The sequence below is a fragment of the Micromonospora lutea genome, assembly GCF_016863535.1.
Taxonomy (GTDB): domain Bacteria; phylum Actinomycetota; class Actinomycetes; order Mycobacteriales; family Micromonosporaceae; genus Micromonospora; species Micromonospora lutea.
In genome coordinates this window covers 1-57,430 of sequence record NZ_BOPB01000021.1, presented here as the reverse complement: position 1 = coordinate 57,430, position 57,430 = coordinate 1, and the positions used below count along the sequence as shown (strand labels likewise).

The 57,430-nt window shown below is 70.4% G+C and carries 51 protein-coding genes and 1 pseudogene; 21 read left to right on the top strand and 31 right to left on the bottom strand.

What is annotated here, in order from left to right; all coding sequences use genetic code 11:
* Positions 1 to 21 precede the first annotated feature (21 nt).
* A complete protein-coding gene (locus Vlu01_RS18645; RefSeq protein WP_204001235.1) occupies positions 22 to 282 on the top strand; it encodes a DUF4190 domain-containing protein in 261 nt (86 codons plus the stop codon).
* Positions 283 to 346: 64 nt separating this feature from the next.
* Here the strand turns inward: Vlu01_RS18645 and sucD are convergent, their stop codons facing one another.
* The 3 genes from sucD to icmB all read right to left on the bottom strand — a co-directional run bounded on the left by sucD (position 347) and on the right by icmB (position 3,370).
* Positions 347 to 1,234 (bottom strand): succinate--CoA ligase subunit alpha, encoded by an 888-nt coding sequence (sucD, locus tag Vlu01_RS18640; protein WP_204001232.1) that lies wholly within the window; start codon positions 1,232 to 1,234, stop codon positions 347 to 349.
* Positions 1,235 to 1,237: 3 nt separating this feature from the next.
* The gene (gene sucC / locus Vlu01_RS18635) at positions 1,238 to 2,416 is read right to left on the bottom strand and encodes an ADP-forming succinate--CoA ligase subunit beta (RefSeq protein ID WP_204001228.1); all 1,179 of its coding nucleotides are present in this window, start codon (positions 2,414 to 2,416) and stop codon (positions 1,238 to 1,240) included.
* Between the two features lie 549 nt (positions 2,417 to 2,965).
* Positions 2,966 to 3,370: a coenzyme B12-dependent isobutyryl CoA mutase small subunit gene (gene icmB / locus Vlu01_RS18630; protein WP_204001225.1), complete on the bottom strand. Its 405-nt coding sequence runs from the start codon at positions 3,368 to 3,370 to the stop codon at positions 2,966 to 2,968.
* 471 nt (positions 3,371 to 3,841) lie between these two features.
* On the opposite strand from icmB, the gene Vlu01_RS18625 reads away from it, so the two are divergent.
* Both Vlu01_RS18625 and Vlu01_RS18620 read left to right on the top strand, forming a co-directional pair.
* Positions 3,842 to 4,555 (top strand): M23 family metallopeptidase, encoded by a 714-nt coding sequence (locus Vlu01_RS18625; protein WP_204001222.1) that lies wholly within the window; start codon positions 3,842 to 3,844, stop codon positions 4,553 to 4,555.
* A 279-nt stretch (positions 4,556 to 4,834) separates the two neighbouring features.
* Positions 4,835 to 5,629 carry a M23 family metallopeptidase gene (locus tag Vlu01_RS18620; RefSeq protein WP_204001219.1) on the top strand — a complete coding sequence of 265 codons (795 nt, stop codon included), beginning with the start codon at positions 4,835 to 4,837 and terminating at the stop codon, positions 5,627 to 5,629.
* Between the two features lie 19 nt (positions 5,630 to 5,648).
* Here the strand turns inward: Vlu01_RS18620 and pcrA are convergent, their stop codons facing one another.
* Positions 5,649 to 8,084, bottom strand: a complete 2,436-nt coding sequence (gene pcrA / locus Vlu01_RS18615; protein WP_204001216.1) for a DNA helicase PcrA — start codon at positions 8,082 to 8,084, stop codon at positions 5,649 to 5,651.
* Between the two features lie 315 nt (positions 8,085 to 8,399).
* Here pcrA and Vlu01_RS18610 point away from each other — a divergent pair, with 315 nt between their 5' ends.
* A complete protein-coding gene (locus Vlu01_RS18610; RefSeq protein ID WP_239095982.1) occupies positions 8,400 to 8,759 on the top strand; it encodes a chorismate mutase in 360 nt (119 codons plus the stop codon).
* 189 nt (positions 8,760 to 8,948) lie between these two features.
* Here the strand turns inward: Vlu01_RS18610 and Vlu01_RS18605 are convergent, their stop codons facing one another.
* The 8 genes from Vlu01_RS18605 to Vlu01_RS18570 form a co-directional block, all read right to left on the bottom strand.
* A complete protein-coding gene (locus tag Vlu01_RS18605) occupies positions 8,949 to 9,959 on the bottom strand; it encodes an ABC transporter ATP-binding protein (protein WP_204001213.1) in 1,011 nt (336 codons plus the stop codon).
* Positions 9,952 to 10,989 carry an ABC transporter ATP-binding protein gene (locus Vlu01_RS18600; RefSeq protein ID WP_204001210.1) on the bottom strand — a complete coding sequence of 346 codons (1,038 nt, stop codon included), beginning with the start codon at positions 10,987 to 10,989 and terminating at the stop codon, positions 9,952 to 9,954. Before Vlu01_RS18600 ends, Vlu01_RS18605 begins: the two co-directional genes overlap by 8 nt.
* A gap of 85 nt (positions 10,990 to 11,074) precedes the next feature.
* Positions 11,075 to 12,013 (bottom strand): ABC transporter permease, encoded by a 939-nt coding sequence (locus tag Vlu01_RS18595; protein ID WP_204001207.1) that lies wholly within the window; start codon positions 12,011 to 12,013, stop codon positions 11,075 to 11,077.
* Between the two features lie 77 nt (positions 12,014 to 12,090).
* Positions 12,091 to 13,101 carry an ABC transporter permease gene (locus Vlu01_RS18590; protein ID WP_204001204.1) on the bottom strand — a complete coding sequence of 337 codons (1,011 nt, stop codon included), beginning with the start codon at positions 13,099 to 13,101 and terminating at the stop codon, positions 12,091 to 12,093.
* A gap of 99 nt (positions 13,102 to 13,200) precedes the next feature.
* Positions 13,201 to 14,817: a peptide ABC transporter substrate-binding protein gene (locus tag Vlu01_RS18585; protein WP_204001201.1), complete on the bottom strand. Its 1,617-nt coding sequence runs from the start codon at positions 14,815 to 14,817 to the stop codon at positions 13,201 to 13,203.
* Positions 14,818 to 15,233: 416 nt separating this feature from the next.
* Positions 15,234 to 16,427, bottom strand: coding sequence for a thioester domain-containing protein (locus Vlu01_RS18580; protein ID WP_204001199.1), 1,194 nt, complete (start codon positions 16,425 to 16,427; stop codon positions 15,234 to 15,236).
* Between the two features lie 179 nt (positions 16,428 to 16,606).
* Entirely contained in the window at positions 16,607 to 17,293 is a 687-nt protein-coding gene (locus tag Vlu01_RS18575; RefSeq protein ID WP_204001407.1) for a response regulator, read from the bottom strand.
* Positions 17,293 to 18,558 carry an ATP-binding protein gene (locus Vlu01_RS18570; protein ID WP_204001404.1) on the bottom strand — a complete coding sequence of 422 codons (1,266 nt, stop codon included), beginning with the start codon at positions 18,556 to 18,558 and terminating at the stop codon, positions 17,293 to 17,295. The genes Vlu01_RS18575 and Vlu01_RS18570 overlap by 1 nt, the downstream gene beginning before the upstream one ends.
* Positions 18,559 to 19,060: 502 nt before the next feature.
* On the opposite strand from Vlu01_RS18570, the gene Vlu01_RS18565 reads away from it, so the two are divergent.
* From Vlu01_RS18565 to Vlu01_RS18555, 3 genes and pseudogenes are all read left to right on the top strand, one after another.
* Positions 19,061 to 20,560 (top strand): PspC domain-containing protein, encoded by a 1,500-nt coding sequence (locus Vlu01_RS18565; protein WP_204001197.1) that lies wholly within the window; start codon positions 19,061 to 19,063, stop codon positions 20,558 to 20,560.
* A pseudogene (locus Vlu01_RS27960) lies at positions 20,557 to 20,844 on the top strand (hypothetical protein); the annotation flags it as partial. The gene Vlu01_RS18565 and the pseudogene Vlu01_RS27960, both read left to right, overlap by 4 nt.
* A gap of 316 nt (positions 20,845 to 21,160) precedes the next feature.
* Complete coding sequence (locus Vlu01_RS18555; RefSeq protein WP_204001195.1) at positions 21,161 to 22,408, top strand: phosphatidylserine decarboxylase; 1,248 nt, start codon at positions 21,161 to 21,163, stop codon at positions 22,406 to 22,408.
* A gap of 143 nt (positions 22,409 to 22,551) precedes the next feature.
* On the opposite strand, the gene Vlu01_RS18550 is transcribed toward Vlu01_RS18555, so the two are convergent.
* The 3 genes from Vlu01_RS18550 to Vlu01_RS18540 form a co-directional block, all read right to left on the bottom strand.
* Complete coding sequence (locus Vlu01_RS18550; RefSeq protein WP_204001402.1) at positions 22,552 to 23,499, bottom strand: CDP-alcohol phosphatidyltransferase family protein; 948 nt, start codon at positions 23,497 to 23,499, stop codon at positions 22,552 to 22,554.
* Positions 23,500 to 23,864: 365 nt separating this feature from the next.
* Positions 23,865 to 24,809, bottom strand: coding sequence for an NUDIX hydrolase (locus Vlu01_RS18545; RefSeq protein WP_204001193.1), 945 nt, complete (start codon positions 24,807 to 24,809; stop codon positions 23,865 to 23,867).
* Positions 24,810 to 24,894: 85 nt separating this feature from the next.
* Positions 24,895 to 25,842 carry an NUDIX hydrolase gene (locus tag Vlu01_RS18540; RefSeq protein WP_204001191.1) on the bottom strand — a complete coding sequence of 316 codons (948 nt, stop codon included), beginning with the start codon at positions 25,840 to 25,842 and terminating at the stop codon, positions 24,895 to 24,897.
* A gap of 144 nt (positions 25,843 to 25,986) precedes the next feature.
* Between Vlu01_RS18540 and Vlu01_RS27955 the strand changes: the two genes are divergently transcribed.
* Entirely contained in the window at positions 25,987 to 26,562 is a 576-nt protein-coding gene (locus Vlu01_RS27955) for a PspC domain-containing protein (RefSeq protein WP_373307439.1), read from the top strand.
* Between the two features lie 33 nt (positions 26,563 to 26,595).
* Here Vlu01_RS27955 and guaA read toward each other — a convergent pair whose 3' ends face one another.
* A complete protein-coding gene (guaA, locus tag Vlu01_RS18530; RefSeq protein ID WP_204001189.1) occupies positions 26,596 to 28,152 on the bottom strand; it encodes a glutamine-hydrolyzing GMP synthase in 1,557 nt (518 codons plus the stop codon).
* A gap of 128 nt (positions 28,153 to 28,280) precedes the next feature.
* Complete coding sequence (locus tag Vlu01_RS18525) at positions 28,281 to 29,963, bottom strand: FAD-dependent oxidoreductase (RefSeq protein WP_204001187.1); 1,683 nt, start codon at positions 29,961 to 29,963, stop codon at positions 28,281 to 28,283.
* Positions 29,964 to 30,184: 221 nt separating this feature from the next.
* On the opposite strand from Vlu01_RS18525, the gene Vlu01_RS18520 reads away from it, so the two are divergent.
* The gene (locus Vlu01_RS18520; RefSeq protein WP_204001185.1) at positions 30,185 to 31,291 is read left to right on the top strand and encodes an LCP family protein; all 1,107 of its coding nucleotides are present in this window, start codon (positions 30,185 to 30,187) and stop codon (positions 31,289 to 31,291) included.
* 105 nt (positions 31,292 to 31,396) lie between these two features.
* On the opposite strand, the gene Vlu01_RS18515 is transcribed toward Vlu01_RS18520, so the two are convergent.
* The 4 genes from Vlu01_RS18515 to guaB form a co-directional block, all read right to left on the bottom strand.
* Positions 31,397 to 32,866, bottom strand: coding sequence for a M1 family metallopeptidase (locus tag Vlu01_RS18515; RefSeq protein WP_204001183.1), 1,470 nt, complete (start codon positions 32,864 to 32,866; stop codon positions 31,397 to 31,399).
* Between the two features lie 128 nt (positions 32,867 to 32,994).
* Positions 32,995 to 34,416 (bottom strand): M1 family metallopeptidase, encoded by a 1,422-nt coding sequence (locus Vlu01_RS18510; RefSeq protein ID WP_373307438.1) that lies wholly within the window; start codon positions 34,414 to 34,416, stop codon positions 32,995 to 32,997.
* Positions 34,417 to 34,535: 119 nt separating this feature from the next.
* Positions 34,536 to 35,654: a GuaB3 family IMP dehydrogenase-related protein gene (locus tag Vlu01_RS18505; protein ID WP_204001180.1), complete on the bottom strand. Its 1,119-nt coding sequence runs from the start codon at positions 35,652 to 35,654 to the stop codon at positions 34,536 to 34,538.
* A gap of 37 nt (positions 35,655 to 35,691) precedes the next feature.
* Positions 35,692 to 37,254 carry an IMP dehydrogenase gene (gene guaB / locus Vlu01_RS18500; protein ID WP_204001178.1) on the bottom strand — a complete coding sequence of 521 codons (1,563 nt, stop codon included), beginning with the start codon at positions 37,252 to 37,254 and terminating at the stop codon, positions 35,692 to 35,694.
* Between the two features lie 196 nt (positions 37,255 to 37,450).
* Between guaB and Vlu01_RS18495 the strand changes: the two genes are divergently transcribed.
* Positions 37,451 to 37,861: a DUF5319 domain-containing protein gene (locus tag Vlu01_RS18495; RefSeq protein WP_204001176.1), complete on the top strand. Its 411-nt coding sequence runs from the start codon at positions 37,451 to 37,453 to the stop codon at positions 37,859 to 37,861.
* Positions 37,862 to 37,867: 6 nt separating this feature from the next.
* On the opposite strand, the gene Vlu01_RS18490 is transcribed toward Vlu01_RS18495, so the two are convergent.
* Both Vlu01_RS18490 and Vlu01_RS18485 read right to left on the bottom strand, forming a co-directional pair.
* Positions 37,868 to 38,392, bottom strand: a complete 525-nt coding sequence (locus Vlu01_RS18490) for a DUF421 domain-containing protein (RefSeq protein WP_204001173.1) — start codon at positions 38,390 to 38,392, stop codon at positions 37,868 to 37,870.
* A gap of 82 nt (positions 38,393 to 38,474) precedes the next feature.
* On the bottom strand, positions 38,475 to 39,275 hold the full coding sequence (locus tag Vlu01_RS18485; RefSeq protein WP_204001171.1) for a response regulator transcription factor: 801 nt from the start codon (positions 39,273 to 39,275) through the stop codon (positions 38,475 to 38,477).
* Positions 39,276 to 39,525: 250 nt separating this feature from the next.
* On the opposite strand from Vlu01_RS18485, the gene Vlu01_RS18480 reads away from it, so the two are divergent.
* The gene (locus Vlu01_RS18480; RefSeq protein ID WP_204001169.1) at positions 39,526 to 39,909 is read left to right on the top strand and encodes a WhiB family transcriptional regulator; all 384 of its coding nucleotides are present in this window, start codon (positions 39,526 to 39,528) and stop codon (positions 39,907 to 39,909) included.
* A gap of 92 nt (positions 39,910 to 40,001) precedes the next feature.
* Here Vlu01_RS18480 and Vlu01_RS18475 read toward each other — a convergent pair whose 3' ends face one another.
* The 3 genes from Vlu01_RS18475 to groES form a co-directional block, all read right to left on the bottom strand.
* The gene (locus Vlu01_RS18475; RefSeq protein ID WP_204001167.1) at positions 40,002 to 41,597 is read right to left on the bottom strand and encodes a molybdopterin-dependent oxidoreductase; all 1,596 of its coding nucleotides are present in this window, start codon (positions 41,595 to 41,597) and stop codon (positions 40,002 to 40,004) included.
* Positions 41,598 to 41,713: 116 nt separating this feature from the next.
* Entirely contained in the window at positions 41,714 to 43,363 is a 1,650-nt protein-coding gene (gene groL, locus Vlu01_RS18470; RefSeq protein WP_204001165.1) for a chaperonin GroEL, read from the bottom strand.
* Positions 43,364 to 43,435: 72 nt separating this feature from the next.
* Positions 43,436 to 43,744, bottom strand: a complete 309-nt coding sequence (groES, locus tag Vlu01_RS18465) for a co-chaperone GroES (RefSeq protein WP_498070723.1) — start codon at positions 43,742 to 43,744, stop codon at positions 43,436 to 43,438.
* Positions 43,745 to 44,142: 398 nt separating this feature from the next.
* Here groES and Vlu01_RS18460 point away from each other — a divergent pair, with 398 nt between their 5' ends.
* From Vlu01_RS18460 to Vlu01_RS18415, 10 genes are all read left to right on the top strand, one after another.
* Positions 44,143 to 44,943 carry a helix-turn-helix domain-containing protein gene (locus Vlu01_RS18460; RefSeq protein WP_204001162.1) on the top strand — a complete coding sequence of 267 codons (801 nt, stop codon included), beginning with the start codon at positions 44,143 to 44,145 and terminating at the stop codon, positions 44,941 to 44,943.
* Positions 44,934 to 45,125: a DUF397 domain-containing protein gene (locus tag Vlu01_RS18455; protein WP_204001159.1), complete on the top strand. Its 192-nt coding sequence runs from the start codon at positions 44,934 to 44,936 to the stop codon at positions 45,123 to 45,125. The genes Vlu01_RS18460 and Vlu01_RS18455 overlap by 10 nt, the downstream gene beginning before the upstream one ends.
* A gap of 166 nt (positions 45,126 to 45,291) precedes the next feature.
* On the top strand, positions 45,292 to 46,590 hold the full coding sequence (locus Vlu01_RS18450; RefSeq protein ID WP_204001156.1) for a THUMP-like domain-containing protein: 1,299 nt from the start codon (positions 45,292 to 45,294) through the stop codon (positions 46,588 to 46,590).
* 70 nt (positions 46,591 to 46,660) lie between these two features.
* A complete protein-coding gene (ybaK, locus tag Vlu01_RS18445) occupies positions 46,661 to 47,140 on the top strand; it encodes a Cys-tRNA(Pro) deacylase (RefSeq protein ID WP_204001153.1) in 480 nt (159 codons plus the stop codon).
* A gap of 213 nt (positions 47,141 to 47,353) precedes the next feature.
* Positions 47,354 to 48,448 (top strand): sugar ABC transporter substrate-binding protein, encoded by a 1,095-nt coding sequence (locus tag Vlu01_RS18440; RefSeq protein ID WP_204001149.1) that lies wholly within the window; start codon positions 47,354 to 47,356, stop codon positions 48,446 to 48,448.
* Positions 48,449 to 48,552: 104 nt separating this feature from the next.
* On the top strand, positions 48,553 to 49,371 hold the full coding sequence (locus Vlu01_RS18435) for an ATP-binding cassette domain-containing protein (RefSeq protein ID WP_204001146.1): 819 nt from the start codon (positions 48,553 to 48,555) through the stop codon (positions 49,369 to 49,371).
* Entirely contained in the window at positions 49,368 to 50,627 is a 1,260-nt protein-coding gene (locus Vlu01_RS18430) for a sugar ABC transporter permease (protein WP_204001142.1), read from the top strand. The genes Vlu01_RS18435 and Vlu01_RS18430 overlap by 4 nt, the downstream gene beginning before the upstream one ends.
* Positions 50,628 to 50,654: 27 nt before the next feature.
* A complete protein-coding gene (locus tag Vlu01_RS18425; RefSeq protein ID WP_204001138.1) occupies positions 50,655 to 51,836 on the top strand; it encodes an ROK family transcriptional regulator in 1,182 nt (393 codons plus the stop codon).
* A 147-nt stretch (positions 51,837 to 51,983) separates the two neighbouring features.
* On the top strand, positions 51,984 to 52,721 hold the full coding sequence (locus tag Vlu01_RS18420; RefSeq protein WP_204001135.1) for a DUF4142 domain-containing protein: 738 nt from the start codon (positions 51,984 to 51,986) through the stop codon (positions 52,719 to 52,721).
* A gap of 17 nt (positions 52,722 to 52,738) precedes the next feature.
* Positions 52,739 to 54,379, top strand: coding sequence for a copper resistance CopC/CopD family protein (locus tag Vlu01_RS18415; RefSeq protein ID WP_204001132.1), 1,641 nt, complete (start codon positions 52,739 to 52,741; stop codon positions 54,377 to 54,379).
* A 27-nt stretch (positions 54,380 to 54,406) separates the two neighbouring features.
* Here the strand turns inward: Vlu01_RS18415 and Vlu01_RS18410 are convergent, their stop codons facing one another.
* The 5 genes from Vlu01_RS18410 to Vlu01_RS18390 form a co-directional block, all read right to left on the bottom strand.
* On the bottom strand, positions 54,407 to 54,661 hold the full coding sequence (locus tag Vlu01_RS18410) for a hypothetical protein (protein ID WP_204001128.1): 255 nt from the start codon (positions 54,659 to 54,661) through the stop codon (positions 54,407 to 54,409).
* Positions 54,662 to 54,674: 13 nt separating this feature from the next.
* Positions 54,675 to 55,721 carry a tRNA (adenosine(37)-N6)-threonylcarbamoyltransferase complex transferase subunit TsaD gene (tsaD, locus tag Vlu01_RS18405; protein WP_204001126.1) on the bottom strand — a complete coding sequence of 349 codons (1,047 nt, stop codon included), beginning with the start codon at positions 55,719 to 55,721 and terminating at the stop codon, positions 54,675 to 54,677.
* 7 nt (positions 55,722 to 55,728) lie between these two features.
* Positions 55,729 to 56,172, bottom strand: coding sequence for a ribosomal protein S18-alanine N-acetyltransferase (gene rimI, locus Vlu01_RS18400; protein ID WP_373307449.1), 444 nt, complete (start codon positions 56,170 to 56,172; stop codon positions 55,729 to 55,731).
* 5 nt (positions 56,173 to 56,177) lie between these two features.
* On the bottom strand, positions 56,178 to 56,855 hold the full coding sequence (gene tsaB / locus Vlu01_RS18395; protein WP_204001122.1) for a tRNA (adenosine(37)-N6)-threonylcarbamoyltransferase complex dimerization subunit type 1 TsaB: 678 nt from the start codon (positions 56,853 to 56,855) through the stop codon (positions 56,178 to 56,180).
* A gap of 160 nt (positions 56,856 to 57,015) precedes the next feature.
* Positions 57,016 to 57,430 (bottom strand): RICIN domain-containing protein (locus Vlu01_RS18390; RefSeq protein WP_204001120.1); only part of this gene is annotated, 415 nt, incomplete at its 5' end.

The following is a 57,430-nucleotide window of genomic DNA, read 5'->3' as shown; positions in this document are numbered from 1 at the left end:
CATGTGACCGGAAGGGGAGTTGTGAACGCTCCGTATCCACCGCCCCCACCACCGCCCGCCGGCCGGGACCGGACGACCCTCTGGGGCGTGCTCGGCATCGTGACCGGTGTGCTCTGCTGCGGCATCCTCGGCATCGTCTTCGGCTGGTTGTCGGTGCGCGACGCGCGCCGGTACCGCCAGTCGCCGGTGCTGGGCTACGTTGCCATCGGGCTGGGTGTGCTGAACATCGTCCTCAGCCTGATCCTGCAGGCGACGGGGAATCACCCGTACTGGAACCGCTAGGGGCCGACCTCCCGGTCGGCCCCTAGAGAGACCGTCCGGGACGGTCTCTCAACGCGGTTACCGCTCAGCCCGCAGACATGATCTCGCGCATCAGCCTGGCGGTCTCGGTCGGCGTCTTGCCGACCTTCACGCCGACCGCCTCCAGCGCTTCCTTCTTGGCGTCGGCGGTGCCCGCCGAGCCGGAGATGATCGCACCGGCGTGCCCCATGGTCTTGCCGGGCGGGGCGGTGAAGCCGGCGATGTAGCCGACCACCGGCTTGCTGACGTTGGCCTTGATGAACTCGGCCGCCCGCTCCTCGGCGTCACCACCGATCTCACCGATCATCACGATGGCGTCGGTGTCCGGGTCGGCCTCGAACGCGGCCAGCGCGTCGATGTGCGTCGTCCCGATGATCGGGTCGCCGCCGATGCCGACACAGGTCGAGAAGCCGATGTCCCGCAGCTCGTACATCATCTGGTAGGTCAGCGTGCCGCTCTTGCTGACCAGCCCGATCCGGCCGGCGCCGGTGATGTCCGCCGGGATGATGCCGGCGTTCGAGGCGCCCGGCGAAGCGATGCCGGGGCAGTTCGGGCCGATGATGCGGGTCCGCTCCCCCTTGGCCACGTTGTACGCCCAGAAGGCGGCGGTGTCGTGCACCGGCACCCCCTCGGTGATCACCACGGCCAGCGGGATCTCGGCGTCGATCGCCTCGACGACCGCGCCCTTGGTGAACTGCGGCGGTACGAAGATGACGGTGACGTCCGCGCCGGTGTCCTTCATCGCGTCGGCGACGTTGGCGAAGACGGGCAGTTCGTTGCCGTCGAAGTCGACGGTGGTGCCCGCCTTACGCGGGTTGACGCCACCGACGACGTTCGTTCCGGCGGCGAGCATCCGCCGGGTGTGCTTGGAACCCTCGGAGCCGGTCATCCCCTGGACGATGACCTTCGAGTCCTTGGTCAGCCAGATAGCCATGTGTCAGACCCCCGCAGCCGCCAGCTCGGCGGCCCGCTCGGCCGCGCCGTCCATGGTGTCGACCCGCTCGATCAGCGGGTTGTTCGCGCCGTCGAGGATCTCCCGACCGGCCTCGGCGTTGTTGCCGTCGAGTCGTACGACCAACGGCTTGGTGACCTCCTCGCCGCGCTGCTTGAGCAGGTCCAGCGCCTGGACGATGCCGTTGGCGACCGCGTCGCAGGCGGTGATGCCGCCGAAGACGTTGACGAAGACGCTGCGCACCGACGGGTCGGAGAGCACGATCTCCAGACCGTTGGCCATGACCGCGGCGCTCGCGCCGCCGCCGATGTCGAGGAAGTTGGCCGGCTTGACGTTGCCGTGCCGTTCACCGGCGTAGGCGACCACGTCCAGGGTCGACATGACCAGGCCCGCGCCGTTGCCGATGATCCCGACCTCACCGTCGAGCTTGACGTAGTTGAGGTCCTTCTCCTTGGCGGCCTGTTCCAGCGGGTCCACCGTCGCCTGGTCGACCAGCGCCTCGTGGTCGGGGTGCCGGAAGCCGGCGTTCTCGTCGAGCGAGACCTTGGCGTCCAGCAACAGCAGCTTGCCCTCGGCGGTCTTGGCCAACGGGTTCACCTCGACCAGGGTGGCGTCCTCGGCGACGAACGCCTGCCACAGGCCGACCGCGACCTCGACGACCTGGTCGGCGACCTCGGCCGGGAAACCGGCCGCGTCGACGATCTCCCGCGCCTTCGCCTCGTCCACGCCCTTGACGGCGTCGATCGGTGCCTTGACGACCTTGTCCGGGGTCTCGGCGGCGACCTGCTCGATGTCCATGCCGCCGGCGACGCTGGCGATGCAGAGGAACGTGCGGTTCGCCCGATCGAGCAGGTACGAGAAGTAGTACTCCTCGGCCACGTCCGCGGTCACGGTGATCATGACCTTGTGGACGGTGTGACCCTTGATGTCCATGCCGAGGATGTCGGTGGCGCGGGCCACCGTCTCCTCCGCGCCCTCGGCCAGCTTGACGCCGCCCGCCTTGCCTCGTCCGCCGACCTTCACCTGTGCCTTGACGACCACTCGGCCGCCGAGGCGTTCGGCGATCGCGCGGGCCTCCTCCGGGGTCGTGGCGACGCCGCCGGCGAGCACGGGAAGTCCGTGCCGCTCGAACAGGTCCCGCCCCTGGTACTCGTACAGGTCCACGATTGCGCGTCCCGTCCCGTCTCTGCGGCGCACCGTCGCGCCGCCACCAGCGTATGGAAAGAAAACAGTGTGATGCCCGACATCAGTCGAAGTTGACGCAGGCCGTCGAACCCTCGCCACCGCAACCACGCGCCGCGGCCGACCTGACGGTCCGGCCCGCAAGGGGAGGTCGGAAAGGGTTCATTGGGCGCAGCCTAACGATGTCGGCACGTCCGGCAACCGAGCGGGTGCGCGGTGTGCGGTAATGCACACGACCGGCCGACGCTGGGCCGTGGGCGGGACGCCGTCCCGGATGCCGTCACCCGTTCGAGCGATCTTGCCAGGGGCGCGACGGTTCTCGACGATCCCGCGTAACCCCGCAGGAAGGGCGTCGTTGAGTCAGGTGTCGGAGCGCTGGAAAGCGCGAGGACGGAAGCGGCCGATGCCCTGTCGGTCGAGGGGTGGCGGCGGGGCATCGTGCATAGAGGGGCCGGACGTGTGAGGGGTGCGTCCGGCCCCTCCCCTGTCCGCAGACCGGTTCCGAACCCCACCTGCCGGCCGCGGAACGCCTCAGGCCACCGGCTGTGCGACGTTCTCCCGGACCCACTCCACGATGGACGTGGTGGTTGCCCCCGGCGTGAAAATCTTGGCCACGCCGAGCCGCTCCAGCTCCGGCAGATCGGCCTCCGGGATGATTCCCCCGCCGAACACCACGATGTCCCGGGCATCCCGTTCGTCGAGCAGTTCCAGAACCCGCCGGAACAACGTCATGTGCGCCCCGGAGAGCACCGACAGACCGACGGCGTCCGCGTCCTCCTGGATCGCGGTCTCCACGATCTGCTCCGGGGTCTGGTGCAGGCCGGTGTAGATGACCTCCATGCCGGCGTCACGCAGGGCGCGCGCCACCACCTTGGCACCACGGTCGTGGCCGTCCAGGCCCGGCTTGGCGACGACGACCCGAACACGAGAGCTCATCTGGGCATCCCTTTCACCGGCTCAGCGGCAATCTCACCTGAACGAACGGTAACCCGCCCGGCCGGGGCCCGGGAACCGGGGCCGATCGGGCGAGCGACGAACGCCGCTCGGCGTCCCTCGCGGGGAAGTGACACCGGCACTCACGCAGGCATCACCGCCACCTCACGCAGAGACACGACCGACGCGGGACGCGTCAAGCGGGACGACTCCGCCGAACGGTCACAGTGCGCGACGAACGGAGGATAACGAGGACACCCCACTGCACCCCCGACCACTGACAATCCGGGACGGAAACGGACAGAACGTTGCAACCAATTCGGCGCTCCGGCTTGTGACAGGACTGACGGTTGGCTACCGTGTCCACGGTTGTCATCAGGTCTACGGACGGGTGACGACGCGATCAGTCGACACACGGTCACCAGATCGTGACGGCGACTGATCCGCATCGGAACCCGACAACGGAGGGTATGCGTGCGCCAGCGCCTGTCGTCTGAGCCCGATCGATATCGCGGTCGCCGCCGCGTACCCACCCCCCCGCGCAGCCGCTACGCCGCGGTCGTCACCACCGCCTTCGTCGGTGCTGGCGTGGTGGTGCTGGGTGCCAGTGCGATGCCGGACGCCAAGAGCGTCAGCCCGACGGTGCTCGACGAGCTGAAGCAGGCGTCGATCAGCAACCAGGGCGTGGCCGACCGGGCCGACGCCGCCGAGCGGGCCTCCCGGGACAGCCGCACCAGCCCGGAGAGTTCCGCCGACTCCGGCGTGTGGCTGCTGCCCCTCCAGGGCTACGACTTCAACTCCCCCTACGGGATGCGGTGGGGCAAGCTGCACACCGGTGTCGACCTTGTCGCCCCGGAGGGAACTCCGTACGTCGCCATCCACGACGGCACGGTCACCAAGGCGGGCTGGTTCGGCGGCTACGGCTACGCCGTCATCGTCCAGCACGCCGACGGCAGCGAGGCGATCTACGGCCACTCCTCCTCGCTGAGCGTGCGCGAGGGGCAGCAGGTCAAGGCCGGCGACCAGCTCGGTCTGGTCGGCAACACGGGCCACTCCTACGGCTCCCACCTGCACCTGGAGATCCATGTCAAGGGCGAGCCACTCGACCCGGTGCCGTGGCTGCAGGAGCGCGGAGTGGACATCAAGCTACAAGTCGAGGCAATTTACAGCGAGGTAGCCGCGTCCTGACCGGTCGTGATGCCCGTTGACCGCCCGGACCGACTGGTTCGGGCGGTTTTTCTCTGGGGTGGCGAGGGCATAAGTGTGCCAGCTCACAGCCGCGACAGTGACCGACGACACACCAGCCGGGCAGGTCAACATCGGGCAGGCGAGCACAGCGGTGCCCAGAGGTGGACAGCGGCACCGGCCGCCTCACCCGCCGCACCCACCCCCGGTACCCGATGACGCGCGGACCGACACCAGGATTTCGAGGTCACGTACCACTCGAAACCAGTGAGGTCCCTACCCGTGCAGGACGACACCCCTACCCCGACCCGCAGGATCCCCGCCGCCCCGGCCCGCCACCGGCGGACTCCGAGTCGGCGTACCCGTCTCCTGGCCGTCGGCTCGGTCGCCCTGGTGGGGTTCGGCGTCGCCGGTGTCGTCCTGGCCGACCGCGATGACCGGCCGACCACCCATCCGGTCGCCCTCGATGCCCGGGACCGGGCCGAGGCCGCTGCACGGGCCGACCGTTCGGCCCGGGAACCCGCCGCCCCGGACAGCTCACCGCCGAGCCCGACCACCAGCGCCAGCCCCACCGCGAAGCCCAGCTCCAAGCCCAGCCCGAAGCCCAAGGCCAGCCGGCCGGCCACCGCCACGGCGAAGCCGAAGCCAAAGCCGAAGAAGAGCGTGAAGCCGACGACGTCCTGGGTGATCCCGATGGCAGGAGGCACCATCACCTCCTGCTACGGGCCCCGCTGGGGCACCCTGCACGCCGGCATCGACTTCGCCATGCCCGCCGGCACACCCGTACGCGCCGCCTTCGGTGGCACCGTGACGAAGGCCGGCGATGTCGGCGACGGGTACGGCATCTCGGTGGTCATCGACCACGGCAACGGCTACCTCACCCACTACGCCCATCTGAGTACCGCCAGGGTGAGCGTCGGTGCGAAGGTCAGCACCGGGCAGACGATCGGCCTGGAGGGCTCCACGGGCGACTCCACCGGCCCCCATCTGCACTTCGAGGTGCACCAGGGTCAGATGTGGAACCAGATCGACCCCGCGCCGTTCCTGCGCGCCCGGGGCATCGACGTGGCGTGCTGACCGGGGTCGACCGTCCGTCTCAGATCTTCTCGATCGGGGCGTGCCGCAGCACCAGCCACAGCGTCTGGTCGCCGAAGTCGATCTGCGCCCGCGCACCCGGACCGTGCCCCTCCACGGCCACCACCCGGCCGAGCCCGTACCGCTGGTGGTTCACCCGGTCGCCGACCGCGACCTTCGGCCCCTGTGGCAGTTCACTCGCGGTGGCCAGCCGGCTGCCGTCCACCCCGAGCTTGCGGGCCAGCTGCACCGCCCGTGGTGTGCCGCCAGCGAAGCCACCGCGGCCGCCGGGAGTCCGCTCCGCGCGACCACCCACGCCACCACCACCGCCACCCCACGAGGTGTACGAGCCCTCGGTGCGCTCCCAGCGGACCAGCTCGGGCGGCAGCTCCTCGACGAACCGGGACGGCGGGTTGTAGGACGGTTGGCCCCACGCCGAGCGGGTCACCGCCCGGGAGAGGTAGAGGCGCTGCCGGGCCCGGGTGATGCCGACGTACGCCAGCCGGCGCTCCTCCTCCAACTCCCGGGTGTCGCCCAACGAGCGCAGGTGCGGGAAGACGCCGTCCTCCAGGCCGGTCAGGAACACCACCGGGAATTCCAGGCCCTTGGCGGTGTGCAGCGTCATCAGGGTCACCACGCCCTGGTAGGGCTCGGTGTCCTCCTCGGCCCCGTCCGCTGCCGACCCGGGCTGCGCCGGCACCTGATCGGCGTCGGCGACGAGCGCGACCTGCTCCAGGAAACCGGCCAGGGTGGCCCGCTCCCCCTCCGCGCCGGTCGCCTCGATCCGCTCGGTGTACTCGCGGGCGACGCTGACCAGTTCCTGGAGGTTGTCCACCCGACCCGCGTCCTGCGGATCGAGGCTCTCCTCCAGCTCGGTCAGGTAACCCGACCGGGTCAGCACCGCCTCCAGCACCTCCTCCGGGGTGCCGTCGACAGCCAGCTCGCGGGCGGAGTCGAGCAGCGCCACGAAGTCGGCGATGCCGTTGGCCGCCCGGGTCGAGATACCGGGCGCGTCACCGGCCCGGCGCAACGCGGCTCCGAAGGAGATCCGGTCCCGGCTGGCCAGCGCCTCCACGCACGCCTCGGCGCGCTCGCCGATGCCGCGACGCGGGGTGTTGAGGATCCGCCGCAGGCTGACCGTGTCGTCGTCGTTGACCACCGAACGCAGGTAGGCCAACGCGTCGCGGACCTCCTTGCGCTCGTAGAAACGCACCCCGCCGACGACCTTGTACGGCAGACCGAGGCGGATGAAAACCTCCTCGAAGACCCGGGACTGGGCGTTGGTGCGGTAGAAGACCGCCACGTCGCCCGGACGGGTCTCCCCGTCGTCCACCAACCGGTCGATCTCCCGGGCCACCCAGTCCGCCTCGGCGTGCTCGGTGTCGGCGACGTACGCGACGATCGGCTCGCCCGCACCGGCGTCGCTCCACAGCCGCTTCGGCTTACGGGACGTGTTCCGGTCGATGACCGCGTTGGCGGCGTTCAGGATGGTCTGGGTGGAGCGGTAGTTCTGCTCCAGCAGGATGGTGCGGGCGTCGGTGAAGTCGCGCTCGAACTCCAGGATGTTGCGGATCGTCGCGCCCCGGAAGGCGTAGATCGACTGGTCCGCGTCGCCGACCACGCAGAGCTCCGCCGGATCGAGACCCTCGGTGCCGGAGACCAGCTCCTTGATCAGGACGTACTGCGCGTGGTTGGTGTCCTGGTACTCGTCGACCAGCACGTGCCGGAAACGGCGGCGGTAGCTCTCCGCGACGTGCGGATGCGACTGAAACAGGTGCACCGTCGTCATGATCAGGTCATCGAAGTCGAGCGCGTGCGCCTCGCGCAGCCGGCGCTGATAAAGGGCGTACGCCTCGGCGAGGGCGCGTTCGTTGGGCCCGCTCGCCCGTGCGGCGAAGGTCTCCGGGTCGACCAGCTCGTTCTTCAGGTTCGAGACCTGGGCGGCGAGGCCGCGCGCCGGATAGCGCTTCGGATCCAGGTCGAGCTCACGGGTGACGAGCTGCATCAGCCGGCGTGAGTCGTCCGCGTCGTAGATCGAGAAGGTCGACTTCAGCCCGGCGTGCTCGTGCTCGGCACGCAGGATCCGCACACAGGCGGAGTGGAAGGTGGAGACCCACATCAGCCGGGCCCGTGGGCCGACCAGGGCGGTGACCCGGTCCTTCATCTCGCCGGCGGCCTTGTTGGTGAAGGTGATCGCGATGATCTCGCCGGGGTGCACGTCCCGCGCGGCGAGCAGGTACGCGATCCGGTGGGTCAGCACGCGGGTCTTGCCGGACCCGGCACCGGCCACGATCAGCAGCGGCGAGCCGGCGTGGGTGACCGCGTCCCGTTGCGGGCCGTTGAGTCCCTCCACCAGTTGCGCCGGGTCGAGGCGGCCGGGCACGGGCCGATGGGGCGGCAGCGTCCGCGCAGGCGCTGGCTCGGGCGGGGAGGCGGGGATGTCGAAGAGAGGATGCATCGCACGGCGAGTCTATGCCGCCGCCCGGACATCCCCCGCCGACGGCACCACCCGAAGGAAGGGCACCCTGTTAACGCCTCAGGTAGAGCAAGGGACCCCTTTAACGCTTTCCTTGCGCAGCACCCCGCCGAGCGGCATACTCGACGTCGTGTTCGACCAGCGCTTCTACTTTTACTACGGCACCGGGAGTCCGGCAGCCGTGGGTCGCGCCTGATCGATCAGACCTACGAAAAGCCCCGGGCTCTCGGAGCCCCGGGGCTTTTTCGCGTCCCGGGATCCGGGCACCGGGCACCACATCGCGAGAGGTACCCGAAGATGACAGACGTGATGGAACACAACGGCGGCACGAACGGGTCCGGCACGGTCTCGAACGGCACCGCCCCCACCGGACCCGCGGCGGGCGTGCCGGCCACCGGCACCGCCGAGCCGGACGCCGCCAACCGGATCGCCGAGATCCGGGTACGCATCGACGAGATCGACCGGGCGTTGATCGACCTGTGGCAGGAGCGGGCCGCGCTCTCCCGAGAGGTCGGTGCGACCCGGATGGCCTCCGGCGGTACCCGGCTCGTCCTCTCCCGCGAGCAGGAGATCCTGGAGCGGTTTCGGCAGTCGCTCGGCGCGGACGGCACCCAACTCGCCCTGCTGCTGCTCCGGGCCGGTCGTGGTCCCCTCTGACCAGCTCGCTGATCGAGAGGCTTTCGCGGTGATCGCGCGCGAACTTCTTGATCGATCCGAGGTGGGGGGCGGGGAGGTGGACCGGGGCGCCGGCTGCTGGTGACGGCCGACGCCCCGAATCACTGAGGAGGCACTACCTTCACCGCCGTTCCCGCTACGGATGGACGGGAACCGACGGCGTCTGTGGGGTCACTCCGTCGCGTGCACGACGTCGCGTACCTCGGCGAAGTGGCAGGCGCTCGGGTGGTCCGACTTGTCGCGGACCACCAGCAGCGGCTCCTGCTCGGCGCAGATGTCCTGGGCCTTCCAGCATCGCGTACGGAATCGGCAGCCCGAGGGGGGGTTGGCCGGCGACGGCACGTCACCGGTGAGCACGATCTGATCCCGCTGCCCACGCAGCTTCGGATCCGGCACCGGCACCGCCGACAGCAGCGCCTGGGTGTACGGGTGGGTCGGCTTGTCGTAGATCTCGTCCTCGGTGCCGATCTCGATGATCTTGCCGAGGTACATCACCGCGACCCGATCGGCGATGTGCCGGACCACCGACAGGTCGTGGGCGATGAAGATGTACGACAGCCCGAGCTCCGCCTGGAGCTTCTCCAGCAGGTTGATCACCTGAGCCTGGATGGAGACGTCCAGCGCGGAGACCGGCTCGTCACACAGGATGATCTCCGGGTTGAGCGCCAGTGCCCGGGCGATGCCGATGCGCTGCCGCTGGCCGCCGGAGAACTGGTGCGGGTACCGGTTGATGTGGTCCGGGTTGAGACCGACCAGATCCAGCAGTTCCTGGACCTTGGCCCGCCGCTTGCCCTTCGGCACCACGTCCGGGTGCACCTCGAACGGCTCGCCGATGATGTCACCGACGGTCATTCGCGGGTTGAGCGACGTGTACGGGTCCTGCATCACCAGCTGGATGTTGCGCCGACCCCGGCGCCGCTCCTCGGCGCCGACCTTTGACATGTTCCTGCCCTGCACGAACAGGTCACCGGAGGTCGGCGTCTCAAGCCCCACCAGCATCCGGGCCAGCGTCGACTTGCCGCAACCGGACTCGCCGACGATGCCGAGCGTCTCTCCCCGCCGCAGTTGCAGGTTGACCCCGTCGACCGCCTGCACCGCACCGTACTGCTTCTTGAAGACGATGCCCCGGGTCAGCGGGAAGTGCTTGACCAGGTCGCGGGTCTCCAGCACCACGTCACTCATCGCCCTTGACCTCCTTCCAGAAGTGGCAGGCGGCCGTCCGGCTCGGCGACACCTGGTACAGCGGTGGCGCCGGATCCTGCCGGCAGACCTCCTGTGCGTACCGGCACCGGGGGTTGAAGGCGCAGCCCGGCGGGATGTTGGTCAACATCGGCGGCAGGCCCTTGATGGCGCTGAGCTCGTGCCCCTTGAGGTCCAGGCGCGGGATCGACTCCAGCAGACCCTTGGTGTACGGGTGGGCGGGGCTGGCGTAGATGTCGTTCACGCCGGCTTCCTCGATGACCCGGCCGGCGTACATGACCGAGATCTGGTCCGCCACGTCGGCCACCACACCCATGTCGTGGGTGATCAGCACGAGGCCCATGTTCCGTTCCCGCTGCAACTCGGCGAGCAGCGCCATGATCTGCGCCTGCACCGTCACGTCCAGCGCGGTGGTCGGCTCGTCCGCGATCAGCACCTCGGGGTCGAGCGCCAGCGCCATCGCGATCATGACGCGCTGCCGCATACCACCCGAGAACTGGTGCGGGTAGTCGTTCACCCGCTGACTCGCGGCCGGAATCTTGACCAGGTCCAACAGCTCGATCGCGCGGGCCTTGGCGTCCTTGCGGGACATCCCCCGATGCTTGCGGAACAGCTCGGCGAGCTGGAACCCGACGGTGAAGACCGGGTTCAGCGCGGAGAGCGCGTCCTGGAAGATCATCGCGATCCGGTTCGCGCGCACCTTGCGGCGCTCCGACTCCGGCAGCTTGAGCAGGTCGACGCCCCGGTAAAGGATCTCGCCGCCGGTGATGAAGCCCGGCGGAGTGTCCAGGATGCCCATGATCGCCTGAGCGGTCACGCTCTTGCCGCAGCCGGACTCGCCGAGGATCGCCCGGGTCTCGCCGGCCCGCAGGTCGAAGCTCACGCCGTTGACGGCGTGGGCAATGCCGTTGCGGGTACGGAACTCCACGTGCAGGTTCTTGACCTGCAGCGGCAGCGCGTTCGGGTCGACACCCGCCAGCGCGTCCATCTTGACGTTCACATCAGTGCTCATGATTGGCACTCCGCTCGCTCCGTGCCCTCGTGAGGCACCGTCGCCCTGGGCTGACGACTCGTTCGCTGAGACTCGCTCATCAGACTCACCGGAACTTCGGGTCGAGGGCGTCACGCAGGGCGTCACCCATGAGGATGAAGGACAGCACCGTGCCGACCAGCAGACCACAGGGGAAGAGCAGCAGCCACGGATCCTCCAGGAAGTAGACCTGGTGGACCGAGATCATTGTTCCCCACGACTGGGCCGGTGCCTGGAGCCCGACACCGAGGAAGGTCAACGTGGCCTCAGCGGCGACGAACGCGCCGAGCACGATGGTGGCGTACACCAGCATCGGCGCGATCGCGTTCGGCAGGATGTGCCGGAACATCAGTCGCGAGTTGCGGGCCCCGACCGCCTTCGCGGCGTGCACGTAGTCCAGGTCCTTCGACGAGATGACGCTGCCCCGGATGATCCGGGCGATGGTCGGCCAGGCGAGGGCGAAGAGCACCAGGGCGATCGTCCAGATGTTCTGCCGCTTGATGACCGTGAGGAACACGATCGCGCCGAGCAGGAACGGCAGCGACAGGACAATGTCCATCAGCCGGGAGATGATCGTGTCGACCCAGCCGCCGTAGTACCCGGCGAGCAGACCGAGCAACCCACCAAAGATCACGATACCGCTGGTGGCCATTACCGCGATCACCATTGAGGGCCGGGCACCGTAGATGGCGTGCGAATAGTAGTCGCAGCCCAGGATGTCGGTGCCGAACGGATGCTCCCAGCTCGGCGAGACCCGGGACCGGTCGGTGCTGCAGGCACGCGGGTCCTGGCTCGTCCAGAGCTTCGGGAAGGCCGCCATCGAACCGACGACAACGATGTAGAGGAAGGCGATCACAAAGATCGGGTCGCGCAGCAACTGTCGCCGGGCATCCGCCCAGAGGCTGGTGCTGCGCTCCTTACCGCCGGCCGACGGCTCCGTCGTCGGGCCGTCACCGCCCACCGGCGCACCGCCGACGGCACTACCCGCGCTCGTCAGGTCACTCATGCTCACACCTCATCTCGCTCCACCGGTCGCCGGGAGCGGTCGGAAGACCCTGCGTACGTGTCGTCACCACGGTCCGGTCACTCATAGCGGATCCTCGGATCGAGCACGGCGTACATGAGGTCGACCAGCAGGTTGGCGATCAGGACGACCAGCACCAGCATGGTCACCACGCCGATCACCACCGATGACTCGCCGGTGCGGGCGGACATCGTCACCAGCCGACCGATACCCGGCACGTTGAAGATCGTCTCGGTGACGACCGCGCCGCCCATCGCGGCGCCGATGTCGACGCCGAGGAAGGTGATCACGGGGATCAGCGAGTTGCGGAGCGTGTGCACGCCGATGACGCGCTTGTTGGTCAGGCCCTTGGCCTTGGCGGTGCGGACGTAGTCGGCCCGGATGTTCTCCATGATGCTGGTCCGGGTGAGCCGGGCGGTGGTGGCGAGCGAGACTGCGCCGAGCACCATGCCTGGGATGATCAGGCTGGCGAAGGGATAGTCGGCTTTGAAGCCGGGGGTGAACACGCCCACGGAGATCAGGTCCGGGATCCAGTCCTGCCCCCTCAGCACGTTGCCGAGCTTGACCCCGACGAACTCCCGCACCACCAGACCGAGCACGAAGATCGGTACCGAGATGACGAAGACGGTGCTGATCTTCACCGTGTAGTCGAGGAAGCTGCCACCACGCAGACCCGCCAACACGCCCGCCGCGATGCCGACGACGGCCTCAAAGACGATCGCGATCACCAACAGCTTGAGGGTGAACGGAATGGCGTCGGCGACCAGCTCGGTGACCTCCCGCTGGCGCAGGTTAACGCCGAAGTCGAAATGGAGGAAAATGTTCTGCAGGCGGTCCAGGAAGAGTCCGAAGCAGGGGTTGCCCCGCTGGTCCAGGCAGGGGTTGTCATAGCCGAGTCGCTCGGTGATCGCCTGGAGTAGCGCGGGCGGCGGAGTCCGGTCCCCGAACAGGGCCCTTGCCGGATTCCCGCTGAACTGGATCGCCAGCGAGGTCATGTAGTGCAGGAGGAACATGGTGCCCAGCACGGTGGGGATGAACTGGAGCAACCGTCGAATGACGTAGCGCCCCATGACGGGGTCTCCTCTCGGCGCTGACGTGGCGGCAACGATCACCCTGTTGGGTCACCGTTGCCGCCACGTCGTATTACGGCAGGATCAGGCGGCTGAAGCTCAGTTCTGCTTCAGCGAAGTCGCACCGTAGTCGGCATCCGAGACGGCGTTCCAGACGAACTGGTCGACGTTCTCGCTGTAGACCGCGCCAACCTTGTTGAACCACATCGGGATGACCGGCAGGTCCTCGCCGAGGATGTCCTCCGCCTTCTGGTAGGACGGGATCGCGGCCTCGATCGAGTCGGCCGAGTCACCCTCCTTCAGCAGGTTGTCGAAGGCCTCGTTCGTGTAGCCCGAGTTGTTGCTGCCGGCACCGGTGCCGTACAGCGGGTAGAGGTAGGTCTCCATGAACGGGTAGTCCGGGCCCCAGCCGAGACGGTACGGACCGGTGAAGTTCTTCTTGTCCGCCGTCTCGAGGTACTCGGGGAACTGCAGGTTGACCTTGAGCTCGTAGTCGATGCCCAGGGCCTCCTTGATCTGGTCACCGACCGCCTGCAGCCACTGGTCGTGGCCGGCACCGGCGTTCGCCCAGAGAGTCAGCTTCTTGCCGGCCGGCCAGCCGCCAGCCTCGGCCAGCAGCTGCTTCGCCTTCTCGACGTCCTTCGTGCAGTACTTGCAGACACCCTCACGGGCACCCTCGAAGGTCGGGGCGACGAAGCCGGTGGCCGGGGTGAACCGGCCGTCGAAGACCGCGTCGATGATCGACTGGCGGTCGATCGACAGCGACAGCGCCTGGCGGATCCGCTTGTCCTTGAAGTCGTCCTGGTACAGCGGCATGCCGACATAGGTGAAGCTGTCACCTGGCTGCTCGTACATCCGGTCGCCGTAGGTGGCCTTGGCCTCCTTGTAGCGGGCCGGCGGCAGGGTGAACATCACGTCCAGCTCGCCGGCCTGGAAGGCGGCGTAACCAGCGTCGACGTCAGCAAAGATCTTGTACTCGATCCGGTCCGGCTTGCCAGGCTCACCCTTCCAGGTGTCGCTGCGGACCAGGTTGATGGCGACGTTGTGCTGCCAGCTGCCATCCATCTTGTAGGGGCCGTTACCGATCGGCTTCTCGCTGCACGCCTTGATGTCGTCGACGCACGCCTGGGCCATCGGGAAGAAGCCCACGTAGCCGACCGTCGTCGGGAAGCCGGAGAAGGGCGCTTCCAGCTCGACGGTGAAGGTGAGGTCGTCGACCTTCTTCAGGCCGGAGAGCTCCTTGGCGGTGGGCTCCGCGCCCTCGCCCTCGGGCGACACGTCCTTGATGCCGGCGATGCGCTTCATGAAGTAGCCGTTGTTCTGGGTGTTCGGCGCGTAGGCGGCGAAGTTCCAGGACCGGATGAAGGCGTCGGCGTTGACCGGCTCACCGTTGTCGAAGGTGTAGCCGCTCTTGAGCTTGATCGTCCAGACCTTCTGGTCGTCCGATTCGATCGACTCGGCCAGGTCCATCTCGACCGCGGAGGTCTCGGCGTTGTACTTGACCAGACCGCGATACAGCTGACGGAGCACGTAGATCGACGGCTCGTCGTCACCACCGGACGGCGTCAGGAACGCCGGTTCCGAGTTGTAGACGCGGAGCGTGCCGCCAGACTGGCCGCTCGAGTCGTTGCTGTCGTCGCCACCGCCGCCACAGGCGGTGGCCAACATGGCGGTGGCGGTCGCCGCGACCGCCACCTTCAGGAATTTCCCGCGCATGGGAGTGCCTCCTCAGGGCGCTCGGCTCACGAGGGGGTTGTGAGGTGCCTGCAACTGTGACACTGGATGCGCCCAAGCGGGAAGGCGTGTTATCAAGCCGATACCCGCCCGGGACGGTGCCGACATCGACCCGCAGCCGCCTCTCCGACAGCCCGGAGGCATGGTATGAGCTGCTCGTCAACCGCATTTCCGCGCTCAGCCGAGCGTCAGGTGACCGGGGGCCGACGACTCCGCGAACCAGCTGGAGCATCGACGTGAGTCCCGCCACTCCTGCCGATGTTACCCGAAAGTATGAGCTCGATTCCAGACCAGCGGCCGATCGCGGTGCGCGGAGGAAATTCCTAGGCCGAAACGGGTCCGACCCCGGATCCGCATGATGTCGGGATCCGGGGTCGGGCCGGGCTAGGCCGTGGCGATCAGGCCGTGAAGTGGACCCTGCGGCGACGCAGCACCAGAACGGTGACCGCGCCCGCGATCAGGAGCACCAGTCCGGCGGCGATCGCGGTGACGATCGGCGCGCCGGTCAGCGGCAGACCACCGTCGTTGGAGGCCGGCGAGGTGGACGGGGCCGGGCTCGCCGGGGACTCCTCGGGAGTGCTCGGCGAGGGCGACGGGGAGTCCGCCGGGGTGGACGGGGACGGCTGCGGCGTCGTGGGCTCGGGCTCCGGGCTCGGCTGCGGGGACGGTGCCTCGGCGAAGGTGGCAGCCGCCTTGGCGGTCACCGTGGCGCCGGTGCTGCCGCCCAGGATGAGCTTCTGCGCCGCCTTCTTGCCGGTGTAGAGGAAAACCCGGCCGAAGGAGACCGAGTCGGCGGCGGACGCGGTCACACTGACCTCGCCGGCGCCCTCGGCGGTGAGCCAGAACTGGCCCCCGTTGCTGGTGGTGGAGACCGGCGCGCCCTCGGCGTCGACAGCCGTTCCGCCGGTGACCGCCAGCGTGATGTCACCCGCCGGACCCTTCACGGTGAAGGGCCCGGCCTTCTCGCCGACCGTCGCGGTCGCCGTGGTCGGGTCGATGCTCAGCTCGGCCCTCGGCTCGGGCTGGTCGGTGGCGTTCGCGACCAGGTAGTCGTGAACCTTCTTGATCACGTCGTACTTCGACTTGCTGAGCAGGTCGCGCCCGGCGACCCAGTCACCGAGCTTGATGCCGTCACTGAAGTGCCACACAGCGGTCTGCGTGCCGAAGTAGAGCAGGTTGACACTTTCCTGCTCGTTCGTCCCGTCGGGCATGGTGGCGCCGGCGGCGGCGAGCAACGCGGCGGAATCGGCGTTGGGGTGGCCGTGAGTGAGCACCCACTGGACCTTCGCGAGGTTCTTCACCTGGGAGGCGTCCCAGGTGCCCTCCTGGTAGGTGCCGTCGATGGCGACGCTGGTGTGGTAGTCGATGCAGTAGGCCGTGACGCGCTTGCCCTCGATTTCGATGGCCAGCGCCGAGGTCCGCTTGGCCTTGCCGTCCAGCAGGAGCTTGACGCTGCTGCCCGGCACCGCCTTCGCCACACCGGTGGCCGGGGCTTCGGCGGCGGCCGGCGCGGCGGCACCAAGCGCCAGCGCACCGCCGGTGACGGCTGCGAGCGCGATCCGCGCCCAGCGCCGTCCTCGTTGTCCGATCATGAGTTTCGTGCACCTCTCGGGCAGGGAGTGACCCGCGTACGCGCGGGCGGCCGGAGTCGCCCCTCCCGCGGGATGAGCGGCATCCGCACGCAGGGAAAGGCGAGGGGGATTATCGACCGCGACTTGATCAAAAGTCACGCCCCGCAGCCCGTATTGGTCACATCTGCCAGAAAGGTCGGTTATACCAAGCGCCGGTCCGCCGCCCAGCGGGACAACTCGTAGCGGTTGGACATCTGGAGCTTGCGCAACACGTTGGAGACGTGGGTCTCGACCGTCTTGATCGAGATGTACAGCTCCCGGGCGATCTCCTTGTACGCGTACCCCCGGGCGAGCAGCCGCAGCACCTCTCGTTCCCGGTTGGTCAACTGGTCGAGCTCCGGGTCCGCGACCGGCGCGTCCGGACGGGCCGCGAAGGCGTCCAGCACGAAGCCGGCCAGGCGCGGACTGAACACCGCGTCGCCGTCGGCCACCCGCCGGATCGCGGCGGCCAGTTCGTCCGGTGAGATGGTCTTGGTGACATAGCCCCGCGCGCCGGCCCGGATCAGCCCGATCACGTCCTCGGCGGCGTCGGAGACGCTGAGCGCCAGGAATCGCACCTGGGGATGGCTGCGCCGCATCGCCTCCAGCACGGCCCGACCACCACCGTCGGGCATGTGTACGTCGAGCAGCACCACGTCCGGTCCAGTGGCCGCGATCCGGCTGACCGCCTCGGACACCGTGCTCGCCTCGCCCACCACCTCGACGTGCGCGCCGAGTTCGGCGCGTACCCCCGCTCGGAACATGGCGTGGTCGTCGACCAGGAACACCCGCAGCCGACCGGGCCCGGTGCCTTCCGATTCGACGGGTGGCGTCGACTGCTCGGCCATCATCTGTCCCTCTCCGCCGTGGCCGAGTCCCGGGAGATCGGCAGGATCAACCGGACCTCGGTCCCCTCTCCAGGCCGGGAGCGGATCTCCGCCCGGCCACCGTGCCGCTTCATCCGCCCGACGATCGAGCCCCGGACACCGTGCCGATGGTCCTCCACCGTATCCGGGTCGAACCCCACACCCCGATCCCGTACGAAGACACTTACCTGTTCGGGCTCGACCTCCGCGTAGAGCGAGACGGTCTGCACGCCGGCGTGCCGAGCGGCGTTCACCAGCGCCTCACGCGCCGCGGCCACCAGCGCGCCGACCCGCTCGTCGGTCTCCCGGTCACCCACCACGACCGCTTCCACCGTCATCGCGAAGGTGTCCTCCACCTCTGCCGCGGCTTGTTCCAACGCGGCGGCGAGGCGTTCGGTGGGTGACGCGGTGGGCTTGTAGAGCCAGTTGCGCAGCGAGCGCTCCTGTCCCCGGGCGAGCCGCTGCACGGTCTTGACGTCGCTGGCGTTGCGCTGGATCAAGGCGAGGGTGTGCAGCACCTGGTCGTGCACCATGGCTGCCAGCTCGGCCCGCTCCTGCTCGCGTATGCGGCCCTCGCGCTCCGAGCGAAGTTGGTTCCAGGTACGCCAGAGCACCGGCGCGGCCACCACCCCGACACCGGCCAGCCCGACCAGTGCGAAGATCACGCCGTTGATGACGGCGTCGAGGTTCTGCGCCGGGGAGTAGACCGCAGCCACCCCGATGATGCCGACCGCGACCAGTACCCCGCCGCCGACGAAGCGGAGCACGAACGCCCGCCGGTCGCTCTCCTCTATCACCGCGCCGAGCCAGGGTACGGGCATCGACTCGCCCCACTGACGCCGCCGCTCGGGCGCTGACTGGTGCCAGATCACGCCGGCGCCGACCGCGATGATGGCGACCAACCAACCCGCGGTGCCGGCCGCGCCGATCGAGTCGAAGACCATCACCTGGATCAGCAGCACACCGAGCCCGATGGCCACGAACGGCAGCAGCTGGCCAACGTCACGGCGAGGCGGTACGGCGGTGTCACCAGGCCGCAGCGGCACGACCGCCCAGAAAGCCGCGTAGAGCAGCAGACCCAGCCCGCTCAGTCCGAGCAGCACCATGAAGGCGACCCGGACCCGGACCACCGGGACTCCGAGGTGCTCGGCGATGCCGGCGGCCACCCCGGCCGCCATCCGGTGCTCCGGAGCGCGGAAGAGGCGAGGTGGTTGGCTGCTGCTGCTGATCGCGAGCTCCCTGGTCAGGACGGTCGGGCCGGACGACAGGCGAGAGGTTCCGGCACCGATCCGATCGTCACACGCGCCGTGGCCACCCGACCACGGGGACGCCCCCGACATTCCGGCGGGCCGGATCTCAGGGTGGGGTCAGGGTCGCCGCCGGAGGACGGTCGGGCGTCAAGCGCAGCAGGATCGAGGCATGACCGACGACGCTGCCCAGCCGCACCGGCCGGGGCCGACCGAACCGGAGCCGACACCTCCGGCGGCCGCCCGGCCGGGCGTACCCGAATCTCCCGGCGCCGGGGCGGACGACCGGGCCGCACCGGCCGTCGGACGCGCGCCCACCGGCGGCACGGCGTGGGACGACGCACCTCCACCCGTCGCCGCCGCGCCACCACCCACCGACGAGGCGGCATGGGACGGCCCCGCAGCACCACCACCCGCCGGGCCGGGGGGGCCTGGTGGGCCGGGTAGGCCGGGGGGGCCGGGGGGGCCGGGGGGGCGGCCGGGGGAGCATGGCGGACCAGGCGTGCCGGGGGGACCCGGCTGGTCCGGTGAGCCCGGTGGGCCCGGCGGGCCGCCGCCGGGGGGTGGCCAGCCCTTCGGCGGTGCCGGCTTCACCTCGCGGTACGGGCTGGTCCGCCCCCGGGACGGCCGTTACCTGGCCGGCGTCTGCGCTGCCGTGGGCCGGGCCACCAACACCGACCCGGTGCTCTGGCGAGTGCTGCTGGCGGTCCTGGGCTTCTTCGGCGGCATCGGCATTCTGGTCTACGTCGCCGCCTGGTTGATCATCCCAGGCGAGGGTGACAGCGCCTCGCCCGTCGAGTCCATGCTGGGCCGCGGGCGCTCCAGCATGTCGCCGGTCACCGTGATCATCCTCGGTGTCGTGGTGGCAGTGGGCTTCGGCTTCGTCGTCACCGACGCCTTCCGTGCGGTACTGCTCGGCGCGGCCATCCTGGTCGGCGGCGCGCTGCTGCTCAACCGTCAGCAGCGCGAAACGCGCCCCGGCCCGCCGGGGCCCGCGCCCGGCGCCCCGGGTGCGGACGTTCCCGCGAGCCCACCCCCGCCACCTGGTCCGGTGCCACCGGTCAGCTATCCCGGGCCGACCGCCTACCCGGCGGCCTATCCGGAATTCGGCCGGACCGCGACCGTCGCGCCACCCGCGTTCCACCCACCCGGCACGACGCCCGGCGTGCCCTCGGCACCGCCCGTGCCGTCGGCACCCGCCAGGCCTGAGGAGTCGACCATGCAGCTGCCCCCTACGCCGTCGTGGCCGACGAGCGCCACGGCGTCGGGCCCACCGGTCACCCCGCCGATCTACCGTCCGCCGTTCGCACCACACGGCCCCTACGCCGGGCCGCCGAAGGTGGCGCCGCCGCCTCCGCCACCGCCCAGGCCGAAGCCACCCCGCAAGCCACGGGAGCGATCGGCCCTGGGGGCGGTGACCTTCTCGTTGATCTTTGTCGCGTTGGGGCTGGTCGGCGTTCTCGACCTGCTGGACGTCTTCCCGATCGGCGCGTCGGCCTACTTCGCCGCGGCACTCGCCGTGATCGGTCTCGGCCTGCTCGCGGGTACCTGGTTCGGTCGGGCCCGCTGGCTGATCGCGCTCGGCCTCGTTACCGCCGCCGCCCTGGCCGTGGTCACCGTCGTCGAGTCCTACGACCGGGTACGCGGCGTGGACGGCGCGGTCACCTGGGCACCGGCGAACCACCGCGATCTCGCCGTCCGGTACGAACAGAGCTTCAACGACGCGGTGCTCGATCTACGGGCGATCGACTTCAGCCAGCAGGAGACCGAGATCACCGTTGTGATCAACTTCGGCGAGGCCACGGTGGTGGTACCGCCGAACGTGGACGTCACGGCGGTGACCCAGGTGACCGCCGGTGACGCGAACGTCTTCGGCCAGCGCGCGCGGGGGATGGACGACCGGCTCGCCGACATCGTCGATCTCGGCCCGGACGGCGTCGGGGGCGGAAAGCTGCGCCTGAACCTGCACATCAATGCCGGACACATGGAGGTGACCAGGTGAAGGCTCACCGTACCGATCTGGTGTCATTCGCCTTCGGGCTGCTCTTCCTCGCACTCGCCGCCTGGTGGCTGCTCGCCCAGGTGCTAGGTCTGGTGCTGCCACCGGTCGGCTGGTTCCTGGCCGGTGGGCTGATCCTGGTCGGTGGGCTCGGCCTGGTCGGTGCCCTACGCTCCAGCCGGTACAACGGTCGGCCGACCCCGGCCGACGCCCCTGACGACACCGGCCGGGACGTCGTCGCGCCGGACGCTGGTGCCGCCACCGACCCGCTCCCGGACACGGCAGATCCCGAACCCCCGATGGCGGGTACCCGGACCTCGGGCAGCCCGCAGATGGCAGCCGACCAGGAGCCGCAGGAGAGCCGTACGCTCGATCTGTTCGGCGGGGACGACGTGTCACCGCCCCGACGGCCGGGGCACGACGCCTGACCGTGCGGCAGCGGTCGCCCTCCGCCTATGCTGGCCGTGTGCTCCCGTCGGCGTCGGCCGGTCCGCATTCCCTGCGGGCTGCCGGGCTCGCACCGGCCGTTCCTGGCCGGGCTGACCGCGCCGCCGGCGGTGATCCTCGCGTCAGTCGCCTCTACTCGTCAGGAGTCCGTTCGACATGACCCAGTCCCCCGCCGTGCGTACGCCCGACCGATCCGGTCCGGTCCGCCTCGGCGAGCGTGCCGCCCGTACCCTCGTCTCCGAGCTTGCCCGGATCAACGACCCGAAGGCCGCCCTCCTGGTCGGCGCGGCTCCGGAGTCCGCGGTGCTGGCCGCGGCGATCGAAGCGATGCTGCCCGGCGACACCCTCACCGTGGTACCCGCCGAGCACGTCAACGCCACAGCGCTGCGGGAACACATCACCGCGCAGGGCCGCTGGGTCGACGACCGGGTCCGGGTTGTGGACAGCCTCGCCGAGGCGGAGGCCGCCGCGGTCGTCATCGCCGCCGAGGCGTTCACCGGCACTGCTGACGAGGCTCGCACCACCATCGAGGGCCTGACCAAGTACCTGGCCGACGGCGCGGTGCTCAGTGTCGCCACCGCCGTCGCCCGGACCGCCGGCGCCGCCGGCGAGTTGGAGCGGCAGGGCGCGCTGTACGGCGTCGGCAACGACCTGGTGCTGCGCAACAACCCACCGGTACGCGTGTACCGGCTCCGCTTCACCCCGGCTGACGCGGCAGCGGCGGAGCAGCTCGCTCCCGCCTACCGGCCGTCGAGTGTGCCGCTCAGCCGCGACATGCACATCGATTCCAACGGGGTCGCCGCCGCCGGCATCGCCCTCGGGCTGGCCGCGTTGACCCGACTGGCCCGACCGAAGTCGAAGCTCTGGCTGGTGCCCGCGCTGGCCGCCGCGCCGGTGGCCGCCTTCTTCCGGGATCCGGAGCGCGACGTGCCGGAGGATCCCTCGGCGGTGGTGGCTGCCGCCGACGGTCAGGTGCTGTCGGTGCAACGCCTGACCGACGAGCGTTTCGGCGACGGCGAGTTCCTGCGGATCGCGGTCTTCCTGTCGGTGCTCGACGTGCACGTCAACCGTTCCCCGGTGGCCGGCAGGGTGGTCGACTACTTCGTCGCCGACGGCGGGTTCGTCAACGCGATGAAGCCGGACGCGGAGCACAACGTGGCCGCTTACACGGTGCTGGAAACCACCCACGGCACCGTGGTGGTGGCCCAGCGGACCGGTCTCATCGCCCGCCGGATCGTGCAACGCGCTCCGATCGGTGCGTTGCTGGCCCGCGGCGAGCGGTTCGGGCTGATCCGCTTCGGCTCGCGCACCGACGTCTACCTGCCGGCAGAGGCGGCCGAGCCGCTCGTCGGGCCGGGTGACAAGGTGATCGGTGGATCGAGCGTGATCGCCCGCTGGCGCTGAGCCGGGCGATCGACGCCCGGGCCCGGGGGCACGGCAGCACCGGCCCCCAACCAGCCCGGACACGGCGCGGTGCCACGAGTCGGGCACAGCGGAAAGGGGCGTCGCGGCCTGGCCGCGACGCCCCTTTCCGTAGAGCTACCGGATCAGACGATGGTGCGGCGCTGACGCAGCCAGAGCACCGGGCCGCTGATCAAATAGCCGACCACGATCAGCCCGAAGGTGAGCCGGACGTCGATCAGGGCACCGACCACCGGAGCGAGCCAGACCCACGGCGGCAGCTTGAGCAGGCGGGCGAGCTTGGCGTACGGGAAGCTGCTGACCATGGTGAAGGCGAGCAGCGCCACCCCGGCGATCTGCACCGCGCCCGGTACCGGCATGCCGATCACGACCATCAGGGCGAGCACGGCGGCGGCCATCGTGGTGGGTACGCCGGAGAAGAACCGACCGTCGTTGGGCGAGACGTTGAACCGCGCCAGGCGGATGGCGGCGCAGGCGGCGACGAGCGCGGCGGCCACCGCGGCGGCGGCCGTCGGCGCGGAGCCGGCCAACGACGCGTAGACCACCACGGGTGCGGCGAGCCCGAAGGAGCACATGTCGGCCAGCGAGTCCATCTGGGCGCCGAAGGGGCTGGACACCCCGAGCTTGCGGGCCAGGGCACCGTCCAGGCCGTCGAACGCGACGCAGGCGATCAGGAGGAACGCGGCCAGCCGCACCTCGCCCTGCATGGCGACGAAGATCGCGTTGATGCCGAGCAGCAGGCTGGCCAGGGTGCAGGCGTTGACCAGGGCGAACTTCATCCGCCGGGCCGGGGTTCGCTCACCCGGCAGCAGCGGGACCGGTGTCGCTGTCGATTCGTCCAGCACCGGAGCCGGTGCGACGGGCGGGTTGACCGCGACCGGACCGACCAGCGGGCTGACCGGGGCGATCGTTTCCATCCCGGTGCGGTGGAACCGCTTGAGGCCGTACCGGCGACGCGGGCGGTCCTGGTACCGGGGCTCGGGCAACACGTCGGTCCCACCGTGCAGTTCCGCACCTCGGCGGCCGACGCGGACCAGCAGGACCTGGCGGGCGAGGGTGCCGCTGCGGCGCAGCGGGCCCGTCCAGCTTCGCCCTGCGGGACGCGGGCTGTCAGTCGTACGACGCCGGCGCCATGGGGCTCTCGGCACGTTTCCTCCATCACCGGATCGACTTACCGCCACGTGAGCGGGCGTCCGGCTGTCTCGTGCCGGACCTTCCTGGCCCGGCAGCCGTTTTGCGGAGTACACCATCGCACAGGGGGGTGGGGAATGGCGATAGCTGCCGGCGGTACTTATATCTCCCTTAATCGCGCGAACCGCCGTCTTATTCCCATCCGGGACAACGTCCCCCGTTTCCTGCACCTGCCCTGCATCGACTGTACCGGAGGGCCTCCACGCCGGCTGAGTGGCGAGATCAGCCTGAGGCGGCGACGGCGGAGTCACCTCGACGACAGAAGCATCGTCTCGGCGATCTCAGTCAACGGGAGTTTCCGCAGCTCGGAGGCGGCGAACCAGGCGGCACGAGCGGTGGAGCCCCCAGCCAGCTCGGTCACTACCGGTTCGCTCGGCAGGTCGACCCGCACCCGGTAGACGACCCGGATGCCGTGCCAGTCGATGGGATACCCCTCCGGCCCCAGGGCCGCCGGATTGTGCAGATTGTCCACCCCGACCAGCTCGATCACCCTGCCCATCTGGCCAGCCTCTTCGACCAACTCCCGTAGCAGCGCGATGACGGGCTGTTCACCATGATCAGTACCCCCACCGGGCAGGTGCCATTTCCCCGCCCCGGGATAGCCCGCAGAGATCAATGTCAGCAACACCCGTCCGTCGGGATCGGTGACCACCCCGTACGCCCCGAAGCGGACCCGGCGGCCGGCACCCGGACTGGCGAACGGCTCCCGGCGACGCAGCGCGCCTGTCGGTAACGGAACGACCGGCAGATCGAGAGCTTCGGCGGTGAACGCCAGCAGCGGCAGGCGCGCCGCCTCGTCCAGGGTCAACCAACGGGCCAGGTCGGTGCTGCCGTCGCGCTCGGCACCCAGCCGCCCACCCACCATCGTCAGGTCGAACAGCATCCGGTCGGTGTGCAACGCCACCCCGAGCTCCGGGTACGGCACCACATCCGCGACGACCGCCCGCAGCCCGGTCACCTCGACGGTCAGCCCGGTCTCCTCGGTGACCTCACGGACCACCGCGTGCGCGGGATGTTCGCCATGCTCCAGCCCGCCTCCGGGCAGCGACCAGACTCCCGGGAAATCCGCCAGCGCGGAGCCGCGCACCAGCAACACCCGCCGCTCGGCGTCCCGCAGCACCCCGTACGCCCCAACCCGCCGCACCTGCTCCCCCACCCCACCCGGCCCACCCGCCCGGCTTACGCCGATCATGAAGTTATCGCCCTCCGCCTGGCGTGTCCTGACAATAACTTCATGATCAACCCATCCGGGCGGGTGGGCGCGGGGCAGGGGTCGGTTAGGTCAGTTGGGCGGCTTGGACGGCTTCGGCGGTGACTTCGGTCAGGCGGTCGGACGGCAGGGCGCCGAGTTCCTCGCGGGCGAACCAGCGGGCCTCGCAGGTCGAGCCGCCGACATCACCAACGGTGGGCGGGGCCGGTTGGTCCACCACCACGCGATAGAAGGCGCGCACCCCGTGCCAGTCGATCGGGTAACCCTCCGGGCCGAGCGAGGCGGCGTCCCGGTGACTGGCCACCCCGAGCAGCCCGACGAGCCGCCCGGTCTGCCCGGTCTCCTCGACCAACTCCCGGATCAGCGCCGCGCCGGGCTGCTCGCCGTAGTCCGTGCCACCGCCCGGCAGGTGCCAGCAGCCCGCGCCCGGGTAGCCGTCGGAGACCCGGGTCAACAGCACCCGCCCCTCCGGGTCGGTGACCACGGCGTACGCGGCGAAGCGCTGCGCCCGGTGCAGCCCGTCCGGGCCGGGCACCGCGTAGAACGAGGGAAACTCCGGCGCTTCGTCGGGCACGATGTCGGCCGACGAGGCAGGCAGCCCGAGAGCCCGAGCGGTGAACGAGCGGAGTGGCAGCTGTGCCGCCTCGTCCCGGGTGAACCAGCGAACCAGGTCGGTCGGCCGGTCGACCCGGTCGGTGAGCGAGCCGCCCCGAACCGACGCCCGGTAGACCAGGCGGTCGGTATGGATCGTGATGCCCCGCTCAGGCAGTGCCCGCATGTCGGCCAGCACGTCGTGCAGGCCGGCGACAGCCACCGACAGGCCGGTCTCGGCGGCGGTCTCGCGTACGACTGTGTGGTGTGGATCCTCGCCGTGGTCGACTGCCCCTCCGGGCAGGGACCAGGTGCCAGGGGTGCCGGAGCGCTCCGATGCGCGGACCAGCAACACTCGGTCTACGGAATCAGTACAGACGGCGTATGCCGCGATCCTGCGCAGCGGCTCCAGCATGGTGGTCACGGAGCCAAATTCTCCCCGTCACCCGTTACCGACGCGGAAAAGAGTCGGATTCCTGACTGATCACTCGCCCCTGATAGGCAGTTCAGGGTAGGGATCCGGGCGGTCACCGAGGTCGATACGCTCCGCGACGGGCACCGTGGAGACATGACCTCCACACCTCACGCTCCGTACCGACAACTGCGCCGTCCGACCACCGACCGGATGATCGCCGGGGTGGCGAGCGGCGTCGGCCGCTACTTCGCCGTCGACCCCACCCTGGTCCGGGTGGCATTCGCCGTCGTCACGCTGGTGACCGGCGGTGTCGCTGCCCTCGCGTACCCGATCATGTGGTTCCTGATGCCCGAGGAGCCGGCCGGCGCACCCGCCTGGCCGCACCCGGCACCCGGCGCGCCACCCGCACCCACCGGCATGCCGCACGGACCAGCGGGCGCGCCGCACGGATCCGCCGGCGTGCCGCCGCAGCCGGCCGCCACACCACACCCTGCCTGGCCGTTTCCCGGACCGGCACCGCAGGCCGCCCCGGCCCCGACCACCTGGCCACCGGCGGCGACGCCGCCTCCCCACCCGACCCCGCCGGCCCCGCATCTCGAGAGTCCGCCAGCAGGCACCGAAGGTCCGACGACCCCGCTCGGCACCGCGCCGACGCCGGCTGACACGACGCCAGACACCGGACCGACCCCGGAGCCGGCACCGAGGTCCGCACCTCAACCGCCGGCGTGATGCGCCGTCACCGTGCGTCGACGGGGTGGCCCGTCACTCCCATTCGATGGTGCCCGGCGGCTTGCTGGTGACGTCCAGCACCACTCGGTTGACCTCGGCCACCTCGTTGGTGATCCGGGTGGAGATCCGGGCGATCACGTCGTAGGGCAGGCGGGACCAGTCGGCGGTCATCGCGTCCTCACTGGAGACCGGGCGCAGCACCACGGGATGCCCGTAGCTGCGCCCGTCACCCTGCACACCGACGCTACGCACGTCGGCCAGCAGCACCACCGGGAACTGCCAGACGTCCCGATCGAGGCCGGCGGCACTGAGCTCCTGGCGGGCGATGAAGTCGGCCCGGCGGAGCACGTCGAGCCGCTCCTGGTCGACCGCCCCGATGATCCGGATGGCCAGGCCCGGACCGGGGAAGGGATGCCGCCAGACCATCGCCTCGGGCAGCCCGAGCTGGAGACCGAGGGTACGGACCTCGTCCTTGAACAGCGTGCGCAACGGCTCGACCAGGGCGAACTTCAGATCGTCCGGCAGCCCGCCGACGTTGTGGTGACTCTTGATGTTGGCGGTGCCGGTGCCGCCGCCGGACTCGACCACGTCCGGGTAGAGGGTGCCCTGCACCAGGAACTCGACGTCACCGTGCGAGGCGATCTCCCGGGCGGCGGCCTCGAAGACCCGGATGAACTCCCGACCGATGATCTTGCGCTTCTGCTCCGGGTCGGTCACCCCGGCCAGCGCGCCGAGGAACCGGTCGGCGGCGTCGACCACCTTCAACTTGATGCCGGTGGCCGCGACGTAGTCCTTCTCCACCTGCTCGGCCTCGCCCGCGCGCAGCAGACCATGGTCAACGAAGACGCAGGTGAGCTGGTCTCCGACAGCCCGGTGCACGAGTGCGGCGGCGACCGCCGAGTCCACCCCGCCACTCAGACCGCAGATGACCTCCTTGTCGCCGACCTGCGCGCGGATCCGGGCGACCTGCTCGTCGATGATGTTCTCGGCCGTCCAGGTGGGCTCGATCCCGGCGATCTCGTAGAGGAAGCGGGTCAGCATCTCCTGCCCGTGTGCGGTGTGCCCCACCTCGGGGTGGAACTGCACGCCGGCCCGCCGTCCGGCCACGTCCTCGAACGCGGCGACCGGTGCACCCGCCGACTCGGCGGTCACCGTGAAACCCTCGGGCGCCTCGGTCACGCAGTCTCCGTGGCTCATCCAGACCGGCAGGTCGGCCGGCAGGTCGCGGAGCAGTACGCCCGGGTCGAGCAGGCGGGGACGCAGCGGAGTGCCGCCGTACTCGCGGCCACCGGTGCGCGTCACCGTGCCGCCGAGGGCGCGGGCCATCGCCTGGAATCCGTAACAGATGCCGAAGACCGGCACACCTGCGGTGAACAGCCCGTCATCGACCTGCGGAGCTCCCGGCTCGTAGACGCTGGCCGGACCGCCGGAGAGGATGATCGCGGCGGGGTCGCGGGCCAGCATCTCGGCCACGGGCATGGTGTGCGGGACGATCTCGGAGTAGACCTTCGCCTCGCGTACCCGGCGCGCGATCAGCTGGGCGTACTGGGCTCCGAAGTCGACCACGAGAACTGGACGCGGCAGGCTCATGGCCGCCAATCCTACCGAGCGTGATCGCACCTCCCCCCTCCCCCACCCCTCCGCCGATCATGCAGTTGTGGCGCTCGTTTTGCACCGATATTCACCTTTTGGGAGGTGCCACAACTGCATGATCGCCGTCAAGGGGGTGGGGGGAGGGGGTGGTGGGTGGGGTGGGGGTGGGTGGGGGTGAGGCGGCGGTAGGGGGAGCCCAGGGCGGGGCGGGGGTCGGGGTCGCCCTTGTTGGGCCAGAGGGACATGGCGCGTTCGGCCTGGGCGGTGATGGTGAGGGACGGATTGACGCCCAGATTGGCCGAGACGGCGGCACCGTCCACGACGTGCAGGCCGGGATGGCCGTAGACGCGATGGTAGGGGTCGATCACGCCGTCGTCGGGACTGGCACCGATCACCGCTCCGCCCAGGAGGTGCGCGGTCACCGGGATGTCGAACGGCTCGGTCAGCGCGCCGCCCGGCGTACCGTCGATCTCCTCGGCGAGCAGCCGGACCGCCTCGTTGCCGGCCGGGATCCAGGCCGGGTTGGGGGTGCCGTGGCCCGGCCTGGAGACAAGCCGGCGGCCGAGTGGACCACGCCGCAGCCGGAGGGTCAGCGAGTTGTCCGCCGACTGCATGACCAGAGCGATCACCGTACGCTCCGACCAGCGGCGCACCGAGAGCATCCGGACTGCCGACCGGGGCTGCCGGAGCAACTGCCCGAGCCACCTTCGCAGGCGGTGCGGACCGCCGTCGACCAGCAGCGACTGGAGCAGCCCCATCGCGTTCGAGCCTCGACCGTAGCGAGCCGGCTCGATGTGGGTCTGCGGGTCCGGGTGGAACGAGCTGGTGATGGCCACTCCTCCGGTGAAGTCCACGCCCCGCTCACGAGCCTTCCGGCGCGACACGGAGGCACCGAGGATCGCCTCCGAGTTGGTGCGGGTCAGCTCACCGAGCCGGGACGAGAGCCCGGGCAGGTCGCCGCCTTCCCGCATCTTGTGCAGCAGTCGCTGGGTACCCAACGCACCGGCGGCGAAGACCACCTGATCGGCGTGGATCACCTGCGGTCGGCGGCGCAGCCAGGCGCCGGTGCGCTCGGTGTGCACCTGGTACCCGCCGTCGACCGGCCGGACCGCGGTCACCGTGGTCAGCGGATGTATCCGGACACCGAGCCGCTCGGCCAGCCAGAGATAGTTCTTGACCAGCGTGTTCTTCGCCCCGACCCGGCAGCCGGTCATGCAGGCGCCGCAGTGGGTGCAGCCGGTACGCTCCGGGCCCGCGCCACCGAAGTACGGGTCGGCGACCCGCTCTCCCGGCCGGCCGAGGTGCACACCGACCGGGGTGGGCTGGAAGGTGTGCCCCACTCCCATCCGCTCGGCGACCTGCCGCATCGCCCGGTCAGCCGCGGTGGTGACCGGGTACCTGGTCACCCCGAGCATCCGTTTCGCCTGGTCGTAGTGGGGGGCCAGTTCGGCCCGCCAGTCGGTGAGGTGCCGCCACTGCGGGTCGTCGTAGAAGGCGTCGAGCGGTTCGTAGAGGGTGTTGGCGTACACCAGCGAACCGCCACCGACCCCAGCCCCGGACAGCACCAGCACCCCGCCGCCGGCCCGCCGGTCGGCCGCCCGGAGCAGGGTGATGCGCTGGATGCCGAAGCAGCCCAGCCTGGGCGCCCACAGGAAGCGGCGCAGCCGCCACGACGTCTGCGGGAAGTCGTCGTCGGCGAACCGCCGGCCCGCCTCCAGTACGCCGACCGAGTAGCCCTTCTCGGCCAGTCGCAACGCGGCGACGCTGCCGCCGAAACCCGACCCGATGACCACCACGTCGTACCGCATGCACGCATCATTACTCGCGAGTAGACCTCGCGCCAGAACCTGATTCCGCGCGATCATGCTCCGCACCGCGTCAGTTTCGCCCGGCCGGGACGCAACCACGAGCCCGGCTCAGCGCGTTGGACCGGTATCAACCAGGGCGGGTGTCGAAGTCCTCCGTCGAGCCGAGGCGGAGTCGCAGGTCGGCCAGGGACTTCGACGGACGCCCAAGGAGGCGGGGGAAGATGCTCGGAGGAGACCGGAGACGGTTGACGTTGGTGCTGGCCGGTCTGGCCACGCTGACGGTGGTCGCGGTGATCGGTGTGGTGGTGGCTCGTACGGCCGGCGACCGTGGGGCACCGACCGCCGCCACCGGCAGTCCGAGCGCGTCGCCCAGTGCCAGTGCCAGTGCCAGTCCCAGCCCGCCGCCCGGGGCCGACATCACCGGCCCGCTCAACCTGCTGCTGGTCGGGGTGGACACCCGGGTGAGCGTGCCCGGCTGGGAGCCGCACGCCGACGCCGTACTCGTGCTGCACGTACCGGCGGGGTTGTCCCAGGCGTACCTCTTCTCCCTCCCCCGCGACCTGGTGGTGGAGATCCCGGCGTACGAGCCGGCCGGCTACCGGGGCGGGCGCACCAAGCTCACCCACGCGATGAGCTACGGCAGCCGGGTACCGGACCGGCCCAAGCAACCGGACCCCGCCCAGGGGTACGAGCTGCTGCGCCGTACGGTCACCGACTACACCGGCCTCCGCATCGACGCGGGCGCGGTGCTCACCTTCGGCGGCTTCGACGAGTTGGTCGACAGCCTGGGCGGCGTGGACATCCGCATCGACCAGCGGGTGGTGTCGCGACACCGGCAGCCCGACGGCAAACACCGGCAGCCCGGCCCGGGCGTGGGCGGCTACGTCGGACCGCAGAAGGTCTACGAACCCGGCGATCAACATCTCAACGGCTGGCAGGCACTCGACTACGCCCGCCAGCGTTACCTGCCCGGCGGTGACTATGCCCGGCAACGCCATCACCAGCAACTGATCCGGGCCCTGATCGGGAAGATCCTCGACCAGGACCTGGCCCGGCAGCCCGAGCGGGTCGAGCAGGTGGTCGCCGCGCTCGGTGACGCACTGCTCTACGTCGGTGGACGGCGAATCGTGGACTTCGCGTACGCCCTCGGCACGCTGCCGCCGCAGGCGGTCACGCTGGTCGGGCTGCCCGGTGCGTCAGTGGGCCGGGGCAACGCCTACCGGGGCGAGGAACTGACCTCCGTGGGCCGTCGCTTCCTCACCGAGCTACGCGCCGGCAAAGCCGACGCCTACCTGGCCGAACATCCGAAACTGAAGATCAAAAGCTGACGGGTCGGCGCGGACCGGGCCGCCAGCGGGCGAGGCGGCATCTCGCCCGGTGGCGGAGGAACATCCCGGTGTACGACTGCGCGGGACCGGTCCAGGGCGAAAAATTTAGAGACGCTTCGGCGCGGCGGGCTTCTTCTTGCCGTAGAGCCAGGCGTCGAAGAGCTTCTCCAGCTTCTCACCGGAGACCCGCTCCGCCAGCGCCACGAACTCCTCCGTGGTGCCGTTGGCGTCGCGCTTCTCCCGCGCCCAGGTCTTGAGGATCTCGAAGAACGCCTTGTCGCCCACGGAGACCCGCAGGGCGTGCACCGTCATCGCGCCGCGCTGGTAGACCGACTCGCTGAACATGTTCTTCACTCCCGGCTTGCCCGGTGGCGTACGCCAGACCTCCGCCGGCACCCGCGCCATCCGGATGTCGAAGGCCTCCTTGGCGGTGAACTCGTCAGTGTGCTCAGCCCACAACCACTCGGCGTACGACGAGAGTCCCTCGTTGAGCCAGATGTCCTGCCACCGGCTGAGCGCCACGCTGTTACCGAACCACTGGTGGGCTACCTCGTGCGCGACGACGCCGGTGTTCTCGCCTCGGCGGAAGAAGCCCGCCGAATAGACCGACCTGCTCTGCGTCTCCAGGGCGTACCGGATCCGCTCGTCCGAGACGACCACACCGCCGTACGCCTCGACCGGGTAGGGACCGAAGACGGTCTCCAGGTAGTCGGCCACCTTGATGGTCTTGGCCATCGAAGCGTCCGCCGCGCCCTTGGACACCTTCGTGGTCACCGCGTTGAACACCGGTCGTCCCTTGTGGCTGCCCTCGGTGATCCGGAACTTTCCGATCGCCACCATGCTCAGGTAGCTGGCCATCGGCGTGTTCTCGGCCCAACGCCAGGTGGTCCAGCCGTCGGCGCTGGTCTTGCCGCCCGGCACACCGTTACTGATCGCGGTCAGTCCGTCCGGGACGGTGATCTCAAACCGGTAGGTGGCCTTGTCCGACGGGTGGTCGTTGACCGGGAACCAGGTACTGGCCGACTCGGGCTGGCCGAGGGCGATCGCGCCGTCGCTGGTGTGCAGCCAGCCGCCCTCGCCGACCGCCTGGTTCTTCAGCGACTTCGGCTTGCCCGCGTAGGTGATTTCCGCGGTGAAGTCCCGGCCGGACACCAGCCCTGCGGCGGGCGCGACGACCAGTTCGTTCTTCTCCTGCCGGTGTTGTGCCGGTGCACCGTCCACGGTGACCTCGCTCACCTTCAGGTGAGCCAGGTCGAGGTTGAACGACGACAGGTCGGCGGTCGCCTTCGCGTGCACCGTGGTGACGCCACTCAACCGGTCCTTCGCCGGGTCGTAGCGCACCTTCACCGTGTAGCCGGCGACGTCGTAGCCACCGTTGCCGTAGCTGGGAAAGTAGGGATCGCCGCCCCCGGCGGCACCCGGCTGGAAGTCCGGCGCCGGCGCGGCCGACTCACTCGGCGGTGCCGCACTCGGCTCCTTCTCCTCCGGGGCGGCCGAATCACAGCCGGTCACCCCCAACGCCCCCACCAGCAGCAGAGCCACGCTCCGCCGCAGGTGCGTCCGCACTCCTGTCATCGCACGTCCTCCCCGTGACACGGGACCGACCGGCGGCCGGCCCGAGCGATCGACTCCGTCCGATCGCAGGCCGCAGCCTACCGATCAAGTGATCACCGGACGAACATCGATCGGACGGTGGCAGCGGGTCAGGGCTGTGCGGGTGCGGTGGTGCCGCTCAGCCAGGTGTCGAAGAACGAACCCAGTTCACGCTTGGCGACCTGTTCGGCCAGGGCGACGAAGTCTGCGGTGGTGGCGGTGCCGTCGCGCCGCTCGCTGGTCCACGTCCGCAGGATCTCGAAGAAGGCGTCGTCACCGACGGTACGGCGCAGGGCGTGCACGGTCAGCGCTCCCCGCTTGTAGACGGCGGTGCTGAACATCCGGCCGGGGCCGGGATCCAGGGTGCGCCGGGACCAGTCCGTGGCCGCGTACTGGATCTCGAAGTTGCGCTGTGCGCTGCGCCCGCCGTCGTGCTCCTCCCACAGCCACTCGGCGTAGCTGGCGAAGCCCTCGTTGAGCCAGATGTCGCCCCAACGGGCCAGCGCCACACTGTTGCCGAACCACTGGTGGGCCAGTTCGTGGGCGACCACGCTGTAGTTCGGCTCGCCACTGCGGAAGAAACCCGGCCCGTAGACCGGCCGGGACTGGGTTTCCAGGGCGTACCCGATGCGGCTGTCGGAGACCGCCACCCCGCCGTACGACTCGAAGGGGTACGGCCCGAAGCGGGTGGCGAGGAAATCGGCGATCTCGCCGGTGCGGGCCAGGGAGGTCGCCGCCGGCCCGGTCGCCGGCAGTGCGTCGGGTACGGCGGTGACCATCGGCTTGCCGGCATGCTCGCCGGTCTGGACCCGGTAGTCGCCGATCACCAACGTGGTCAGATAGCTGGCCATCGGTGACCGCTCGGCCCAGCGCCAGGTGGTCCAGCCGTCGGCGCTGGTCCGCTCCCCCGGCACCCCGTTGCTGAGCGCGGCGAGCCCGTCCGGAACGGTCACCTCAAGGTCGTACGTGGCCTTGTCGGACGGATGGTCGTTGACCGGGAACCAGGTGGCTGCCGAGTGCGGCTGGCCGAGGGCGATCGCGCCATCCTCGGTGTGCTGGAACCCACCACTGCCCAGCACACCGTCGGCATCGGCCTCGGGCACGCCGCCATAGGCGACCTCCACGGTGAACCGGTCACCGGAGTCGATGCCCCGGGGCGGGGTGACCACCAGCTCGCCGTCGTCCCGCCGGTGCTCGGCCGCGGCACCGTCCACGGTCACCGAGTCGACCTCCAACCCGGACAGGTCCAGGTTGAAACGGGACAGTCCGTGGGTCGCCGTCGCGGTGATCTCGGCCCGCCCGGTGAGCTGGTCGTCCGTCGGGTCGTACCGCACCCCGAGCCGGTAGTGGGCGACGTCGTACCCACCGTTGCCGCTGCCCGGCACGTACGGGTCGCCGAGATCGGCGCTGCCGGCCCGGAACCCCTCCGGCGCCCGCTCACCAATGCCGCCGACCAGCACCACCGCTGCCACCACGGCCACGACCACGGCCGCCGCGCCGGCCCCCCACCACCTGCCCGACCCGCTGCTCACCAGCCCGAGCCTACTGCGCCAACCCCGTCGATCATGCAGTTGTGGCACGTGGCGAACCGGACATCACCTACTCAACCGGGTGCCACAACTGCATGATCGACGAGGCGGGGGGTGGGGGGTTAGCGGTCTAGGACTAGGGCTACTTTTTGGAACTCCTTGAGGTCGCGGTAGCCGCACTTGGCCATGGCGCGGCGTAGGCCACCGAAGAGGTTGAGTTGGCCGTCCGGCTCGTCGGCGGGGCCGAAGAGGAGCCGCTCCATCGAGCCGAGTGGCTCGCCGGCGGCCTCGAAGGCGCCCCGGGGCAGCGACGGGTGGCTGGCCGCCGAATGCCACCAGGCGCCGCCGGCCGGTGCCTCCTCGCACAACGACAACGGTTCGCCGAGCATCACCGCGTCCGCGCCGCAGCCGAGGGCCTTGGCGATGTCGCCGGAGGTGCGGATGTCACCGTCGGCGATCAGGTGCACGTACCGCCCGCCGGTTTCGTCGAGGTAGTCACGCCGGGCCGCGGCGGCGTCGGCGATCGCCGTCGCCATCGGCACCCGGATGCCGAGCACCGACTCCGTGGTGGACCACTCGTCTCCACCGATACCGATGATCACGCCGGCCGCGCCGGTCCGCATCAGGTGCAGGGCCGTCTTGTAGTCGGTGCAGCCACCGACGATGACCGGGAGATCGAGGTCGGCGATGAACTCCTTGAGGTTGAGCGGCTCGTCGGTGGTCGAGACGTGCTCGGCCGAGACGATGGTGCCCTGGATGACCAGGAGGTCGACGCCCGCGTCGAGGATGACCGGAGCCAGCGCCAGCGTGTGCTGCGGGGAGACGCGCACCGCCACCGTGCCGCCACCGTCGCGCAGCTCACGAACCCGTTCGGTGATCAGATCAGGCCGGATCGGCTCGGCGTACACCTCCTGGAGCCGTTTGGTGGCGCGGGCGTCCTCGTCGAGGCCGCCGAGCTCCTCCAGCACCTTGCTCGGGTTCTCGTAGCGGGTCCACAACCCTTCGACGTTGAGCACGCCGAGCCCGCCGAGCTGACCGAGCCGCACGGCCGAGGCCGGACTCATCGTCGCGTCGGAGGGGTGCCCGACACACGGAATGCCGAACTGGTACGCGTCGAGCTGCCAACCGGTGGAGACGTCGTCGACGTCCCGGGTCCGGCGGGACGGCACGATGGCGATGTCGTCCAGGTGGTAGCCGCGCTGCGCGGTCTTGCCCAGCCCGATTTCGACCACGTCACGCATGGGGCACTCCAGATGTGTTCGGGGGTGGTGGGAGGGGTCAGCGGGTGTGGTAGTTGGGCGCTTCGACGGTCATCTGGATGTCGTGCGGGTGGCTCTCCTTGAGCCCGGCCGCGGTGATCCGGATGAGCTGACCCCGCTGATGCAGCTCGGGGATGCTCTCCGCGCCGGCGTACCCCATCGCCAGCCGCAGGCCGCCGACCAGCTGGTGGGCAACCCGGGCGAGCGGCCCACGGTACGGCACCTGGCCCTCGACGCCCTCCGGGACCAGCTTCTCGTCGCTGGTCACGTCCTGCTGGAAGTAGCGGTCCTTGGAGTACGACTTGGCCTGCCCACGGGACTGCATGGCACCGAGCGACCCCATGCCGCGGTACGTCTTGAACTGCTTGCCGTTGACGAAGATCAGCTCACCGGGGCTCTCCTCGCAACCGGCCAGCAGGCTGCCGAGCATCACCGTGTCCGCGCCGGCGACCAGTGCCTTGGCGATGTCCCCGGAGTACTGGATGCCGCCGTCGCCGATGACCGGCACGCCGGCCGGTCGGGCCGCCCGGGCCGCCTCCATGATCGCCGTGATCTGCGGCACGCCGACACCCGCCACGATCCGGGTGGTGCAGATCGCTCCCGGTCCGACCCCGACCTTCACGCCGTCGGCTCCGGCCTCGACCAGCGCCTTCGCCCCCGCGTAGGTAGCCACGTTGCCACCGACGATGTCGACGGCGACGTCCTTCTTCAGCCGGCTGACCATCTCCAGCACCGCACGCTGATGGCCGTGGGCGGTGTCCACGATGATGACGTCGACCCCGGCGTCGACCAGTGCCCGGGCCCGCTTGTACGCGTCCTCGCCGACACCGATGGCCGCCGCCACCCGCAGCCGCCCCGCATCGTCCTTGGTGGAACTCGGGTACTGCTCGCTCTTGGTGAAGTCCTTGACGGTGATCAGCCCGCGCAGCTTGCCGGCGCCGTCGACGATCGGCAGCTTCTCGACCTTGTGCTGGCGCAGCAGGCCGAGCGCCTCGTCCTTGCTCACCCCGACCGGGGCGGTCACCAGCGGTGCCTTGGTCATGATCTCGCGGACCGGCAGGGCTGGGTCGGAGACGAAGCGCATGTCCCGGTTGGTGACGATGCCCACCAGTTGCCCCTGCGCATCCACCACCGGCACACCGGAGATGCGGTAGCGCCCACAGAGCTGGTCGACCTCGCGCAGGGTGTCATCCGGGCTCGCCGTCACCGGGTTGGTGATCATGCCGGATTCGGAACGCTTGACCAGGTCGACCTGGAGCGCCTGGTCCTCCACCGAGAGGTTGCGGTGCAGCACGCCGATGCCGCCCTGGCGGGCCATCGCAATCGCCATCCGGGCCTCGGTGACCGTGTCCATCGCGCTGGACAGCAGCGGGATGGAGAGCGAGACGTTGCGGGTCAGCCGGGTGATGGTGTTCACCCGACTCGGCACCACGTCGGACTCCCCCGGCTGGAGCAGCACGTCGTCGAAGGTCAGCCCCAGCGGCACCACCCTGGCCGAACCGGCGGGCAGCTCGGGCAGATGGCCGCCCAGCTCGCCGCCCTCGATGCCAGCAGAAAGGTCGGTACGGGGCGAATTCTCCACGATTGCTCTCCTGAGCTGTTCGAACCGGGCTTCAGCGAGGTGGCACGGGGGGCACCGGCGACCGCCGGGCGAGGGTTGCGTCAGCCTCATCGTACCCACTGAAGGTTTCTCCACCCGAACCGCGCGCCACCCGCCCGGTAACGGCTCGCGCACCGGGGGACAGGCGTCGACGGTGGCATGGGACTACGGTGAGGGGGTGCACGACGATCCCATCGACCCGTTCACCGGCGACCCGACCGATCCGGCGGCTGACCTGGAGGCCCCCGGCGACGACCCGCCGCTGGACCCGCTGACCGACGTCGAGCGCCAGGATGTGCTGGAGGACCTCGCCGACCTGGAGATCTACCAGGCGCTGCTCGCGCCGATCGGCGTACGCGGGCTCGTCATCGAGTGTGAGGACTGCCGGGAACCGCACTACTTCGACTGGGATCTGCTCCGGGGCAACCTGCGGCACCTGCTCAGCTCCGGGCGTCCCCGGGTGCACGAGCCGGCCTACGATCCCGACCCCGACCACTACGTCACCTGGGACTACGCCCGCGGCTACGCCGACGGGGTGCACGACACCCTCAGCGAGGGCACCGAGGACGAGGCCGGCGCCGGAGGCTGAGCCGGCTCAGGGCTCCATGGGCGGTTTCACCGGCTCGTCCACCGCGTCCTGGTTCCGGCGCACCACGCTGATCATCCCGTTGGGTTCGAGATAGGCCCGCTGCACCTCGCTCAGCTCCTCGATGCCATGCAGCCGCAGCTGGCTGAGCACCTCCTGGCGGGTCATGAACTCGCGGTGCATCAGCCGCCTGTTCAGCCGCCCATTGTTGATCAGAATCCGTGGATGGGGCTTGATCAGGCGGGCCAGGTGCGGCCATCGGTACGACGCCGCGTCGAGCGCCACACTCCAGCCGACGATGGTGGCGACCAGCAGGATGCCGTCGACGATGCTGCTGGTCTCTCCGACGAGGCCACTCGCGGCCGCCTGGGCGACCAGGACGACGAGCAACACGTCGGTGATGCCCAACCCGCCGGCCTCGCGCTGGCCGGTCAGCCGCATCAGCAGGAGCACGGAGAGGAATGTCACCGTTCCCCTGATGAAGATCTCCAACAGCGGGACGGTCGGGGTGAACATCGCCCCCCAGTCAGGCATGTCGTCGCACTACCCGCCGTCCAACTCCACAAAACCGCTGTCGCTTCCGGGCTGGGCTGCGGCGACTGTCCGCCGTCGCACCTCAGGCGACCAGTCCGGCCCGGAAGCCGGCGGCCACGGCGTGCGCCCGGTCGCGGGCGCCGAGCTTGCGGAACAGCCGTCGGGCGTGGGTCTTCACGGTGTCCTCGGAGACGAACAGTTCCCGACCGATCTCGGCGTTGCTCTTGCCCTCGGCCATGCCGAGCAGCACCTGTAGCTCCCGCTCGGTAAGGCCGATCGTGGATCGGTCGGGCCGGGGCGGCGACGCCGGCTTGTCCGGCTCGGATTCGTTGCCCGTCTCGGCGGGGTCGTCGCCACGCTGCACCGGCACCATCGCCGGCCCGCCGGCCGCGTCCGTCGCCGGCCAGGCGGCCGGCGTCTCGCCGCCGGTGCGTCCGCCGGGCGCGGGCCGGTTCGGGCTGCCCACGGCCGCGGCATCCCGGGCGGGATCGGCGATCCGGTGCCGGTTGGCCCGGCCGGGGGCGGCCAACAGCAACAGCGCCTTGGCCACGGCGCTGGTCAGATCCTGGTCGACCCCCTGGATCAGCCCACGCGCCCCGGCGCCGATGGTCGCTGCCGCCGCCTCGGACTCCTCGACACCGAGCAGCAGGACGGCGGCCTGCGGGGCGCGGGCCAGGACCCGGCGGACGAAGCCGGCGCTGTCGGGGCGGGTGAGTGCGGTGTCGGCGAGCACCACGTCGGCGGGGCGCTCAGCCAACCGCAACATCACCTCGGGATCGGAGACCGCCGTCCGGACGGCACCCGACAATCCCAACCGCGCTGCCGCGGAGGTCAGGTGCTGCGCCGCGAGCGGCGTTCGAACGCACACGAGAACGGTACGCACAGGCATCTCCTCTCCGCTGACGAGCAGACCACGACCGACCCCGGTCGGGAGGAGGTTCCGGGCAATCCTCCCAACTTTTCCGACAGATAGGGCATTTGGTGCAACCTGCGAAGTGTTTTGGATCAAAGACGTGTGAGCCGAGAGGCGTGCGGGTAGGGAGTGCCAGGCCGGAACGGTGCGCCTGCGCGGCCCGCCGCCCGGACAACCGGCCACAAGCGTCGCGCGGTGCCGCGCGGGAGGAGGGGTGCTGATGTCGAACGTACGTAGACTGCCCGGACCCATCATCGACCTTTGGGACTGGCAGCGGCTCGGTGCCTGCCGGGGCCGCGACAGCGCCCAGTTCTTCCACCCCGACGGTGAACGGGGCTCCTCCCGGCTGCGTCGGGAATCCTCCGCGAAAGCCGTCTGCCGTACCTGCCCGGTCCGCGCCGAGTGCGCCGCGCACGCCCTTGCCGTACGCGAGCCGTACGGCGTGTGGGGTGGCCTGAGCGAATCCGAGCGGCTGCGGCTGCTCGCGCTCGGCTGGGAGGACCTCGCCGACCGCCGGAAGACCCGCGTCGACATCAACCGGATGGAGGCCCGGCTGGGCGGCTCGCACCGGTCGACGGTGCCCAACCAACGCAACGTCGCCTGACCGACAGCACCGCCGACGCCGCGTCCAGATCTGGACGCGGCGTCGCGCTGTCCACCGGCAAACCAGCCAACCGACACCGCGCGCGGGACGAATCAGGTGACGGTGAGCGTGACGGCGTGCCAACCGGTAGCGCCGTCCGGCGCGACATCGCGTGGCTCGCCGGTCTGCGTCTCGCCGGTGCCGTCCGTCGCCCGGACCTGGAGGGTGTGCTTGCCCGGGGTGGCCTGCCACTGCCACGACCACTGCACCCAGGTGTCCACCGAGATCGTCGGCGCGAGTTGGGCCTCCTGCCAGGGTCCTTCGTCGACGCGTACCTCGACGCGGTCGATGCCCCGCTGCTGTGCCCAGGCGACGCCGGCGACCGTGACCGGGCCGGCGGTCGGACGGTTGCGCTGGCGGGGCGTGTCGATCCGCGACTGCGTCTTCACCGGCCCCTGCGCCGACCAACCCCGAGGGACCCAGTACGCGTCGAAGTCAGCGAAGCTGGTCAACTCCAGTTCGGTGATCCACTTGCAGGCCGACACGTAGCCGTACAGGCCCGGCACCACCATCCGGACCGGGAAACCGTGCCGCACCGGCAACGGCTCACCGTTCATGCCGACGGCGAGCAGCGCGTCCCGCCCGTCGCGCAGCGCGGCAGTCGGGGTACCGCAGGTCCAACCGTCGACGGAGCGCCCGACCACCTGATCGGCCCCGTCCAACGGCGCCACCTCGTCGAGCAGTTCCCGGATCGGTACGCCGAGCCAGCGCGCATTGCCGATCAGGTCGCCGCCAACCTCGTTGGACACGCAGGCCAGCGTCACGTACCGCTCCACCATGGGTCGAGCGAGCAGATCGGCGTAGCTCAGTGTGACCGGGTTGCGCACCCGTCCATGGATGCGTAGCCGCCAGGTCCTCGGATCGACCTGCGGCACCACCAACGCGGTGTCGATCCGGTAGAAGCCCCGGTTCGACGTGACGTAGCTGGCCAGCCCCGGCACGGCCAGGTCGGCCCCGGCCGGCACCGGCGGCGCGGTGGAGACCGGGGCCGGCAGCGTGATCGCCTCGCGGGCGGCTGACACCCCCTGACGGCCGGCCAGCCACCGCCCTGCCACTCCCCCGACGGTGGCCACCCCGAGCACAGTGCCGACACCGGTGAGGAACCGCCGCCGCGAATCCGGGTCGACCCGCTGCCCTGGACCTTCGGCAACCGGGGTACCTCCGGCGGACTCGGTGGGGCCGGAGACCGTCGGTGAGGACCAGGGCCACGGGTCCAGTTCCAGCGGACCAGCGACGAACGCCCACAGCACCAGCCCGCCGACCGCCGCCCCGACCAGTGCCGGCAACACATCGGCGGCATCCGCGCCGGCCCGGGTCAGGGCCGCTGCCGCACCGATCCCGCCGAAGACGACGATGCCGGCCAGACCCACCGCCAGTTGGCGGACGGCCAGCAGGCCCAGCAGTGCGGCGAAGCCGCCGAGCAGCAGCGCCGTACCGATCAGCAGGGCGATCTTGTCGTACGTGCCGAAGACCTCGATGCCGAACCGCTTGACCGGCTCGGGGGCGGTGTCCACGACGAGACCGCCGACCGCGACCAGCGGCGACGACCGGGGGCCGGTCAGGGCCGCAACCAACTCGGCGGCGCCGATCGCCGCCGCAGCGGCGGCGATGCCCGCCAGGGCGGCGAACCGAGGTGTCGTGCTGCTCACCCGCCCAGTCTTTCCCACCGACCACCGGTCCGGAAGTGGCCGTAGCGTCCGCTATCCGCGCGTGGGGCGCACCGCCTCGTCGACGGTGCGCCCCACGTCCGGCGTACGGCAGGGGCTCAGAAGCCCGGGCCGTGCTGGTGGCTGTGACCGTGGCCGTGCGAGTGGCCGTGGCCACCTGCGGCCGGCTCCGGCTCGGCCGGCTTCTCCACCACGAGGCTCTCGGTGGTGAGCAGCAGACCGGCGATCGACGCGGCGTTGGTGACCGCGTTGCGGGTCACCTTGACCGGGTCGATGATGCCGGCCTTGGTCAGATCGACGTACTCGCCGACGGCGGCGTCGAGGCCGTGGCCCCACTCCTTGTCGCTGACCTTCTGCACCACCACGTAACCGTCGTGGCCGGCGTTCTGGGCGATCCACCGCAGCGGCTCGACCAGCGCCTTGCGCACGATCGACACGCCGACCTTCTCGTCGCCGGTGAAGCCGAGGTCGTCGTCGAGCACCGACAGGATCTGCGCCAGGGCGGCACCGCCGCCGGGCACCGTACCCTCCTCGACCGCGGCCTTGGTCGCGGCGATCGCGTCCTCGATGCGGTGCTTGCGCTCCTTCATCTCGACCTCGGTGGCCGCGCCGACCTTGATCACCGCGACGCCGCCGGAGAGCTTGGCGAGCCGCTCGGCGAGCTTCTCCCGGTCCCACTCGGAGTCCGAGGCCTCGATCTCCTTGCGGATCTGGGCGACCCGGTCGGCCACCTCGCTGGCCTGGCCACCACCGTCGACGATGGTGGTGTTCTCCTTGTCGACCACGACGCGCCGGACGCTGCCCAGCACCTCCAGGCCGACCTGGTCGAGCTTGTAGCCCAGCTCGGGGGCGACCAGCTCGGCGCCGGTGAGGATCGCCATGTCCTGGAGCATCGCCTTGCGGCGGTCACCGAAGCCGGGCGCCTTGACCGCGCAGACCTTGAGGGTCTTGCGGATGGAGTTGACCACCAGGGTGGACAGCGCCTGACCCTCGACGTCCTCGGCGATGATGAGCAGCGGCTTGTTGTTCTGGAGGACCTTCTCCAGCAGCGGCAGCAGCTCCTCGATCGCGGAGATCTTCTGCGTGGTGATCAGGACGTACGCGTCCTCCAGGACCGACTCCTGCGCCTCCGCGTCGGTGACGAAGTTCGGCGAGATGAAGCCCTTGTCGAACTGAAGGCCCTCGGTGACGTCCAGCTCGGTCTGCAGCGCCGAGCCCTCCTCGACGGTGATCACACCGTCGCGGCCGACCTTCTCCATCGCCTCCGCGATCAGCTCACCGATGGTGGCGTCCTGCGCGGAGATCGTCGCGACGTGGGCGACCGACTTCTTGTCGGAGACCTCGACGGCCTTGCCGAGCAGCGCCTCGGAGACCTTGGTGGCGGCGGCGTCGATGCCCCGCTTGAGGCCGGCCGGGTTGGCACCGGCGGCGACGTTGCGCAGGCCCTCACGAACCATGGCCTGGGCGAGCACCGTCGCGGTGGTGGTCCCGTCGCCGGCGACGTCGTTGGTCTTGGTCGCCACCTCCTTGACCAGCTGCGCGCCGAGGTTCTCGTACGGGTTGGTGAGCTCGATCTCCTTGGCGATGGTCACGCCATCGTTGGTGATCGTCGGCACACCGAATTTCTTGTCGAGGACGACGTTGCGCCCGCGCGGCCCGAGGGTGACCTTGACCGTGTCCGCAAGCGCGTTGACACCGTGCTCCAGCAGGTGCCGCGCGTCGTCCGAGAAGCTCAGGATCTTCGCCATGAATGTCCCTTCGAAGCGACGTTGCCCCGGCCCGGCGAGCCGGACCGGGGCAACGACACTGATCGGTCTGTCTTACTTCTCGATGACCGCGAGGACGTCGCGGGCGGAGAGCACCAGGTACTCCTCGCCGGCGTACTTGACCTCGGTGCCGCCGTACTTCGAGTAGAGGACGGTGTCGCCGACGGAGACGTCGATCGGCACACGGTTGCCCTTGTCGTCGATCCGGCCCGGGCCGACAGCGAGGACGGTGCCCTCCTGCGGCTTCTCCTTGGCGGTGTCGGGGATCACGATGCCCGAGGCGGTGGTGGTCTCGGCCTCGTTCGCCTGGACCACGATGCGGTCCTCGAGCGGCTTGATCGCAACCTTGGTCGCGGTAGTCACGGGCATACCCTCCTGGGGTACTTGGTTTCGTTGCCGATCGGCATGCCGACCGGCGTCAATCTGCCACATGCCACCGGGCGGGGCCGTCGTCGCGGGTGCCGGTCCGCCTGGCGTTCAACCCCCGGACACCAGGGCCCGGAGGTTGGCACCCTCAGGGTGAGAGTGCTAATCGCAGGTTATTCCTCGGCTAGCACTCCGTCAAGGAGAGTGCCAATCCGGCGGGCCGGTGTCGCCATCTCCCCACCCTCGTGCGCACCACCGCACCGCCCTTGATCGCCCTCCGACCAACGTCGGCACCACAGTTCCGCCAGCGTTGACCGCAACACGCCGACATTTACTTCCCCGCCTGGCGACTCACCCTTACTCTCCGGCGCGACCACGTCACGGAGGGCGGACAGATGGCCGACATACCAACCCTGGGATTCCTGCGCGACCAGTTGCGCCGGGCCCGCAAGATGCGCGGGCTCAGCCAGGAGGAGTTGAGCAAAATGATCAACTACTCCACGTCGGCGGTGAGCGCGATGGAGATCGGCCCGAACCAGCTCAGCGCCGACTACCTGGCCCGGTTCGACAAGGTGCTGGAGACCGGCGGTCTCTTCGTCGGGATGCTGGAGCTGATCCGGCTGCACGCCGAGCCGGACTGGTTCCGATCGTGGGGCGAGATCGAACGCGAGGCGGTCGCGCTGCGCTGGTACGACCCGGCCGTGGTGCCGGGCCTGCTCCAGACCGAGGCGTACGCGCGGGCGATGCTCCGAGCCGGCCCGCCGCTGACCGACGAGCAGATCGAGAAGCGGGTGCTGGCCCGGATGGCCCGGCAGGAGGTGCTCACCCGCGAGGAGCCACCGCAGCTCGTCGCGGTGCTCGACGAGCAGGCGCTGCGCCGGCAGGTCGGCGAGCGCGCGACGATGCGCGAGCAGTTGGAGCACCTGCGCACCCTCGTCGACCGCCCGCACGTGCAGGTGCGGATCGTGCCGGCCGAGACCCCGTGGTACCCCGGACTCAACGGCCCGTTCGTGCTGGCCCGGCTCGCCGACGGCACCGAGGTGGCGCACCTGGACAACCAACTCCGGGGGCACACTGTGGACAGCTCGAACGACCTTGCCAGCCTCGGGCGGCGCTGGGAGACTGTGGCCGGTGAGGCGCTGCCGCGCCGGCAGTCCGCCCGCCTGATCGAGGAAGTGGCGAAGTCATGGACCTGACCCGTGCCGCCTGGCGCAAATCCTCCCGCAGCAACAGCAACGGCGGCGCCTGCGTGGAGGTCGCCGACAACCTGCCCGGCGTGGTCGCCGTACGCGACAGCAAGGACCCGGCCGGCCCGGTGCTCGCCTTCACCCGGACCGCCTGGCGCGCCTTCATCACCACCCACCACACCACCAACTGATCCCCACCCCCGCCGCCGGCCACCCCGCCGAGCCCGGTCGGCCGCACATTGATCGTCTGCACTTCAGTGACTCGGACCTCGGCGTGTCGACTCACTGAAGTGCAGACGATCACGCCGCGCACGGGCGGGCGCCTCGGGCAGTCGGGTGGGGCGGGAGAATGGGCGGGTGGATCTGGAGCAGTTCGCCGCGCTGCGTACGCCCGAGGGGTCGGCCGCGCTCGACGCGGCGGCTCGGGTGGCCGGCGGTGATCCGCTGGTCGCCGCCGCGTCGCTGCGCTCGGCCGGGATGCCGGCCGGACTCGCCGCGGCGGCGCTGACCCAGGCGGAGCTGCGTCGCCGGGCGGTGGGCAAGTTCGGGCCGGCGGCGAGCGCCATGTTCTTCACCCGGCCCGGCCTGGAGCAGGCCACCCGGCGGATCGTCGCGGACCGGCGGGCGCAGCGGCTACGCGCCGCCGGGGTGAGCACGCTCGCCGACCTGGGCTGCGGGCTGGGTGCCGACGCGCTCGCCGCCGCCCGCACCGGCATCCGGGTGTACGCGGTGGAGGCGGACCCGCTCACCGCCGCGCTGGCCGAGGCGAACGCTCAGGCCGCCGGGCTGGCCGAGCTGGTCACCGTCGAGTGCGGCGACGCGACCGCCTTCGACGTGACCCGGGTCGAGGCGGTCTTCTGCGACCCGGCCCGACGCCGCGCCGGAACCGGCCGCCGGATCTTCGACCCCAACTCGTACTCGCCGCCGTGGGATTTCGTCACCGGCTTGGCCGAGCGGGTGCCGCGCACGGTGGTGAAGGTCGCGCCGGGGATCGACCACGCGTTGATCCCGCCCGGCGCCGAGGCCGAGTGGGTGAGCGTCGACGGCGACCTGGTCGAGGCAACCCTCTGGTGCGGCGACCTGCCCGATGTCCCCCGCCGCGCCACCATATGCAAGGAAGGGCCCCCTGTTAACGCCTCCGGTATAGCAGGGGACCCTTGCTATCACCCGACCGGTGGCCTGGCCGACGGCGGGAGCAACCGTGGCAGCGGGGAGCTTCACCTGGGCAACGGCGCGTCGGTGCATCAGCTGACCGGATCGGGGACGCGGGAGGCGGACGTCGGGCCGGTGCGACGTTTCGTCTACGACCCGGATCCGGCAGTGGTCCGGGCGCATCTGGTCGCCGAGTTGGCCGCTGACCTGGACGCCACGCTGGCCGACCCGACCATCGCCTACCTCTACGCCGACGCGGCGACGCCCACGCCGTACGCCCGCTGTCTGGAGGTGACCGACGTGCTGCCGTTCTCCCTCAAGCGACTGCGGGCGCTGCTGCGGGAACGGCGGGTCGGCCGGGTGGAGATCCTCAAGCGCGGCTCCGCGCTGGAGCCCGAGCGGCTCCGACGCGACCTGCGACTGGCCGGCGACCAGCCGGCCAGCCTGGTGCTCACCCGGGTGGCCGCCGCCCCGACGGTCCTGGTCTGCCGCCCGACCCCCTGAACCAGCCTTGCCGAACCACTCGGTGAGAAGGCAGTGGTTCGACCGTCCGGCCGGGTCTACGTTGGCGAGCATGGCGGGACGTGGCACCCCGGCGATCGTGCTGCTGGCAAAGCGCAAGGTCGACCATCGCACGCACCCGTACGACGTCTCCCCTGACGCGCCCAACTACGGCGCGCTGGTCGCCGCCGCGCTCGCGGTGGCACCGGAGCGGGTCTTCAAGACCCTGGTCACCGAGGTCGACGGGGTGTTGACGGTGGCGGTGGTGCCGGTCACCGGCGAACTCGACCTGAAGGCGCTCGCGGCGGCGGTGGGCGGTAAGCGGGCCACGCTGGCCGAGCGGGTGGCAGCCGAGCGGGCCACCGGGTACGTACGCGGCGGTATCAGCCCACTCGGCCAACGCCGCCGCCTGCCCACGGTGCTCGACAGCTCCGCCCTGGACCACCCGACGGTGTACGTCTCGGCCGGACGCCGAGGACTCCAGGTGGAGCTGGCTCCGGGGGATCTGATCGCGCTCACCGAGGCGCGCACCGCGTGTCTCGCCGCCGACTGATCCGATCCGGCCCGTGCGCGAGCCGGACGGATCTCGGCTCCGGCAGACGGACGGTGGCGACCGGGTGTCGACCACGTTGCTGAATTGTTACCGCCGACAACAAACTCGTGTGCTGCGCACCCTTGTGCTGGCGTGTGACGCGCAATACGTTGCCGGGCACAACAAAAACAAAAAACACCGACACCCTTCCCCACCCTCGAAAGGACCCTGCACATGCGCAAGGGCTTCCTCGCCGTCGGAACCGTGGGCCTGCTGGCCCTCGGCAGCCTGACGGCCTGCGGCGACGATTCCGGCGGCGACCAGGCCGGCTCCGACAAGACCCCGAAGATCGGCGTGATCCTGCCGGACAGCAAGTCCTCCGTCCGCTGGGAGACGGCGGACCGTAAGTTCCTGGAGGAGGCGTTCAAGGCCGCCAACGTCGACTACGACATCCAGAACGCGCAGGGCGACAAGACCCAGTTCCAGACCATCGCCGACCAGATGATCACGAGTGGCGTCACCGCGCTGATGATCGTCAACCTGGACTCCGGCACCGGTAAGGCCGTCCTCGACAAGGCCAAGTCGCAGGGCGTCGCCACCATCGACTACGACCGCCTCACCCTGGGCGGCTCGGCGGAGTACTACGTCAGCTTCGACAACGAGGCTGTCGGCAAGCTCCAGGGCGAGGGCCTGGTCAAGTGCCTGACCGACCAGAAGGTCGAGAAGCCGGTCGTGGCGTACCTGAACGGCTCGCCGACCGACAACAACGCCACCCTGTTCAAGAACGGGTACGACTCGGTCCTCAAGCCCAAGTTCGACGCGAACGAGTACGTCAAGGGCCCGGACCAGGACGTTCCCGACTGGGACAACGCCCAGGCCGCCACGATCTTCGAGCAGATGCTGACCCAGACCAGCGGCAAGATCGACGGTGTGCTCTCCGCCAACGACGGCCTCGGCAACGCCGCCATCTCGGTGCTGAAGAAGAACAAGCTCAACGGCAAGGTGCCGGTGACCGGCCAGGACGCCGACCCGCAGGCGCTGCAGAACATCCTCGCCGGTGACCAGTGCATGACCGTCTACAAGGCGGTCAAGCAGGAGGCCGACGCCGCCGCCGAGCTGGCCATCGCGCTGGCCAAGGGCGAGCGCAAGGAGACCGGCCAGACCGTCAAGGACCCGGAGGGTGGCCGGGACGTGCCGGCCGTCCTGCTCACCCCGCAGGCGATCTACAAGGAGAACGTCAAGGACGTCATCGCCGACGGTTACGTGACCAAGGAGCAGGTCTGCACCGGTGACTTCGCTGCGCTCTGCACCGAAGCCGGCATCAGCTGACCGCACCCCGCCTAGGCGACGCCGCCCGGCACGGTGACCCCGTGCCGGGCGGCGTGCGCCGCTGGACGGGCCCCGATCTCCCTCCGCGAAATAAGGAGAACCCCGTGTCCGCGACCCCTCTGCTGGAGCTACGCGGGATCGACAAGAGTTTCGGTCCCGTCCAGGTCCTGCGCGACGTCGCCTTCGCCGCCTACCCGGGCGAGGTCACCGCACTCGTCGGTGACAACGGCGCCGGCAAGTCCACCCTGGTCAAGTGCATCAGCGGCATCTACTCGACCGACGCCGGACAGTTCATCTTCGACGGCCAACCGGTGAGCATCCACAGCCCGCGCGACGCCGCCTCGCTCGGCATTGAGGTCGTCTACCAGGACCTCGCACTCTGCGACAACCTCGACATCGTGCAGAACATGTTCCTCGGCCGTGAGAAGCGCAGGGGCATCGTCCTCGACGAACCGACCATGGAACAGATGGCGGCCGAGACCCTCGCCGGGCTCTCCGTACGCACCGTCAAGTCGCTGCGCCAGCACGTCTCCAGCCTCTCCGGCGGCCAACGCCAGACGGTGGCGATCGCCAAGGCGGTGCTCTGGAACAGCCGGCTGGTGATCCTGGACGAGCCGACCGCCGCGCTCGGCGTCGCGCAGACCGCCCAGGTGCTCGAACTGGTCCGACGGCTGGCCGACAACGGCCTGGCCGTCGTACTGATCTCACACAACATGAACGACGTCTTCGCGGTCTCCGACCGGATCGCCGCGCTCTACCTCGGGCAGATGGTCGCCCAGGTGAAGACCACCGACATCACTCACGCCCAGGTGGTCGAACTGATCACCGCCGGTCGCTCCGGCGAGCTCGGACTCGTTACCGAACCGGCTACCAACGGTAACGGCGCGGCGCCGGCCGGCAGCACCACGGGAGGCGTCTCATGAGCACCACCGTCGTCAAGCAGGACGGGCCGGCCGCCGTCACGCCGGCACCCACCGTCGCCACCCACGTCCGCGATTACTGGCGACGGGTACGCGGTGGCGACATCGGCGCCCTGCCCGCCGTACTCGGCCTGCTCGTGCTCTGCACGGTCTTCTCGATCATGCGGCCGTCGTTCCTCACCGCCGGGAACTTCGCCAACCTGTTCACCCAGGGCGCGGCGGTCACCCTGATCGCGATGGGCCTGGTCTTCGTCCTGCTGCTCGGTGAGATCGACCTGTCGGCCGGCTTCGCCAGTGGCGTCTGCGCGGCGGTGCTGGCCAACGTGGTCACCGTCCTGGGCTACCCGTGGTACGTCGCGGTGGCCGCCGCGGTGCTCACCGGCATGGTGATCGGCACCACGCTCGGCGTCCTGGTCGCCAAGATCGGCATCCCCTCCTTCGTGGTTACCCTGGCCGGCTTCCTCGCCTTCCAGGGCGTGGTGCTACTGCTGATGGAGGAAGGCCGCAACATCTCGGTACGCGATTCGGTGCTGGTGGCGATCGCCAACCGCAACCTGCCGCCGCTGCTCGGCTGGGTACTGGCCGCCGTGGCCGTCGCCGGTTACGCCGCCGTTCAACTGCTCCGCCATCGCAGCCGCGCCGCACGGGGCCTGGTCACCGACCCGTTCGCCGTGGTGCTCGCCCGGATCGGCGGGCTGGCGGTCGTCCTCGGCCTCGCGGTCTACGTGCTCAACCTGGAACGCAGCCGCAACGTGCTGATCAGCTCGCTCAAGGGCGTTCCGATCGTGGTGCCGCTCATCGCCGTGCTGCTCATCGTCTGGACCTTCGTGCTCCAGCGCACCAGCTACGGCCGGCACATCTACGCCGTCGGCGGCAACAAGGAGGCCGCCCGGCGGGCCGGCATCAACGTGGACCGGATCCGCATCTCGGTCTTCGTCATCTGCTCCACCATGGCCGCGGTCGGTGGCATCGTCGCCGCCAGCCGGGCCAACTCGGTCGACCCGAACACCGGTGGCAGCAACGTGCTGCTCTACGCCGTGGGCGCGGCCGTGATCGGTGGCACCAGTCTCTTCGGCGGCAAGGGCCGGGTCCTGGACGCGGTGCTCGGCGGTGCCGTGGTCGCGGTGATCGACAACGGCATGGGCCTGATGGGTTACAGCTCGGGCGTCAAGTACGTGGTCACCGGCGTGGTGCTGCTCCTGGCAGCCAGCGTCGACGCACTGTCGCGTAGACGAGCCGCCGCCACCGGCAGCCGCTGATCCGCCACCGAAAGTAGTCATGACCCGATGCGCGTAGGACCGAGCCAGGACGAGATTCGTCGACAGAATCTGGGTGCCCTGCTGCGCTTCGTGCACGTGCACGGCGCGACCACCCGCGCAGAACTGACCACCGCGCTGGGGTTGAACCGGAGCACCATCGGCGCGCTCACCGCCGACCTCGCCGCGGCCGGCCTGGTGACTGAGGGGGCGCCGAAGGAAACCGGTCGGGCCGGACGACCGTCACTGGTCGTCCGGCCCGAGTCGGCCCGGATCTTCGCCTACGCGTACAGCATCGAGGTGGACCGGCTGCGGGCCGCGCGGGTCGGGCTCGGCGGCGCGGTGCTCGACCGCCGGGAACTGGACCGCCCACGCGGTCTCAGCGCTGCGGAAGCCGCCCCGCTGCTGGCCAGCGCGGTCAAGGAGATGCGCCAGGCGCTGCCGGAGGATGCCGTCTGCGTGGGTGCCGGGGTGGCGGTCTGCGGGATGGTCCGCCGCGACGACGGGCTGGTCCGGCTCGGGCCGACCACCGGTTGGGTGGACGAACCGATCGGCGCCGCCCTCGGCACGGAACTCGGGTTCGACGTGCCGGTCACGGTCGGGAACGTGGCCGACGTGGCGGCCTTCGCCGAACACGCTCGTGGCGCGGCGGCGGGCTGCGACAACGTCATCTACCTCTACGGCGACGTCGGCGTCGGCGCCGGCATCATCGCCGGAGGCCGGCGGCTGACCGGGCACGGCGGCTACAGCGGCGAGGTGGGGCACATGGTCGTGGTCCGCGACGGGGCTCGCTGCGAGTGCGGCAACCGGGGGTGCTGGGAGACCGAGATCGGCGAGCACGGGCTGCTCCGGGCCGCCGGCCGTTCCGACGCCCGGGGTCGGGAAGCACTGCTGGCGGTCTTCGACGCCGCCGACCGTGGGGACGCCCAGGCCCAGATTGCGGTACGACAGGCCGGTGACTGGCTCGGCTTCGGGGTCGCCAACCTGGTCAACATCTTCAACCCGGAGATGGTCATCTTCGGCGGCACCATGCGCGACCTCTATCTGGCCGCCGCCGCCCAGGTACGCAGCCGGCTCAACTGCAACGGGCTGCCGGCCTGCCTGGAGCACGTCCGGCTGCGTACGCCGATGCTCGGCGAAGACGCTCCCCTGGTCGGTGCCGCCGAACTCGCCTTCGATCGGCTGCTCGCCGACCCACTCGACGTCGGCTGACCTCCACTTCACGTTTTCGCGAACCGGTTTCGTCATGAGGTGAACTGATCGGCCAGACAATCCGTACCAGTCTGCGGACGGACGGCCGATGAGGTGTGGAGGTCCGTCGCTCAACGATCGGTTCTCGTCCGAGGAGGCGCCGCAGACATGGCACCGCTGGATTCCGCTCGTCGCTGGCAGGGCAACCGGTCCCGTCACTTGGCGGTGCTGCTCACCACGATCGCCGCAGCCCTCGTCGTCCTGCCCGGCGTGGCGCTGGCCGCGCCTGCCGCGCAGCAACTCGCCGCCGCCGACCAGGCCCTGCTGGACGGCGTACGGCTGGCCGGGCTCTGGGAGATGCCGGCCGGGCAGATGGCTGCCGAGAAGGGCCAGTCACGGGCGGTTCGCGAAGTCGGTGCCGAGATCGCCCGGCAGCACGAGGAGCTGGACCGACTCACGGTGGAGGCGGCCAACAAGTTGGGTGCCACCATCCCCGCCAACCCGACCGCGGAGCAGCAGGGCTGGCTGGACGAGATGAAGAACGCCAACGGCGCCCGCTTCGACCAGATCTTCGTCACCCGGCTGCGGGTCGCCCACGGCAAGATCTTCCCGGTCATCGGCGCGGTCCGCGCCAGCACCCGCAACGACGTCGTCCGGGAACTGGCCAACGCGGCCAACACGTTCGTCGGCGACCACATGGACATGTTGGAGAGCACCGGTCTGGTCCGGTACGCCGAGCTTCCGCCCGCCGCGCTGCCCGCCCCGGGCAACGACGGGCTGCTCGCCGCCGCGTCGGCCAACACCGGTCCGCAGATCGGCGTCAGCAACACCGTCATCTGGGCGATCTTCCTAGGTGCCCTCGGCACCGGCGGTTTCCTCACGTACCGCATGTTCCGTCGCTCCTGACCCCCACCACCCGACCGATGACCGCCCGCGCCCGAGCCGCTGCCCTGCTCGGGTTGATCCTGGTTGGACTGTGCGCCGCCCTGGGCCCCGCCGGCCCAGCGGCGGCGCACGCCGTGGTGGTGGCCACCACTCCGGAACGCGACGAGGTGCTCGGGTACGCGCCGCGCGAGGTGCTGGTGACCTTCAGCGAGACCATCGCCGTGGTCCCCGGCCGGGTGCAGGTCCTGGCACCCGACGGCAAGCGGATCAACGTCGGCGATCCGGAGGTCCGCGACAGCACCATGCGGATCACCCTGCGGCCCGCGGACCGTCCGCTCGGCACCTACCTGGTCAGCTATCGCGTCATCTCGGCGGACAGCCACCCGGTCGCGGGCAGTTTCACCTTCGCCGCCGGAGCGCCGTCAGCCACCCCACCACTGCCAGCCGAGGCGGACGCGACACCGGCCGGGATGCTGATGCCGGTGGCCAAGTACCTCGGCTACCTGGGCCTGCTGTTGGCTGTGGGTCCGCCACTGCTCACCGCGACCCTCTGGCCCCGCCGCCGGTCTCGACGCGGGGCGACCGTCATGGCGCTGATCGGCCTCGGGCTGATCACCGCCGGCACGCTCGGCACCTGGATCGGGCAGGCGGCGCAGGTGGTCGGTGTACCGGTCGGTCGGCTCTCCGCCGCCGACCTGCGTGCGGTCGCCGACACCGACGTCGGCGTGGTGCTGGCGGTACGTCTGGTGCTGGTCGGCCTCGCCGCGGCGCTGCTGCCGACGGTCACCCGGGGCACCGCCGGGCGCTGGCGGACCGGCGCGCTCGCGGCGGCGGGCGTGGCGGGCCTGGTCACCTGGCCACTGGCCGGGCATCCGATCGCCTCGCCGGTGCCGCCGGTGAGCATCGTGCTGACCACCGTGCACATCGCCGGGGTCACCGTTTGGCTGGGTGGGCTGCTCACCCTGACCGTGTTCCTGCTCCGGGGCACCCACCGGCGGGTCCTCGCCCGGATCCTGCCGGCCTGGTCCCGGTGGGCCACGCTGGCCGTGGCCTGGCTCGTCACCGCCGGAATCCTTCAGGCCGCGATCGAACTCGGCCGGCCCTCCGCTCTGTGGGGCAGCACCTACGGTCGCCTGCTCCTGGGCAAGGCGGCACTGTTGGCCGGGGTGCTGGCCATCGCGGCCGGACAACGTCGGCTGGTCCGCCGGCAGGTCGCGGCGAGCCGCCCCGAGTGGGTCACCCGGGCAGCCGGTGTGGAACTCGCCGTGACCGCGGTGGTGCTGGCGCTGACCGCCGTGCTGGTACAGACGCCTCCCGGCCGCGCCGCCGGCACCACCGCCGACGGGGTGACCCGGGAGGGCGTCGCACAGTCGCTCACCACCGACCTGTTCACCCTCCAGTTCGACATCTACCCGGCGGTCGCCGGCACCACGAACAGCCTGCACGCGTACGTCTACACCCCGCAGGCGAAGGAGTTGCCGGTGGCGGAGTGGACGGTCACCGCAGCCCTGCCGGAGGCCGGCATCGAGCCGATCACCGTCGACATCTTCGCGCTGGAGCCACATCACGGCACCGCCGAGATGCATTTCCCGGTCGCCGGTGACTGGACGCTGCGAGTCAGCGCTCGGACCAGCGAGATCGACCGTTCCACCGCCACCACCACGGTGACCATCCGCTGAGCGTGCCCGCTCCGCGTCGCCGCCGCCTCAGCGGTCGACCTGGGTGAAGTCCCAGGAATGCGGCGGCCGGGCGAGCAGCATCACCGGCGGGTCGGGCAGCGGCCGGGGGTTGCTGCGCCACTTGGAGATCACCACAACCCGGTGGTCGGTGGAGGAGAAGACCTCGCTGGACACGTGCAGCGGGTCGTGCTCGAACTCGGGCAGGGCGCTGTCGCAGACCCAGGTGATCAGGTCGGCGAGCGCGTACGGCTCCGCCCGCGCCTCCCACATCCGTACGATCACGTCGCCGTCCTCCTCAGACGCTGACCGTGGTCAGCGGCATGGCCGAATCCGCAGGCAGGTCCAGCCGACTCGGCGCGACACCGGCAGCGACCAGGTGCGACCCGAGGGCCGCCACCATCGCGCCATTGTCCGTGCACAACCCGGGTCGGGGCACCCGGACCCGGATGCCGTGCCGGGCGGCCCGCTGCTCGGCCATCGCCCGCAACCGCGAGTTGGCCGCCACTCCCCCGCCGATCACCAGCGTCTCCACACCCCGGCCACGGCAGGCGTCCAAAGCCTTGTCGACCAGCACGTCACAGACCGCCTCCTGAAAGGACGCGGCGACGTCCGCGACCGGAACCGCCTCACCGGCCCGCTGGCGTGCCTCCACCCACCGCGCCACCGCGGTCTTCAAGCCGGAGAACGAGAAGTCATGGCGGTGTGCCACGAGATCCTTGGCAGCGGTCAGGCCGCGCGGGAACGCGATCGCCGCCGGGTCACCGGCCCTCGCCTCCCGATCGATGTGCGGCCCACCGGGGAACGGTAGACCAAGGAGGCGGGCCACCTTGTCGAACGCCTCGCCGGCCGCGTCGTCGATGGTGGCACCCAGCGGGGTCACCCCCCGGGCCAGGTCGTCGACCAGGAGCAGCGACGAGTGGCCACCGGAGACCAGCAACGCGATCGCCGGCTCGGGCAGCGGACCGTGCTCCAGCGTGTCCACCGCGACGTGCGCGGCGAGATGGTTGACGCCGTAGACCGGTTTCTCGGCGGCGACCGCGTACCCCTTGGCCGCAGCCACCCCGACCAGCAGCGCCCCGGCCAGGCCCGGCCCGGCGGTGACCGCGATCGCATCGACGTCGGCGAGCGTCACCCCCGCCTGGGTGAGCGCCCGCTCCATCGTCGGCACGATGGCTTCCAGGTGTGCCCGGCTGGCCACCTCCGGCACCACCCCACCGAATCGCGCGTGCTGGTCCACGCTGGACGCGAGCGCGTCGGCGAGCAGGGTGTGCCCGCGCACCACACCGACGCCGGTCTCGTCACACGAGGTCTCGATGCCGAGGATCAGTGGTTCGTCAGCCATGGGTATCTCAATCCTGGATGCGCCGCATCACCAGCGCGTCGGTGTTGCTCGATTGGTAGTAGCCGCGCCGTACGCCGATCGGCTCGAAACCGTGCATCGCGTAGAGCCGTTGGGCCGCAGCGTTGTCGGCGGCGACCTCCAGCAACACGGCGCGGACGCCGAGCCGGTTGGCCTCGGCGAGCAGCGCTTCCAGCAGCAGCCGGCCGATCCCACGGCGCTGGACGTCCCGCCGGACCGCGACATTCTGCACCCACGCCTCGTCGGGCGGAGCGACCGCGAGCCCGGCATAGCCGAGCACGCCGCCGTCGTCGTCGGTGCACACCCGGTAGAAGTGCCCGTGGGACAGTTCGTTCCAGAACATCGCCGCGGACCACTGCTCGGCACCGAAGAGATCCGCCTCGATCGGCAGCACCTCGTCGATGTGCCACCAACGGAACCGGGTGGGTCGCAACCCGTTCACGGCAGCACCGGCTTGCGGGCGGTGGCCGCCACCGCGTCCGGTCGGCGCAGGTAGAGCGGGGTGAGCGGATCACCGGCCGCACCGACCCGGATCCGCTCGGCGGCCAGGGTGGCGAGCGCATGCGCGTCCGGGTACCGCGGCTCGTCGCGCAGCGGCAGGCCCAGGGTGTCGGCGTAGCGGTGCGCACCGTCGCCGACCGCCGCGGTGACGGCCAGGTCGCGGGCCCGCTCGGCGGCCACCGCAGGCGCGCTGACCTCCGGCCCGACCAGACGTTCGCCGGCACCGTCGTAGACCGCCCAGTAGATCTCCCGGCGTCGCGCGTCGCTCGCCGCCAGCACCGGCTCGCCCGCTGCCGCCGGGTGGCCGATGGCGTCCAGCGAGCAGACACCGTACGCCGGAATGCTGAGCACCTGACTCATCGTGGCGGCGGTGACCAGCCCCACTCGCAGCCCGGTGAACGGGCCGGGGCCGAGCCCGGCGACGATCGCGCCCAGGTCGGCCGGGCGGGCGTCGAGGTCGGCGAGGACCGCGTCCACCTGCGGAGCCAGCAGTTCGCCGTGCGCCCGTGCGTCGACCGTGCACCGGTGCGCCCGGGTCGTGACGCCACTCGCGGTGACCTCGACGAGCGCCGCCGTCACCGCCGGGGTCGAGCTGTCCACCACCAGTACGAGCACAATGACCCAGCCTAGCCGCCTCGCCTCCGGCCGTTGGACGCCCGCCCGCCATCGCCGCCGGTTGGTGGCGCTCGCACGCACCGCACCCATGACGGTGAGTGGTCAGGATTGAACGACGAACGGGGCCAGGCTCATCAGCGCCTGGCCCCGAAACGACGGATCAGTTGCGGCGACTCCACTGCTGGTTTGCTCCACCCCAGCAGCTGTACAGCTGGATCATCGCCCCGTTACCGCTGCCACCGGCGTCGAGGCACAACCCCGACTGCACTCCGGTGATCGTGCCGTTGGAGTTGATGTTCCACTGCTGGTTCGCGCCACCGTGGCAGTCATAGATGGTCACCCGCGTGCCGTTGCTGGTGCCCTGGTTCGCGGCGTCCAGGCACTTGCCGTTCACCGTCAGCTGCCTGCTCGAGGTGTGGGTGAACCGCTGGTTCGAGCCACCCCAGCAGTCGTACAACTGGATCTGGGTGCCGTTGCTGGTGCTCGAGTTCGGCACGTCCAGGCACCGGCCGGACTGCTGACCGACGATCATCTGGCCGGAACCGCCACTGGGCGGTGGGGTGGTCGGGTTGCCC

Coding starts and splice junctions, on each gene's coding strand:
- sucD (WP_204001232.1), bottom strand. CDS start 1,234: ATGGCTATCTGGCTGACCAAGGACTCGAAGGTCATCGTCCAGGGGATG.
- icmB (WP_204001225.1), bottom strand. CDS start 3,370: ATGAGCTCTCGTGTTCGGGTCGTCGTCGCCAAGCCGGGCCTGGACGGC.
- pcrA (WP_204001216.1), bottom strand. CDS start 8,084: ATGCATCCTCTCTTCGACATCCCCGCCTCCCCGCCCGAGCCAGCGCCT.
- Vlu01_RS18610 (WP_239095982.1), top strand. CDS start 8,400: ATGACAGACGTGATGGAACACAACGGCGGCACGAACGGGTCCGGCACG.
- Vlu01_RS18605 (WP_204001213.1), bottom strand. CDS start 9,959: ATGAGTGACGTGGTGCTGGAGACCCGCGACCTGGTCAAGCACTTCCCG.
- Vlu01_RS18600 (WP_204001210.1), bottom strand. CDS start 10,989: ATGAGCACTGATGTGAACGTCAAGATGGACGCGCTGGCGGGTGTCGAC.
- Vlu01_RS18595 (WP_204001207.1), bottom strand. CDS start 12,013: ATGAGTGACCTGACGAGCGCGGGTAGTGCCGTCGGCGGTGCGCCGGTG.
- Vlu01_RS18590 (WP_204001204.1), bottom strand. CDS start 13,101: ATGGGGCGCTACGTCATTCGACGGTTGCTCCAGTTCATCCCCACCGTG.
- Vlu01_RS18585 (WP_204001201.1), bottom strand. CDS start 14,817: ATGCGCGGGAAATTCCTGAAGGTGGCGGTCGCGGCGACCGCCACCGCC.
- Vlu01_RS18580 (WP_204001199.1), bottom strand. CDS start 16,427: ATGATCGGACAACGAGGACGGCGCTGGGCGCGGATCGCGCTCGCAGCC.
- Vlu01_RS18575 (WP_204001407.1), bottom strand. CDS start 17,293: ATGGCCGAGCAGTCGACGCCACCCGTCGAATCGGAAGGCACCGGGCCC.
- Vlu01_RS18555 (WP_204001195.1), top strand. CDS start 21,161: ATGACCCAGTCCCCCGCCGTGCGTACGCCCGACCGATCCGGTCCGGTC.
- Vlu01_RS18545 (WP_204001193.1), bottom strand. CDS start 24,809: ATGATCGGCGTAAGCCGGGCGGGTGGGCCGGGTGGGGTGGGGGAGCAG.
- Vlu01_RS27955 (WP_373307439.1), top strand. CDS start 25,987: ATGACCTCCACACCTCACGCTCCGTACCGACAACTGCGCCGTCCGACC.
- guaA (WP_204001189.1), bottom strand. CDS start 28,152: ATGAGCCTGCCGCGTCCAGTTCTCGTGGTCGACTTCGGAGCCCAGTAC.
- Vlu01_RS18525 (WP_204001187.1), bottom strand. CDS start 29,963: ATGCGGTACGACGTGGTGGTCATCGGGTCGGGTTTCGGCGGCAGCGTC.
- Vlu01_RS18520 (WP_204001185.1), top strand. CDS start 30,185: ATGCTCGGAGGAGACCGGAGACGGTTGACGTTGGTGCTGGCCGGTCTG.
- Vlu01_RS18515 (WP_204001183.1), bottom strand. CDS start 32,866: ATGACAGGAGTGCGGACGCACCTGCGGCGGAGCGTGGCTCTGCTGCTG.
- Vlu01_RS18505 (WP_204001180.1), bottom strand. CDS start 35,654: ATGCGTGACGTGGTCGAAATCGGGCTGGGCAAGACCGCGCAGCGCGGC.
- Vlu01_RS18490 (WP_204001173.1), bottom strand. CDS start 38,392: ATGCCTGACTGGGGGGCGATGTTCACCCCGACCGTCCCGCTGTTGGAG.
- Vlu01_RS18480 (WP_204001169.1), top strand. CDS start 39,526: ATGTCGAACGTACGTAGACTGCCCGGACCCATCATCGACCTTTGGGAC.
- groL (WP_204001165.1), bottom strand. CDS start 43,363: ATGGCGAAGATCCTGAGCTTCTCGGACGACGCGCGGCACCTGCTGGAG.
- Vlu01_RS18460 (WP_204001162.1), top strand. CDS start 44,143: ATGGCCGACATACCAACCCTGGGATTCCTGCGCGACCAGTTGCGCCGG.
- Vlu01_RS18455 (WP_204001159.1), top strand. CDS start 44,934: ATGGACCTGACCCGTGCCGCCTGGCGCAAATCCTCCCGCAGCAACAGC.
- ybaK (WP_204001153.1), top strand. CDS start 46,661: ATGGCGGGACGTGGCACCCCGGCGATCGTGCTGCTGGCAAAGCGCAAG.
- Vlu01_RS18440 (WP_204001149.1), top strand. CDS start 47,354: ATGCGCAAGGGCTTCCTCGCCGTCGGAACCGTGGGCCTGCTGGCCCTC.
- Vlu01_RS18430 (WP_204001142.1), top strand. CDS start 49,368: ATGAGCACCACCGTCGTCAAGCAGGACGGGCCGGCCGCCGTCACGCCG.
- Vlu01_RS18425 (WP_204001138.1), top strand. CDS start 50,655: ATGCGCGTAGGACCGAGCCAGGACGAGATTCGTCGACAGAATCTGGGT.
- Vlu01_RS18420 (WP_204001135.1), top strand. CDS start 51,984: ATGGCACCGCTGGATTCCGCTCGTCGCTGGCAGGGCAACCGGTCCCGT.
- Vlu01_RS18415 (WP_204001132.1), top strand. CDS start 52,739: ATGACCGCCCGCGCCCGAGCCGCTGCCCTGCTCGGGTTGATCCTGGTT.
- tsaD (WP_204001126.1), bottom strand. CDS start 55,721: ATGGCTGACGAACCACTGATCCTCGGCATCGAGACCTCGTGTGACGAG.